28 protein-coding genes (1 of these 28 only partly in view) are annotated in these 57,671 nt (G+C 54.2%); 14 read left to right on the top strand and 14 right to left on the bottom strand.

What is annotated here, in order from left to right; all coding sequences use genetic code 11:
- The first annotated feature begins 115 nt into the window (after positions 1-115).
- From R3C20_17615 to xrtU, 3 genes are all read left to right on the top strand, one after another.
- Positions 116-1,144, top strand: coding sequence for a 3'(2'),5'-bisphosphate nucleotidase (locus R3C20_17615; GenBank protein ID MEZ6042325.1), 1,029 nt, complete (start codon positions 116-118; stop codon positions 1,142-1,144).
- A gap of 9 nt (positions 1,145-1,153) precedes the next feature.
- Complete coding sequence (locus tag R3C20_17610) at positions 1,154-2,041, top strand: MBL fold metallo-hydrolase (protein MEZ6042324.1); 888 nt, start codon at positions 1,154-1,156, stop codon at positions 2,039-2,041.
- 86 nt (positions 2,042-2,127) lie between these two features.
- A complete protein-coding gene (gene xrtU, locus R3C20_17605; protein MEZ6042323.1) occupies positions 2,128-3,798 on the top strand; it encodes an exosortase U in 1,671 nt (556 codons plus the stop codon).
- Here the strand turns inward: xrtU and R3C20_17600 are convergent.
- Positions 3,792-4,232 carry a hypothetical protein gene (locus tag R3C20_17600; GenBank protein ID MEZ6042322.1) on the bottom strand — a complete coding sequence of 147 codons (441 nt, stop codon included), beginning with the start codon at positions 4,230-4,232 and terminating at the stop codon, positions 3,792-3,794. The genes xrtU and R3C20_17600 overlap by 7 nt on opposite strands.
- 131 nt (positions 4,233-4,363) lie before the next feature.
- Positions 4,364-4,954: a carboxypeptidase-like regulatory domain-containing protein gene (locus R3C20_17595; protein ID MEZ6042321.1), complete on the bottom strand. Its 591-nt coding sequence runs from the start codon at positions 4,952-4,954 to the stop codon at positions 4,364-4,366.
- Between the two features lie 263 nt (positions 4,955-5,217).
- Here R3C20_17595 and R3C20_17590 point away from each other — a divergent pair, with 263 nt between their 5' ends.
- Positions 5,218-5,931, top strand: a complete 714-nt coding sequence (locus R3C20_17590) for a DNA alkylation repair protein (protein MEZ6042320.1) — start codon at positions 5,218-5,220, stop codon at positions 5,929-5,931.
- A 10-nt stretch (positions 5,932-5,941) separates the two neighbouring features.
- Here R3C20_17590 and rnhA read toward each other — a convergent pair whose 3' ends face one another.
- The 3 genes from rnhA to R3C20_17575 all read right to left on the bottom strand — a co-directional run bounded on the left by rnhA (position 5,942) and on the right by R3C20_17575 (position 8,843).
- A complete protein-coding gene (gene rnhA, locus R3C20_17585; GenBank protein MEZ6042319.1) occupies positions 5,942-6,418 on the bottom strand; it encodes a ribonuclease HI in 477 nt (158 codons plus the stop codon).
- A 128-nt stretch (positions 6,419-6,546) separates the two neighbouring features.
- Positions 6,547-6,765 (bottom strand): translation initiation factor IF-1, encoded by a 219-nt coding sequence (gene infA, locus R3C20_17580; protein MEZ6042318.1) that lies wholly within the window; start codon positions 6,763-6,765, stop codon positions 6,547-6,549.
- A gap of 152 nt (positions 6,766-6,917) precedes the next feature.
- On the bottom strand, positions 6,918-8,843 hold the full coding sequence (locus R3C20_17575; GenBank protein MEZ6042317.1) for a DNA topoisomerase IV subunit B: 1,926 nt from the start codon (positions 8,841-8,843) through the stop codon (positions 6,918-6,920).
- Positions 8,844-9,301: 458 nt separating this feature from the next.
- Between R3C20_17575 and R3C20_17570 the strand changes: the two genes are divergently transcribed.
- The 3 genes from R3C20_17570 to R3C20_17560 all read left to right on the top strand — a co-directional run bounded on the left by R3C20_17570 (position 9,302) and on the right by R3C20_17560 (position 15,234).
- Complete coding sequence (locus R3C20_17570) at positions 9,302-9,835, top strand: adenine phosphoribosyltransferase (protein ID MEZ6042316.1); 534 nt, start codon at positions 9,302-9,304, stop codon at positions 9,833-9,835.
- A gap of 205 nt (positions 9,836-10,040) precedes the next feature.
- Positions 10,041-14,069, top strand: coding sequence for a hypothetical protein (locus tag R3C20_17565; protein MEZ6042315.1), 4,029 nt, complete (start codon positions 10,041-10,043; stop codon positions 14,067-14,069).
- The gene (locus R3C20_17560; GenBank protein ID MEZ6042314.1) at positions 14,059-15,234 is read left to right on the top strand and encodes a mandelate racemase/muconate lactonizing enzyme family protein; all 1,176 of its coding nucleotides are present in this window, start codon (positions 14,059-14,061) and stop codon (positions 15,232-15,234) included. The genes R3C20_17565 and R3C20_17560 overlap by 11 nt, the downstream gene beginning before the upstream one ends.
- Here R3C20_17560 and R3C20_17555 read toward each other — a convergent pair whose 3' ends face one another.
- Positions 15,235-16,584, bottom strand: coding sequence for a hypothetical protein (locus tag R3C20_17555; protein MEZ6042313.1), 1,350 nt, complete (start codon positions 16,582-16,584; stop codon positions 15,235-15,237). It abuts the gene before it with no gap.
- A gap of 622 nt (positions 16,585-17,206) precedes the next feature.
- On the opposite strand from R3C20_17555, the gene R3C20_17550 reads away from it, so the two are divergent.
- From R3C20_17550 to R3C20_17520, 7 genes are all read left to right on the top strand, one after another.
- A complete protein-coding gene (locus tag R3C20_17550; GenBank protein ID MEZ6042312.1) occupies positions 17,207-19,726 on the top strand; it encodes a hypothetical protein in 2,520 nt (839 codons plus the stop codon).
- An 89-nt stretch (positions 19,727-19,815) separates the two neighbouring features.
- Positions 19,816-20,835: a hypothetical protein gene (locus tag R3C20_17545; GenBank protein MEZ6042311.1), complete on the top strand. Its 1,020-nt coding sequence runs from the start codon at positions 19,816-19,818 to the stop codon at positions 20,833-20,835.
- 168 nt (positions 20,836-21,003) lie between these two features.
- Positions 21,004-21,939, top strand: coding sequence for a cysteine synthase A (cysK, locus tag R3C20_17540; GenBank protein MEZ6042310.1), 936 nt, complete (start codon positions 21,004-21,006; stop codon positions 21,937-21,939).
- A gap of 12 nt (positions 21,940-21,951) precedes the next feature.
- Positions 21,952-23,394 carry an ATP-grasp domain-containing protein gene (locus R3C20_17535; GenBank protein ID MEZ6042309.1) on the top strand — a complete coding sequence of 481 codons (1,443 nt, stop codon included), beginning with the start codon at positions 21,952-21,954 and terminating at the stop codon, positions 23,392-23,394.
- A gap of 273 nt (positions 23,395-23,667) precedes the next feature.
- Positions 23,668-27,450 (top strand): hypothetical protein, encoded by a 3,783-nt coding sequence (locus R3C20_17530; protein MEZ6042308.1) that lies wholly within the window; start codon positions 23,668-23,670, stop codon positions 27,448-27,450.
- A gap of 149 nt (positions 27,451-27,599) precedes the next feature.
- Positions 27,600-28,274 carry a PspA/IM30 family protein gene (locus R3C20_17525; GenBank protein MEZ6042307.1) on the top strand — a complete coding sequence of 225 codons (675 nt, stop codon included), beginning with the start codon at positions 27,600-27,602 and terminating at the stop codon, positions 28,272-28,274.
- Between the two features lie 140 nt (positions 28,275-28,414).
- Positions 28,415-28,822 carry a hypothetical protein gene (locus R3C20_17520; protein ID MEZ6042306.1) on the top strand — a complete coding sequence of 136 codons (408 nt, stop codon included), beginning with the start codon at positions 28,415-28,417 and terminating at the stop codon, positions 28,820-28,822.
- Between the two features lie 68 nt (positions 28,823-28,890).
- Here R3C20_17520 and R3C20_17515 read toward each other — a convergent pair whose 3' ends face one another.
- The 8 genes from R3C20_17515 to ftsH form a co-directional block, all read right to left on the bottom strand.
- Entirely contained in the window at positions 28,891-29,499 is a 609-nt protein-coding gene (locus R3C20_17515) for an SDR family oxidoreductase (protein ID MEZ6042305.1), read from the bottom strand.
- A 366-nt stretch (positions 29,500-29,865) separates the two neighbouring features.
- Positions 29,866-30,459: a redoxin domain-containing protein gene (locus R3C20_17510; GenBank protein ID MEZ6042304.1), complete on the bottom strand. Its 594-nt coding sequence runs from the start codon at positions 30,457-30,459 to the stop codon at positions 29,866-29,868.
- A gap of 355 nt (positions 30,460-30,814) precedes the next feature.
- Positions 30,815-31,948, bottom strand: coding sequence for a DUF1559 domain-containing protein (locus tag R3C20_17505; protein MEZ6042303.1), 1,134 nt, complete (start codon positions 31,946-31,948; stop codon positions 30,815-30,817).
- Positions 31,949-32,330: 382 nt separating this feature from the next.
- On the bottom strand, positions 32,331-48,788 hold the full coding sequence (locus tag R3C20_17500; protein MEZ6042302.1) for a GEVED domain-containing protein: 16,458 nt from the start codon (positions 48,786-48,788) through the stop codon (positions 32,331-32,333).
- Between the two features lie 568 nt (positions 48,789-49,356).
- Positions 49,357-51,723 carry a UvrD-helicase domain-containing protein gene (locus tag R3C20_17495; GenBank protein MEZ6042301.1) on the bottom strand — a complete coding sequence of 789 codons (2,367 nt, stop codon included), beginning with the start codon at positions 51,721-51,723 and terminating at the stop codon, positions 49,357-49,359.
- A 10-nt stretch (positions 51,724-51,733) separates the two neighbouring features.
- Entirely contained in the window at positions 51,734-56,071 is a 4,338-nt protein-coding gene (gene ccsA / locus R3C20_17490; protein MEZ6042300.1) for a cytochrome c biogenesis protein CcsA, read from the bottom strand.
- Positions 56,072-56,336: 265 nt separating this feature from the next.
- Complete coding sequence (locus R3C20_17485) at positions 56,337-56,915, bottom strand: hypothetical protein (GenBank protein ID MEZ6042299.1); 579 nt, start codon at positions 56,913-56,915, stop codon at positions 56,337-56,339.
- Positions 56,916-57,242: 327 nt separating this feature from the next.
- Positions 57,243-57,671, bottom strand: partial view of an ATP-dependent zinc metalloprotease FtsH gene (ftsH, locus tag R3C20_17480; protein ID MEZ6042298.1) — the 3' portion only. The gene runs 1,602 nt beyond the window's last position; only the last 429 of its 2,031 coding nucleotides appear in the window; its start codon lies beyond the right edge, outside the window — the gene reads right to left on this strand; it ends in the stop codon at positions 57,243-57,245.

Here is a 57,671-nt window from a genome sequence, read left to right as displayed (position 1 = left end):
GAAGGGAATCACTTCAAACTGAGACACATTGCCCTCACAGTGTAGACTCCCGCAATCGTGTGAGCTAAACCACGCCGCTCAAACACCTTAGAATAGATACAGGGACACGAAGACCATGTCTGCCGAACCTTCACCTTATCCAGCCACCGTCTTTCACGCAGAATTACAAACAGCACTGGCAGCCGTTCGTCAGGCTGCCGTTGTCTGCCGAGCGGTGCAGTCAGCCATTTCGACGGATTCTCTGGCTAAGAAAGACAAGAGCCCGGTCACGGTCGCTGACTTCGCGAGTCAGGCCCTGATTTGCCACACACTTGAAGGGACATTTCCTTCGGATCCCGTCATCGGGGAGGAGGGGGCCGCGGAGCTTCGAACCCCGGAAGGCGCCGAGTTTCTCACGCGGGTTGTTGCCGAATGCAACGCCGTCGGGGTCACGTGCACTGCAGATCAGGTCTGTGACTGGATCGACCGCGGCGGCCTGCAGGACTATCGGCCGCGTTTCTGGACTCTGGATCCGATTGATGGAACAAAGGGGTTTCTGCGTAACGAACAGTACGCCATTTCTCTGGCTCTGATTGTTGACGGGAAAATCGAAGTCGGCGTCCTGGGTTGCCCCAATATGAGATTCCGTGATGCCGATGCGGATGCCCCGGTTGGGGTTCTGGCCTGGGCGGTTCGAGGGCATGGTAGCTGGATGCAGGCTCTTGATGCACCTGGTTCCGCCCCCGTACGCCTCGCCGTAACGACGACTTCCGCGAGCAGTGAATCACGTTTCTGCGAATCCGTCGAGAGCGGGCACAGTTCGCATGACTGGTCCGGGATGATTGCGTCTGAACTGGGAATCACTCGAGAACCCTACCGAATTGACAGTCAATGCAAATACCTGGCTGTCGCGAGGGGAGATGCAGACTTGTATCTTCGTTTGCCGACCAGAAAGGGTTATCAGGAAAAAATCTGGGACCATGCAGGCGGAGTGCTTGTCGTAGAAGAGGCGGGAGGGCGCGTTACAGATATTCATGGCAATGATGCAGATTTCAGCCGTGGTTCCACTCTCGCACGGAATGAAGGAATGGTTGTTACCAACGGCCGATTTCACATCGAAGTTGTGAATGCCGTTCAGAAGCACGCACCGACTCAAGAGAATTGAAACGTATTCATGTTAGAGAATCTCCCGCTGCACTCCGTCCGCCACAAAGCGCTGACAATTGAGGGCTATTCACGCGCAGCGGTACAGACGTACTGGCGAATCCCTGAACTGAAACTGGGCTTTGATCTTGGCGCCAGCCCGTGGTCGTTTATGGGTACGCCAAAGTTCTTTGTTTCCCATGGTCACCTCGATCACATGGCCGCTCTGCCCGTCTACGTCGCCCGTCGCCGGATGATGAAGATGGAACCCCCAGTCATCTATCTTCCCATCGAGATTGTCGACCCGGTCTGGCAAATGATGCGAGCCTGGCAACGGCTGGATCGTGGGCGGATGGTGTGTGAATTGGTCGGTGTGAAAGAGGGCGACGAAATCACGCTTTCGCGTGAACACCGAGTGACTGTGTTTGCGACCAAACATACCGTCGAATCAGTTGGCTACATCGTTTACGACTGCCGTAAGAAGCTGAAGGCTGAGTTTCAGGGGCTAAGCGGGGATCAGATTCGCGACATTCGACTCAGCGGCGCCGAAGTGACGAATGAAACGCTCACCCCGTTGGTTTGCTTCACGGGCGACACATCCCCGAAGGGCCTGGATGGGCACCCTGATGTCTTCAATGCTCAGGTGCTGATCACGGAAATGACCTTCTTTCGCCCCGATCATCGAAAAGAGAAGATACACAAATTCGGCCATATGCATCTGGATGACATCCTGGAACGCGCGGATCTTTTCAACAACGAACTGATCATCCTCTCCCACCTGAGCACGCGAACGACGGAAACAGAGGCTCGGCGCAGACTAAAACGGGCATTGCCACCATCCCTGCGTGAGAGAACGATCCTGTGGGAGAGTGGCATCAGCGAACTCAGCGAAGATACGGGTTCTGCCGCCCTGATCTGAAAAGTGAACATTCCGACGGCCATGGAAGTTCGTGCAGGGATTTTTTTGAATTGCAATCTCCCGAGTGAATGGCAGAATGTCGGGTTATGGACCAGACACCCCCAAGCTTCAAAGATAAGATCACGTCCCTGCCGGTTCAACTGGTGGGTTACGCTCGTAACAATCCGGTTGCGTTCGCCTGGGTTGTCGCCCATTTGCCGTTCCTTGTGCTGTATTACGTCGGACTCTGGCGACACCAAACTCACTATCAGTTCTTTCCCTTTGCCCTGTTGGCATTCCTGCTGCTCGCTCGGCAACGATCTTCCGGGGTGTTTCATAAAGACTGGCGAACGACTTCCCTGATTGGTCTGGATGTCCTGTTCGTGCTCGCTTCGCTGGCTATCTTTTCACCGTGGCTCATGGCGATCGGTGCCTTCTGTTTGACTCTGGCCTGGTGCATCGGGAATCAGGATGTCATGGTTTCCCGACGTCGCTTAACGTCTCTGGCGCTGCTGCCCGCACTCACACTGCGGCTTCCGTCAAATGGCGATGTGCAGGTGATTCAGTCGTTACAGTCATTGACGACTCGGTTCGCAAGCAAGTCACTTCATCAATTCGGCTTCATCCACATTCGGTCGGGAAATGTTCTGGATTTCCCGGGTAAACGATTCCTCGTCGAAGAAGCCTGCAGCGGGGTTCAGTCGCTGTTCACTGTATTATTTCTCGCAGCCCTGGTGATCGCCATGAAACGCCGGGGTCGAATCCACTCTCTCATCATGCTGCTGAGTGGCGTTTGTTTCGCAGGGCTGATGAATGTCCTGCGGATCATCACGATCGCAGTTGCATGGCAGCGTTACCAGATTGACTGGTCCACGGGATTGTCGCACGACATTCTGGGATACATTTGCCTTGGTGTTGCAGCAGCCCTGATGTTGAGTGCCGATGCATTCCTGTCGTTCTTCACGGAGTCTGTTCCGGAAATCAGAAGGCCGGGAGCTCCGGCTGGATTGAAGAATCCCATCGTCAGAGCATGGAACTGGTTTGTTGCTCCCCACCCGATCCGACGAACCCAAACTTCTGCCATGGCAATGCCGGTGCCAAAAGATCAACCCGCCGCAAATCTGAAACTGAGGGCCGGTGTGTTGTTCGCGGCAGCGTGCCTGCTGGTCACCCAGTGCTATTCACTGATCGCCGATCCTCTGGTTTCTAAGACCACTGGGAAGTCATCACTCAAACAATTTGAGGCCGACTCACTGGCGTCCGCAGTCTCCGGATTTAAGCAACAGGCGTACCGCGAGGAGACCCGCGAAACGGACAATCCTCAGGGCGAGTTTTCAAACATCTGGATGTACCAGCAGCCGGGGCTTCAGGTGCACGTTGCCTGTGATCATCCGTTCTACGGCTGGCATGCGTTGCAGAACTGCTACATCGCACAAGGGTGGCAGGTTCACAATATTGAAACAAAGTTCGAAGACGACTGGGCATGCGTAATTGTCAGAATGAGCCATCCACAGGAGAGCCAATACGGAACGCTGTTCTACAGCTTGTTCGACCGGACCGGCAGGCCACTGGAACCACCGGGAGCGAATCCAGGAAACATGCTGGTCGAGCGACTCTTCCGTAACCAGAATTTTGCCATGCTGGATACTGTGACCTATCAATCTCAGGTGTTTGTGCCAAGCCGTGCGGAGCTGTCGCCCGAAGAACTCAATCAGGTCACTGAACTCCATTTCGAAATGCGACAACGAATGAGGTCACTGGTGACGAAGGGTCAGTAAGCTTCCGAGCGAGCCCTATCTTCTGCAACACGCGCCGGAATATCACTCTGGCGCTGCTTGTTAGAGTGACGCCCCGATTCCTGCATGCGGTCAGTTGAGGCTGTCATTCGTTTGAGCAGGTCCTGGCTGTCTTTGGACCATTCGTCCGGGACGCTGACAACACTGCGAAGTTCCGCCAGAACTCTCTGTGAATTCCCCTTTGCCAATTCGGATTCCAGCGCACCAGCAAATTCCCTGACTTCAGCCCTGTGACTCTGCTTCACAATCACCAGGGTGAGTCCTGCCCCCGTTCCAACGCAAATGAGCATCACAGTGCACACAAATGCGATCGCGCACCATTTTTTCATCCACCAGATATTGCGATGCTCAGAAACCATCCAACCCCAAAGCATCCAACCTGCGAAGAGAAAGACCATGACGACCATCAGTGCCATCGAATTGTCCTTTCAGTTCCAGAAGACTCGGAGGCAGAAATGCAAAGTTGGCGATCAAAAAAGAAAACGGCCACCTTCGTTTACAACGCTGGTGACCGCATTCCAACTTCTTTGTAGGTACCGTTTATCTATCAAGGACTGGCCAGCAGTGCACTGATTTGCGACTGCAGAGCCTTGTTGTCGTCCTTTGTGTTTTGCGTTTCAATGGCAGAGAAGCCGGCCAAACCGAGTGTTGTGACCGACAGTACCGAAGTCACTGGCAGGGCAGTCGTTCCACCAGCCACAAACGGAATTGCCTGACCACGGACAACGTCCCCTCGCAGCACCACAGCAACGGAATCCAGCGCCTGAGGCGGAGCAACACGTGCGTTCCAGACACGAATGGTTTCTAATCCGGTGCCTGTAGGGATGGCATATGTGCCGGGCTTCAGGCTCACAAACGTAGCGATCCCACCGGCATCGCTCGTTGCTTTTGCTTCTTCACCTTCTGGATTCCGAGCAACCACACCGATTCCACTGAGTGGCTTCCCCTGTTCACTCAACAACCGAACAGCCAGATTGCCGGCTGCGTCAAGTTTCACATCTCGGATCCTTGCGGGTGCATTTGCCGACGGAAGCGGTTTTGGCGAGGATTCGTCAGCCTGGATTGGCAGGGCTACAGCGGTGAGTGTCAACCCCGCAACGAAAGCCCGGATACTTTTTCCGGTCCATGAATTCAACATTAGAAAGCTCCTTGATCATTTGCTGTGCCCACACGCCCTATGCATCGGCGACTTCCGCCCGTTACCCGACCCTGCACTCGGCAATTATTGCGATTCGACAACATGAATCGCTGCGGGAATCAGGTGTGTGGATTGCGTAGCAACGGCCGAATTGTGAAAATTGGCCGCTTGAATCGATCAAGCCAGTGAAAGTCTGTGCGTGTGCCAGTCGCCATGCTGGTCAGTAAGCCCATACCTCGAGCCGCCCGGGACACAATTCAGAAATGAAAACCGTCGAAGAAGTCATGCAGGCCCTGGAATCGCTCGGCTCCGAACAGACTCGCAAGGTGCTGGCACGCCATGGCGCTCCCACCGACAGGATGTTTGGTGTGAAGATTGGGGATCTGAAGCCAATCCAGAAGAAGTTCCGCGGCAATCAGGACCTGGCGATGGGGCTTTACGCCACCGGAAATTCTGACGCGATGTATCTTGCGGGACTCATCGCCGATGGTGCCAGGATGACCAAAAAGCAGCTCGAATCATGGGCCAGGGAAGCGTTCTGGTACATGATCAGTGAACACACTGTTCCAGGCGTTGCTGCTGAAAGTCCATTCGGTCGGGAACTTGCCAACAAGTGGATCAATGCAAGAAAACAAACTCTGCATCCCACAGGCTGGTCAACATGGTCTTTGATCGTCGCGACTTATCCGGACGAGGACCTCGACATGGAAGAACTTAGAAATCTGATTCAGCGAGTCGAAAAGGATATCCACGATTCTCCGGATCGATGCCGTTACTCAATGAATAGCTTCCTGATTTCGGTCGGTGGATATGTGAAGCCGCTTCTGAAGGAGTCTAAAGCGGCAGCACGCCGCATCGGAACAGTGGAGGTGAACATGGGAGAGACCGCGTGCAAGGTCCCCGTCGCCACGGATTACATCGAGAAGATGGAAAAACGCGGTATTATCGGCAAGAAACGCACGTCCACGAAATGTTAGCGTAAGCGCGTCAGCGTCCCTGAAGCGCTTCCGCAGCGGCGACAGCCAGTTCGTCGCAACGTTCGTTTTCCGGATGGCCGGCGTGGCCCTTCACGACTTTAAAACTGACCACGTGCATCGAAAGCAAACGATCGAGTTTCTTCCAGTGCTCAACGTTTTTAACTTCTGCCCACCGCGAGCCATCCTTTCGGCGCCAGCCATTTCGCTTCCAACCCGGCATCCATTCCTGAGATCCCTGGGCCACATACTTGCTGTCTGTGACCACCTGAACCCGTGAGCGGCGAGTCAGTCGGCTCAGCCCTTCAATCACGGCCTGCAGTTCCATCTTATTGTTCGTCGTGTCGGCAGCAGCTCCACTGAATTCCTTTTCCAACCCTGAGGCGGGATGGCGCAGGATACAACCCCACCCCCCCGGTCCGGGATTGCCTCGACAAGCACCGTCGGTGAAAAGCTGCACAAAAGGCAGAGCTTCTTCAGCATCAGTCATGGGGCAGCCATAGCTGAGAGAGTATTTGCGAATATCCCCGGCGGAGGCGGGCCCGCAGCGGAATCGAGCAACCTATGGCAACGTTTCTGCCTTGCTCGCGTTGGGGCTTCAGCGGTTCCGTTCGGGTACTAACGCTCTCGATAAACGATTCGGCCTCGTTTGAGGTCGTATGGGGAGACTTCTACCACGACACGATCACCGGGCACGATTCGAATGAAGTGCTTGCGCATTTTGCCGGCGACGTGCGCCATCACCTGATGCCCATTTTCAAGTTCTACGCGAAACTGCGTGTTCGCCAACGCCTCTACTACGTTACCTTCGACCTGGATTGCTTCTTCTTTCGCCATTCGGACTACTTATTTCACCTTTCGAAAACTAAGGAGTGCGAGCCTGTCCCCGTTGATTCCCGGTCAAAATGAACTGCCGCGACGAGGACCTCGCACATAAGAGGGATGAATACTGACGTTGTTCTGCCGGAAACTCAAGCGGGAAAACAGGCTTACAGATCGACATCGTCCGCAAAGCTTGCATCCTGCATGATGATTCGGTACCGCTCAGAGGCATCTTTCCCCAAAAGCTGGTGAAAGGTACTGTCAGCTTCCAGCTGGCTTTCAATATCGACCCTCAGGAGCACGCGTGCCGCGGGATTCAGCGTTGTATCGCGTAGTTGTGCAGCATTCATTTCGCCCAGACCTTTGAAGCGAAGAACCGTCGCCGAGCGATTGGCGGGTAATGCTGCAAGAATCTCCTCTTTTTCGGCATCGCTTTGGGCGTACCGAATTTCTTTGCCAATTTCGAGACGATACAGAGGCGGCTGGGCAATAAAGAGCTTTCCCTGCCGGATGAGTTCGGGCATGTGGCGAAAGAAGAACGTCAGCAACAGGGTCGAAATGTGGTACCCATCACTGTCCGCGTCCATGAGCAGGATGATTCGAGCATACCGCATCTGGTGAATGTCGAAATTGTTTCCGATCCCTGCGCCCAGGGTATCAACGATATCTTTGATCTCGTTACTTTGAAGGATCTTTGACAACGACAGAGCTTCGGTGTTCAGAATCTTTCCACGCAGTGGCAGCACCGCCTGCGTGGCAGCATGCCTGCCCATCACAGCTGTACCACCGGCCGAGTCACCTTCAACAATGAACAATTCGCACATGTTGGGGTCGCGAGACTGGCAGTCGACCAGTTTTCCGGGAAGGTTCGTCCTTCTGGATGTCGTTGACTTTCGCTTGACTTCGGTCACAGCATCACGACTTGCCTGCCTTGCCCGAGCTGCGAGTACGATGCGGCCAAGAATTGCATCTGCAAGAGAGGGATTGTTGTTAAGCCAGTTTTCCAGAGCTGGCCGGACGATTCCATCAACGTGCGATGTCATCTCCGGATTATTCAGGCGTTCTTTTGTCTGCCCCTGAAACATCGGCTCGCCCAGGAATACTGACAGCACGCAAACCAGACCTTCGCGAATATCATCCGTGGTGATATTCACACCGCGAGGCTTGAATGAATGAACTTCCATGTAGTTGCGCACTGCTTTGGCGACGCCGGCTTTCACGCCGTTCTCGTGAGTTCCGCCAGCGTGAGTTCTGATTCCGTTGACATAACTTCGAATGTGTTCATCCGTGGATTCCGTCCATTTCAGAACCACTTCGACTCGGGCTGTGGCATCGTCCTTTTCTGTTGAGAACAACTGTTCGTGGACAACCTTCTTACCGGTGTCAGAAATTACTTTGGCGATGTAGGAAACGATTCCATCGGGATGAGACAATTCGAATGTCTCACCTTTCTGCTCGTCTCGGAAGACAATCGTCAACCCTCCGTGGATGTACGAAATATCTTCGAGATGCTGACGGATTGTGTCTGCGTTGTACTGCGTCCGTCTGAAGATCTCGACATCTGGTCGAAAAAAGATGGCCGTACCGCGGCCGCGAAATGGCTTGACTTTCCTGACGGGGCTCAGCGGTTTCCCCTGTGCGTAGGATTGAACCCATTCGTGCCCATCCCGATGCACGGTGGCAATGAGTTCCGATGAAAGAGCGTTCACGACTGAGGAACCAACGCCGTGCAGTCCGCCGCTTCGGGCGTAGTTTTTGTCGCTGAATTTGCCACCCGCATGGAGCGTCGTCAGAATCACTTCAAGCGTTGATTTCTTCATCCGGGGATGCTTGTCGACCGGGATTCCTCGACCATTGTCCTGGACCGTGCAGGAACATCCGTCCTTATGCAGCGTGACGATAATTCGATCGCATTCGCCCGCCAGAAACTCATCAACGGAATTATCCACCACTTCCCAAAGCAGATGGTGAAGACCGCGGCTGTCGACGCCGCCAATGTACATCGATGGCCGCTTACGAACGGGCTCCAGGCCTTCGAGCACTTCGATATCGCTGCCAGTGTACGATGAAGACGACTTAACAACTGAGCTCATAGAATCCTCGATCCGGCGTCCTGCTGAATCGGACAATACATTTGACGAGAAGTGGGAGATTGACATCGTGACAATCGAGCCCGATGACTCCGGATCGATTGGTAACGGGACGTTGCGGATCTTAGGAACTGGGTCGACCGAATGCACGCACAGTTCGAAACGGGAAACCCTCTAATCCGCCGCGAAACTATGACCGGGAATCTGTTCTTGCCAGATTATCGGGCGTCCCGGGAGACTGATGAGCACACTCGAATTCCCTTAAGGACTGGAAATCTTTGTCGTTTTGGCGCCATGCAATGGTCAAATGGCGATTCAGACACAGGAAATTCGAATATGCTTTCGTGAGCTGCCGGAACCCTACTCGCCGGTTCTGAAATCTGCTCAAACCCTCAGATTTGCTCGCCAGACGTTATTCACTCGACGCGAACAACTTCTCTCCCACAACAGAATTTACATCAATGAACCTGAAAGACTACATCCGTGCTGTCGCAGACTTCCCCAAACCCGGCATCATGTTCCGTGACATTACGCCTATTTTGAAGTCGCCCGCCGCCATGCAGGTCACTATCGAACGGCTGGCAGAACCCTTTCGACACCGCGGTATTACGACAGTTATGGGACCCGAAGCCCGTGGCTTCGTGTTTGGTGTTCCTCTGGCAATGGAGCTGGGAGCAGCGTTTGTCCCTGTGCGAAAACCCGGCAAACTGCCGTGGGCGACGCACCGATTTGAATATGATCTGGAATACGGCACGGATGCGCTGGAAATGCATCAGGACGCCATCGCGGATACCGACCGGGTGCTGCTGGTCGATGATTTGCTGGCAACGGGAGGGACCATTGAGGCATGCAAAAAACTTGCTCAATTGCAGGGAGCTGACGTTGCCGGGGCGTGTTTTGTGGTGGAACTGGCGTTTCTGAATGGTCGGCGCAAACTGGACCAGATGACCGTAAACAGTCTTGTTTCATACCAAACTGAGGATCCGGACGAATAAATAAAAGTCGGTGACGACATGCCTTCAGACTTCCAATTCGTCGGAATTGCTGCACAAAATCGCGTTTGACAGTCATCCAGCTCCTGCGAGCTTCATTTCACGAGGAATAGCTCGCAGACTTCGGACGACGGAACAGTGGACGCTGGTCAGAGCGTGGTCGATAATTGTGCAGGAGAAATCGGCTTCTTTTCAAGGCGGACGAAACGTGGCGACAGTCATTCGTGAACCAGGTCAGAGCTACGCGGAGTCAGATGAATTCATCGACTTCCAGCTGCGGGTCGCCCGAGAACGCATCAAGTCCACGGAGCTGATGACCGCCATCGTCCTGACAGGGCTGCTGCTCACAGGATACGTTCTGATCTTCACGGTGCTGGATCACTGGGTCATTGCGGGCGGGTTCAGCGCTGGGACCCGAGCTGCGATGCTGGCGACAATGGTTGTCATTTGCACAGGTATTTTCATCCGTTACGTGGTCCGGCCCTGGTTTCGCCACATTCATCCGCTGTTCGCCGCTCGAATGCTGGATCGAGCAGATGATCAGATTCGCGGTTCACTTCTGACCCTTGTCGACCTTCGGGCAGCGGGAAGAGATACCGACCCTGCGATTGTACAAACGCTGGAGCGTCGCACGGCCGAACGACTGGCCGAAGTGCATGTGGATGAGGTGATTGATCGAACCCATTTGGTCAGAATGGCGGGAGCACTTTTTCTCCTGGTACTGATCACGTGCATCTACGCGGTCGTGAGCCCGAAATCTATCAGTCTGCTTCGCCCCCTCACCTTCCTCAAAGCCAATGTAGCAACCCGAACTGAGATCCTCAGCGTTAAACCAGGCAATGCCTCTCTGCCATCCGGCTCCCACGTCGAATTTATCGCTGGTATAGAGGGAGTTGTGCCTGACGATGTTGTTCTTCAATTCACAACGGAAGACAAGAGGTTCGTCAACGAACGTCTCCAAATGCGGACAACCGAAGATCCGGGACGGTATCGCGTGTTGATGTCTGGTGAGGCGGATCGCGGCATACGTCAGAGCTTTTCGTACCAGATTCTGGCAGGCGACGCGGCATCCGAGACATATACCATTCAGGTTCAGCAGCCTCCGACCGCCGCCGTGACTCAGGTGGACTACAAGTACCCGGATTACATGGTTCTTCCGGAACGTTCCGATGCGTCGGGACACATCGATGCCTGGGAAGGAACGGAACTGCGGATCACGGCCGAGGCGACTCAGGCAGTCACATCTGCCATGCTGGAGTTTTCGGATGATGCCGGCTTCTCCGTACGAGCTGAAGAATTGCCGATGGTGATTGAAGATCAACGGCTGTCGGCGGAATTTGCTCTGACCGCCCGGGAAGACGGGACCTTTCCAACGCACTATCGCATCGTGGTGACCAGTAAAGAAGGTACCATCGATCCGGATCCCGCCGTCTACACCATCAAAGCACGCCGCGATGAATCGCCAATCGTTCGTTTGATCGATCCCTCGCGCGATTTGGAGGTTCCGGAGAATGCCACGGTTCCTCTGCTGATCGTCGCCGAAGACCCGGATTTTCTACTCAGGCTTGTCGCTCTGCATGTTGAACTCAACGGGGTACCGATCCAGCCCGACGAAGTCTTGTTCTATGCGGGCAATTCATCTCTGCAGAAACGCTGGTCCGGGACGTGGGATTTCAAAATCCAGCGTACCGGAGCGACTGCCGGAGATACCATCAAATATTACGTCGTTGCTCGGGATGATAAGCCGCCTTTGGGCAATCAGGGACGCAGTAGTGAACTTACCCTGCACATTCAGGGGCCAGCCGATGAAAAAACTCTGGCCGATCAATTGGAAGCAGATCGCGAATTACAAGAGCGACTGCGCAACGAGCAGATTGAAGAACAACAACGCACCGGTGCTCAGGAGTCGCTGGAGCCAGCCAGTACGGATACGCAGGAACAGAACCCAGACAGCACTGAAGAGCATGCCGCATCTCATCAAGAAGCTGCCGACCAGGAAAGGACGAACGCAGGGGACAGACCGCAGGAAGGTACATCCAACCCGGAATTGGGCGAACCTTCAAATCCTGGCAAACAAACCCCTTCTGATCAGAGCCTGAACCAAACGTCGGGCGAAGATTCGAACGCCACAGACAGTCAAAGCGAACAACAGGACGCCAACTCCGAGCGACCAGATCCCGGCAACACGAAGTCCGAAGGGGATGAAAACGGCGCCACGCCGATGCGTTCGAAGACATCACCCGGCGAACAAAAAGCGGACGACGCTGAAGCGTTACACGAACTCCTGCAAAAATATGCACAGGATGAAGCAGGAGAAGACACACCAGAAACTGCCCGCCATCCGTCTGCGGCTGAGCAACACGACGGCGACAACGCAGCACAAAGCGATGGCACATCACAAAGCCAATCGCCAGACGAGGCCAATGCCTCAAAAGAGCCACAGGACAGTGTTGAGGGGCAGAATGGGACCGAGCCGTCAGTTGATTCGCCAGCCGAGAGCTCAAAACAACCGACAACGAATGGATCCACTGCGCCCAGCTCTGAACAGGATCAAGGTAACCCACCACCGGACACGGAACCAGAGGGTAATGATCCGGAAAACTCCTCAACCAATGCAGATGCCCCCCAAAGCGGAGACGTCAAAGGCGAACCCAATGCCCCGATGAAAAATCCGGCGGAAGATGCCAGCGATCACACAAAGCCCCCGGGCACCGGAGATGACGCGGGGCGAGACAACGACGCGAGACCTGAGACTTCCATAGAACAACCTAAGGAACCCGCCGGCCCCTCTGAACCACAGAACGACAACCAACAACAGGGTGACCAAAAGCAGGGTGACCAAGAGCAGGGCGACCAAAAGCAGGGCGACCAAAAACAGGGTGACCAAGAGCAGGGCGACCAGAAGCAGGGTGACCAAAAGCAAGGTGACCAAAACAGGGCGACCAGAACAGGGGACCAGAAGCAGGGTGCCAGCAACAGAGCGGTCAGCAGCAGAGCGGTCAGCAGCAGAGCGGTCAGCAGCAGAGCGGACAGCAACAGAGCGGACAGCAACAGAGCGGACAGCAGCAGAGCGGTCAACAACAGAGCGGTCAGCAACAGAGCGGTCAGCAACAGAGCGGTCAGCAACAGAGCGGACAGCAGCAGAGCGGACAGCAGCAGAGCGGACAGCAGCAGCAGAGCGGACAGCAGCAGAGCGGACAGCAACAGAGCGGTCAGCAGCAGAGCGGACAGCAACAGAGCGGTCAGCAACAGAGCGGTCAGCAACAGAGCGGTCAGCAGAGCGGACAGCAGCAGCGGACAGCAGCGACGGACACAAGGTCAGCAGCAGAGCGGTCAGCAGCAGAGCGGTCAGCAACAGAGTGGTCAGCAGCAGAGCGGTCAGCAGCAGAGCGGTCAGCAGCAGAGCGGACAGCAACAGAGCGGTCAGCAGCAGAGCGGTCAGCAACAGAGCGGTCAGCAACAGAGCGGACAGCAGCAGAGCGGACAGCAGCAGAGCGGACAGCAGCAGAGCGGTCAGCAGCAGAGCGGTCAGCAACAGAGCGGACAGCAACAGGGTGGTCAGCAAAAGAGCGGTCAGCAACAGGGTGGCGGATCCGGAGGCGCACCGGGCAGTAGTTCTGGTGGGAACCAGTCGTCCGGCGATCAAGCGGGTGGCGGAGGTGCTGCAGGTACCGCAAGCGGTCCACTAAATCCTTCACCCAATGATCAACCTCGGGAAGGTGAGATGCGTGGTGGCAGGACAGGTGAAGGGGTTGCCGGGAAGAACAGAGGTAATGGAGCCGATGGCGACGGGACTTCAGGCAGCAGCAACAGCCAGACGGAACGTATCGAAGAAGTCGCAAAGGCCGCTGACCTGGTTCTAAAACGTCTCCAGCAGGACCTGGATCGAGGAGAGGTCGATCAGGAGTTGCTTGAGAAGCTCGGATGGACCGAAGAGGACCTCAAAGCATTCACCGACCGAATGGGGCAGCAACTGGCAGAGCGAAATGAATCTCAAACCGGGCAGGAGAAGTCGTTGACGCAAAAAGGGTTCGAGGAAATGCTGAGAAGCATGAATCCGGGAAAACCTGCACAGCAGCGCGATGGCCAGACCGATCGCCAGATCGACAGTCAGGACACAACACTTCGGCAGACCACCCCCCCTGCCCGGTATCGGGAGATGTATCGCATTTACCAGAGATCTATCTCGGGGTATGAGACTTCAAAAGCTGGAAGCAATCAAAAGAATGGCAATTGAGGACTCTCCCAAAGCAGCCGCCGAAGCCATGAAGATTCGAGAAGTTCGATGCGCCGGACTAAGAGGTCGGACCCCGGAAGGTGGCTGGAGCCACGAACTGCGACCGGACGACTGCGTCCATACGCTTGTCGCAGTGATTACGGAATGCGGTCAGGTTGGTGTTGGAAGTTCGTTCACCTCTGACTCTCTTGTCAGGGCGTCGCTCGAACAGTTGCGTCCCTTGCTGCTGGGAGAAACGGCACTCGAGCCTGAACGTGTTTCGGAGAAGCTTCACCAGAATACATTCTGGCTTGGTCGCGGGGGTGCAATCACACATGCCATCAGTGGTATTGACATCGCTCTTTGGGACCTGCTTGGGAAAGCCGTTGGCCAACCCGTCGGTCGACTGCTTGGAGGCAGATACCGCAATCGCGTTCAGCCGTACGCGTCCGTTCTGATGGACGAACCCTGCCGACTGCGAGACAAACTGCAGGCAGTAAAGGCCTCAGGATTCACGGCATTTAAGATTGGCTGGGGACCATTCGGCCGAAAGAACCATTCACTTGACAGGGCCATTGTCGACGCCGCTCGGGATGCTGTCGGAACAGAATGCAGGTTGTTGGTGGACGCAGGAGGCAGTGATGCGTTCTGGCCCAACGGGCTCAGTTGGGCTATCCGGACAGCGAACATGCTTGCAGATTTCGATGTCGAATGGTTCGAAGAACCACTTTCGCCGGATGCACTGGAAGATCATGTCGCACTCCGAAAAGTGTCTCCGGTTCCAATCGCAGGCGGCGAAGTGCTGACGCGCCGGCAGTCATTTCAACCCTGGTTCGTCAATCGTGCCATCGACATCGTTCAGCCGGACGTCACCAAAGTTGGTGGTATTTCAGAAGAACGCCGAGTTGCCTCCATGGCACAGGAGTTTGGCGTGAAGTTTATTCCTCACGGATGGAATACTGCTGTCGGTCTTGCCGCGGATCTTCAGCTCGTTTCGGCGTTCAGCTGCAGTGATATGGTAGAGTACCTGACGGGCTCTCCATTCATCGACGAGCTTGTTGAACCTGCATGGCAGCTCGACGAGACAGGCTTGATCGCAATCCCGGAAGGTCCCGGTATGGGTATATGCCTGAGAGAAGACGCGATTGAAGAATTCAGCGGTGTTCGACGATTCCTTTCGCCGTAGTCAATCGTCGACCTTCAGTACACGCACGATCAGGTCGGATCGATCGTCGCTTGTAATTCGGAGCCAACGAAGCGGACTCGTGACTCGAAAGCAATGAAAGGCTGTTCCTCGCAGCTGAAAATCGAATGATGTGGCGGGCAGGCTGGCAGCCACACCGCGGTACGAAAGATCTGCAGCCTCCGATTCAATCCATGCTGTAAACGCTTCCGGAAAATCTCGACCAACAGCGGCATGTAACCGACCTGACAAATCTCCGCCGGAGTAGAGAAGACTTTGCAATTCGCTTTGGTCAAGCTGCAGGCTTTGCAGGAATCGGGTCCCCGCAGCGCGCGCACCTCCACGTCTCGTCGCCAGTGATTCGCCATGCTCAGGAAGAACGACCGGGCTCAAGTTTGGTTTTGATTCAAACCAACTCCTGCGAATTCGGTAATTCTCTGAACCTTCTTCGACTGCCAATTCCATCAAATGTGCCACAGCTTCATTCAGCCACGCTGGCATAGACAGCCCGGTTTTGGTGCGACCGCTCGCAGCCGGATTCACAACACTTGCCCGGTATAAATGGGCGAGGTGAGAATAGATGACTGCGTGAGTGAGTTCGTGCATCAGCACTGCCTGAAGTGAAGGCGTCTGCAGAATTCCATGATCCAGGTAGACGATGTCTCCGCCAAAATCATTCAGGTGCCCACTGGCTGTCCATTCATAGTCGCTTCGTTTAACACAACCCTGAACGGGCATATCGGTGGCTGAAAAAACCGACAAGTCCCGTCGATCCAACCGGCCGATGACGAGAGAAATGCGCCCATCTGAATCCAGATCCTCGACATCACCCAGCAACCCCTTCAAACGCGGCAGCAGGACTTTCTCACAGATCTGACAGATTCTGGAGCCGACCTTCATCAAATCCGACAGCTCATTGGGTGACGTCGAATCGGTTGCATAGACCAGAACGTTCTCCGAATGAGCGACTGGAACAGCCACAACCATTTCTAATTCGAAGCCATTCTCATGAAATCGGGGAAACATGAATCGGCGGGAAGTGAATTCCCCGGGAGAAGCTGTCAACAAATGAGGTACGGTTTCGTCCTCCACAGCCTTCAACCGCTCCGGTAAAAGCCGGGGAGACGGTGATTCTGCGGCATCCACTTGAGAACCAGAAACAGCTTCGTCCGGCAATTCAATCCGTACAGAATGGATTCCTGAACGGAGATCGGAGCTTGCGATGACCAGCGTTGATCCTTCCGCAAGATTCCAGAGTTCAATTTCACACTGTGACCGATCGTCGTCGCGTACAACGATTGAACGCTCAGGACTCGCAACCTCTGGCGTCCCGGAATCTCCGCTGGCCGACATCCGAAAGAAACAGGCTGCAGAGACTAGCGGAACCCAAATCGACCAACAGCGACACGCTAAGCGTAAACAAACGGATACACGCGAGGCGAATTCCCGGTGTGGGCTGTTTGTGCTTTGCACGATCCATCCGCCGGAATACATGGACTGGGAGCTGGCAATTTGACAATGACAGCCCAAAAGAGCGGGATCCGGCTTTCCCGTAGGGGAAAACACGCCCACTAAAAGTCTATTTGACCATCAAAATCGCTATCGTCACCACAACCTGTACCAGTCCAGCAAATCGCGACGACCGAACTGTCAAAGTTTGTCGGGTTCAGCGGGTAAGACGCCCACCTGAATGAACTTCAACCCGTGATGCTCGTTCTGCCGCTTTTTGCACGAAATTCGTTTCCAGGTTGTCCGAGAACGACTGTAGACTAGTGCGCTCCGCACATTCGTGAGTTTGTGGGGGCATGGATGGTTGTCGAAGCTGATACTTCGTCAATTCTAAAAAAACGTCCAGGAAGGCGACTTCTGCGTCGGATTTGTGCACACAAACGCCGTTTCCGTGGGAGTTCAGTGAGTAGGGTTTGAAGGTCGGTCGAGGTTCCGGTGACACCGGATCCACCACAGGGGATTACTCATGCGGCAATTGCTAGGTTCTGCATTTGGTTTTGGAGTTTGTCTCGCGGCTGCGTTTAACGCATCGGGAGCGGACCAGGCAGCAAACCCTCCATCATCACTGATACACACGTATAATTCGGCCTCAGACGAATTTTTTGCACTCGCACTGAAGGCTGAGAAGTCGGCAGCAAACGTTGTCCGGCACATTCTGATCGTCGACACTTCGGCAAGTCAGACTGGCAAGTACCGCGAACAGTCCATGAAGACAGTCCAGGAGCTGCTCCAGAATCTGCCTGAAAGTAATTCGGTCCAAATCTTCGCAGCGGATACGACAACGGTTGCTTTGACCGACGGATTCGTTTCCCCCTCATCGCTACAGGCAAGTCAGGCGATGGATCTGCTCGCTGCCCGCACTCCACTGGGAGCGACGGATCTCGGACAGACTCTCGTGAAAGCAACCGCTGCAGTCACGGGCAATCAGCCAGTCTCTTTGGTCTACGTTGGCGACGGAATGAGCGCGGCGGGACTGATTCCAAACGACAAAGTTCACGCACTGGTCGACGATTTTCAGGAACGTCAGATTGCGTACCACGCTGTGCTCCTGGGACCGACGTTGAATACTCAGCTGTCAGGAGTCCTTGTCAACCACACTGGTGGAACGATTACGATCTCGCAGGAATCCGGGCTGGAACTGGCTTCGCAGATTCAATCGGCTCCCCTTTACGTTCAGAACCTGAAAGTCAGCGGTGGACAGCTCTCTGCCGACGACGTCGTTGCACTCCGTTCTGATCGACACACTCTTGTCTACGGCAAGGGTCATCTGGCGGAAGGAGCGACGGTACAGGGTGATTTCTCCGGCAACCAGCCAGTTCAATGGGTGCTTTCGTCCGGCCAGTTCATGCCAGCTGGGCCTGAGGTGAAGGCGGTCTATGGCCAGTGCGAAAGCACCAACGGCATCAACAATCAGTTTGTAGGTTTGTCTGGGCTGACCGCTGCAGCGAACGAACTCCACAACGTCGTATCCAGTTCTGCCGCTACTGCAGAGCGTCTTCACAGGATTGGACGAGATCGAGACGCGTTGCAGTTAGCAAAACAAGCATCCATTCTGGACGAGAACAATGTTCAATTGACCTCTCTGGTCAACACAATTGCTGCGAATTCTCCTTTCGCTCAGGAATCTGCCGACGACCAGCTTCGGGCTCCTTCCGCAGCGGATCAGGCGCCTCTTCTGGATGCCGCGACCAAAATTCAGATTATGACTCAGAAGTTGTCTCAGGAAGTGAATGCCGCGATCGACGAGGCCCGGCGATCCAGTGCAGAAGTACCTGATTATTCTGAGGGGATCCTGAAAGATATTCTCGCAACAGTGCGAGACGCGGCGGATATCAACCCCGAAGTTCGCGACGAACTCGAACGAAGGGTGATTTCTGCGATCGGTGCCGTTCAGTCCGATGTGGAAAAGAATCGGCTGATCAGCCGACAGCGTGCAGAGGCCCAGGCAATCAGCGAATCCCAGCGGAAGCTTCTCGCAGAAGCCGAACTTGACGAGCAAAGATTGCAAAGTCTGATCGATCAGGTTCGTGGCAACCTCAATCAGGCCCGCAAGGGCGATGCAGAGGCCTACGAAGAGGCGGAAACTGTCGCTCGAACGGCTTTGTTGCTGCGTCCCGGGGATGGAACAGCAACAGCAGCCCTTGTTGTCTCTGAGGCCGCCGGGCAACTCGACAAGGCCTACAAGCTCGTCAACATGCGGCACGACCGTTTCCTGGAAACGCTCTATCAGGTTGAACTTTCGCACGTTCCATTCCCGGATGAGCCACCTGTGCTTTATCCCCCAGCAGATGTCTGGCGTGCGTTGTCTCTCACACGCAAGCCAAAGTACGAGTCGGTGGACCTGAGAAGTGAACAACCAACAGAGGCTTGGCTCAACCGAATGCTGAAGGAGCCAATCCCGAATCTCTCGTACCCGGGCGAAGTCAGCCTGAAAGAAGTCCTTGATCAACTCTCACAGCACTACACAGATACTTACGGAAGCGTCGGTGGTGGAGTCGGTTCTGACTTCCGGATGACCATCGTGCCTGACAGGGTCGAACTGGATCTGGAAGGCATCTCATCGCTGGAAGATGTGACCATCAGCGACGTCGAGCTTCAGGGAATCCTGTTGAAGAACGCACTGAAGTTGATCTTCGCTCAAACAGACCCGGAACTGACGTACATGATTCGTGACGAAGTAATGGTGATCACGACTCGCGAAGCCGCGGAGTCTGATGAGAATCTGATTACTCGTGTTTACCCGATGGGCGACCTCGTCATGCCAACAAATCTCCATATGATGATGGGGGGCATGGGTGGCGGTGGCATGGGCGGCGGCATGGGCGGCATGGGCGGCGGCATGGGTGGCATGGGCGGCGGCATGGGTGGCATGGGCGGCGGCATGGGCGGCATGGGCGGCGGCGGAATGGGCTTCGGCAGTATTCCACCAGAATTGCCAGCCGACGGCATCGGCAACGGCACCATCAATGGCGCCAAAAAAAAGTAGCTGAGAACTTCCAGACTCAAGCACGAGCAATCGCTCAGTCCGAAGTAATTCTGACGAGCTACATCGCTCAGGAAAATGAACCGCAGACCGTGACTCCAGTCCGCTCTGCGGTTTCTTTACGCGCGAAGAAACTGTTGGCGGACGTCTTCAAGGACGGATCGCCTGCCGCGTCAGACTGGGATCAAGTCTTCCAGGCAGAAGAATTCTCCTCCGAAGTGATGGCGGACGTTCTGCTTCAGTTGCATCAAAAGGAACTGTACGACAATGCTGTTGACTGCCTTCTGGCTGCACTTCGGAACGACCACGCACAGCCGTGGATCTACGACGTCCTGGCGATAGAAATGAAGCTGGCAAAAAGACCAGCACTTGAAATTGAACGAGCGCTTCAGTCTCGTACAGATTTCGCCGGAGGTGATCCTCGACAGCAGATGATCACGGCCGCGATGCTCGCAAGATTTGACGCTGGCGATCAGGCGATGGCTGTTCTGCGACGAGTCGTCGCCGTTGCCCCTGAGACATCAGATGCGTGGCTACAGGCACGCAGCATTGCCGATAAGTTTCAGTCACCTGTCGATCAGGTTTGGGCCAGATGCGGGATCATCAGGCACGTATGGACAGACGATTTTGAGAAAGAACATGCCGAAGCGAATCAAACGATCGCGAAGATTGCCGAAAAGATGCAACGCGCTGGTGCCGTGAAAGAAGCGTCGCAGGCACGCGAAGATCTCATGGAGGCGTCGAAGATTGATCTTCGCATTGTTGTGGAATGGATTGGACAGGCCGACCTGGATTTGATTGTTGATGAACCCAATGGACAGCAGTGCAACTTCAAGCGACGACTGACACCCAATGGTGGTCGACTGATACGCGTCTCTAACGGGGTCGAAGCGAATTCAGGTCGGCATCGCGAAGAATATATCTGTCGCGTTGCACCTGCAGGAAATTACAAAGCCAGACTCCGATTCGTCTATGGCAAGGTCGTCAACGGCAGCGCGCTTGTGCAGATCACGCACCACGAAGGGCGTCCGACTGCCAAATCCACTCGCACCGTGGTTCCCCTGACACGTGAAGATGCTGAAGTTCCGGTTCTGGTCGAACCCGTTCGATAAAGCATCGAATGTGGTCGCTGCCGACAGCATTCAGCGTCGATGGGGAAACCGCAGTCGCCACAGATTTCGCAATCTGTTATCACTCGGACGGCGCAATGCCATTCATGTTCTGCGTACTGCGGGTTAGTACGCGACTGCCCACTGGATTCATCGAAAGGCTGTTCTTAGATGCCCATTTTTCAGGACAACTCCGAAACTATCGGCCGCACGCCCCTTGTTCGCGTGAACCGCATCACTGCAGGAATCAACGCTCAGGTGCTGGCCAAGATCGAGGGACGAAATCCTGCCTACAGTGTCAAATGCCGAATTGGGGCGGCAATGATCTGGGATGCAGAGAAGTCAGGCAAGTTGAAACCAGGCATGTCCGTGGTGGAGCCAACCAGCGGCAATACCGGCATTGCGCTGGCCTATGTCTGTGCAGCGCGTGGCTACAGTCTGACACTGACAATGCCCGACACGATGTCAGTCGAGCGTCGGATGATGTTAAAGGCATTTGGAGCAAATCTTGTTCTGACCCCGGGGGCGGACGGGATGAAAGGAGCCATTGCCAGGGCCGAAGAACTATCCGCCGATCCAAATTTCTTTATGCCACAGCAGTTCAAGAATCCGGCAAACCCGGAGATTCACTTCAGAACCACGGGGCCGGAAATCTATGAAGATACTGGCGGAAAGGTCGATATCCTGGTGGCCGGAGTCGGTACTGGAGGAACGATTACGGGCGTTTCCCGGTATCTGAAGAACGAAAAAAAGATGCCCGTGCACACTGTCGCTGTTGAGCCTGCAGGAAGCCCGGTACTGTCAGGTGGCAGCCCCGGAAAACACAAGATCCAGGGGATCGGCGCTGGGTTTAAACCTGACATTCTTGATATGTCGCTGGTAGATGAAGTGGTTCAGGTAACGGACGAAGAGGCCATGGATATGGCCCCTCGCGTCGCACGTGAAGAAGGAATCATCTGCGGCATCAGCTGCGGTGCTGCAATGACCGCCGCTATCAAGGTTGCTTCTCGCCCCGAAAATGCCGGCAGGAATATCGTCGTCATCCTTCCGGATTCCGGAGAACGATATTTATCGACACCGATGTTTGACTACGCACGAGAAGCCTGAATCTCACTCTGAATGACAACTCGTGTCGAGCACGCGATTTGCCATGGATTGAACATCTCAACCTTAATACGGGGTGGTGGTCTGCAGCATGCCGACCGCCACTTTTTTATGTCGCGTCCTCCCGTCATCATCTGTGGCGCCAGTGTTCGCAGCCTTGCCGCATCAGCCATCCAGTGTGGATGGGCCCCGATCTGCTTCGACTTCTTTGCCGACACCGACCTGATCCAGCTTTTGCAGAGATCTGGTGGGAAGTTTGCCGGTCAGTTGCGTTCCTTTCGAGACCTGCCTTCGATCCTGGATGCTATTTCTGGCGAGGTCCCGCTTGTCTGGTGCGGTGGGATGGAGAATTACCCATCGACGCTCGCCGAATTGGCACTGATGCGTCCAGTGATCGGCCCGTCGGTTGATTCCGTCATGGCCGTAAGAAACACGGAGTCCCTGCGAGGCACATTGAACGATTGTGGAGTTTACCTCCCTGAGAATGCTCCTGACACTGGTGGCGATCAGGAACAACGATGGTTGATCAAACCGATTCATAGTTCCGGCGGTCAGCATATTCGATTGCTTGATTCCGCCGGCGACCTGGCAGCAGTCTCCCCCGACTTCCAATACCAGAGATTTATCGATGGTTGTCCGATCTCCGCAACATTTGTTGCGACTGCGGCATCGACCAGATTGATTGGTTGCTCCTTAATACTCAGTGGAGTTCAATCGCTGAATGCCATCGGCTTTCAGTTCTGCGGAAACATTGGTCCGGTGGTACTGCCCCAGCTCCTGCAGGACAGGCTTATTCGCGCGGCACAAGCTGTGACCAGCAGAACTCAATTGCGAGGTGCGTTTGGCGTGGACATGATCTTGAAGGAAGGGGAGCTTTGGCTACTGGAAATTAACCCAAGAATCACAGCGTCCCACGAGATCTATGAACTCAGCAGCAATCGAAACCTCTTTGCTGAACACGTAGCTGCAGTCTCGAATACGGATCCAAACGCGCATCTTCGCTCTCCGGCGGTCACGCATATGCCAGACCAATGGAGTACGGTGTTAAGACTCATTGTCTACAGTCGATCCGAAGAAGCTCTGGATGCTGGATCCCATTTCAGTTCATTGAACAGCACAGGAGAGACTTTTCACGAGACGGGGCGGTATTGGCTGGCTGATCTTCCCGGTGAACAGGTCAACCTCCCAATCAGTTCACGGTCTTCCCCGGCAATCCCCGTACCGTGCTGTTCTGTCTATGTTGCGATCAGAAGAGGACTCAAAAAAGCAGATTCAACGCCGTCCGTCTTTCTCGACAATGATGTCAGGACCGCATGCAGGCTTCTGCAATCGGGGCGTCCGCTGAACAAAATCACCAAACTGGGCGGACAGGTATCACCTTTGGTGGACTGGAGGCGGTTCGAGCAGGAGCTGAAATCTGCCATGCAGCAATTCCGGCTTCACGTCCACTCCAAATAATCAGCAGTGGGTGCGACGGCTTGATCTGACTCGTTTCGCACCTGGCTCACCTCATTCCCCATAGAATGACTGCAGTTTACCGACTGCAGAACGTCTGCAGTCACCAGACTGCATCACGGTGAGACGTGCCGTCGTCCACCCGATTGCGAGTCTACGCAACTCTATTGCACAAAAAAGCTTACAACCAATGTGCAATTCCGCATGCTGATTGGAATGCCGTTTGTTTATGGCCCCTGTCGACTCAGTTCACACGAAGCACAGGAGCCAACGAAGATGTCGACGCACTTAGTCAAAGGTGACACAGAAGATTCGCCAAACACACAGCCGGCTGGTTGCCCTGAGAATTCAGGGGCGACGGTTGGCATTAATCGAGCCGACAGCGGAAGTTTCATTGAAAACTTCTTTCAGGAGAAAAACATCCGCTGGATGCTCGGCATCGGAGCAGCAATTGTTTTTAGCTGCTCGCTCATGCTGGTGACGCGTCAGTGGCAGGAATGGTCTGTTGCCGAAAAGTTTCTCACAGTTCTTGGTTATACCGGAGTACTCTTCGTCTCTGCGGAAGTTGGCCGAAAACGGCTGGGGCTCAAACTTACGACCAGTGTACTTCATTCACTCTGCATTCTGCTCATGCCTGTCTGCTTTCTTGCATTGAGCTGGTTGTCGGCTGGCGAAGCAGCACAGTCACTTTCGATGCTACAGGCTGTTGGCCTGATGATCCCGGCGAGCATCATGGCGTGGCTGATTGGTACGCGAGTTTTCGACCAGTTGCTGAATGGTCGGCAGATGACATTCGTCGTGAGTTACTTTCTTCTGTGTCTGTTTGGTGCACTGCCCCATGCCAGAATTGTAGCCGAACACCTGAGCCTTTCAGATGCGGGTGCTGGAGTCTTGGCGACCGTGGCGACGCTGGTTTTCTGGGTCACGATGTCAGCTGGCGTATTGAAGGTCAATCGACACATCTTCTGGCTGACAGAGGAACACCGTAAGCCCAGGATCTTTGGTTTTGCCCCCATCGCCCTTCTCGGCATCCAGTTCGTGCTGCTGGTCTGTACCAAGACTCTTGGTACTCAACCCATCCAATGGTTCGGGTTGGCACTTGTCCTGTTGGCAGCAACAGTTTTTCAGACAGCCCGCACAATCGCAGCGGTCTTCAGGCAAAGAACGGGTGGACTGATGAGTCCGATGCCAGCTTCGATCATCGTACCGATCTATCTTGGACTCGCCCTGACTGCAGCCGGTGTTTGTCTTTCATTCCACAGTTTTCATTTCTCCGGCCCCACGACATTTGCCGTTGTTCCCACTTGTATCATTGCGGCGGGCGTGATGGCACTGGCAGCCAGAGACACCGGTCACGCTGCATTTGTATGGTGCTCACTGATTTGCACCACCATTGCCTACCAGTGCGCACCCACACTCATGGGCACCCTTGTACAGCAACTAAAAGATTCAGCAGCTTCTGCAGTTCAGGAACAGCGACTTCCCGTAGCGTTCTATGGCATTACGTACTTACCACTGGTAGCTGTCTTGGCCACTGTTGCGAGGAAACTGCGACTCGGGCGCTACTCACAATTCTGTCCGGCTGTGCAGCAGTTCGCGACAGCCCTCGTCCTGATCTGCTTCGCAGTTTCGCTGTCGCACGTCAAGGCTGCGTTCCTGATCCCCTGCCTGAGTATTCTTACATTCGGTGTGCTGGCTGTTGTATTCACAGACCGTCGTTATGTACTGGGATCGATCGCCGCGCTCATCATTGCAACGGCAACCGCAAATCCGTTTGCAGCAGCCATGCGATGGAGTCACACGTGGGACGCCTCGGTCACGGCGACATACCTGATCGGATTGAGTCTGCTTCTTGTCCTGTCGAGCAAACCCGATCGACTGATCCAGCAAATTCCATTGCCAGCTGGAAGAGGGCGATTCCTGTTTGAAGATTCCTCAGGGAATGGACGCAGAATCCTTCAGAACGCTGGCCTGTCGATGGGCTGCGTCTTCGCAGTGCTGTTATCCGGAATCATGGTTTCTCACATGGGCGAACCGTGGACGGGCAACAACCAGCTCCAATTCATCATGGTCATGTGTCTGCTTGGCCTTCAGACAATGCGAGACCGTACGTACCAGTGGGGTATGATCTTCTGGTTGCTGGCGACTGTGGCTGCCACAAGTTGCATTCATCCACTGGATCTGACATTCGTTGAACTTGTCCGTGGCATCTCTGTCATTGGGGCAGGGATCTCTTCCCTTTGTCTGCTGGCTATCCGAAAGTTCCGCTGCAACGCTGCTCAAGCTGATTCACTTCGAGTTCTGCGTCAGCGGCTCATCGCATCGCAGGAATGCAGCCCGTTGACTGACAGCCGGACACGAATTGCAGAGGCATTCGTTGTGCCACTGTGTGATCTGAGTCTTTTCGTCACTTCGTGTCTGGCTGTCATCTATCATTTGCCATCGTTGCTGGCCACCTCGGCTACGCTGGGAGCGATTCCCGCATCCGTATCGACAATGGCTGTCGTCGTATGGCTGTTTGTCATCGGCCAATTGATTCAAACCAAATTCCCGACAGTTGTCGGCGCGACTCTCCTTCCGCTGCTTTGCACCGGTCTGCTGTGTACTTTCGCTCCCTCCATAGCATCCTACGAATGGTATCCCGCAGTCTGGAGCACCTCAGCCGGATTGATGCTTGCGACGAATGCTTTCAGAGGACGAAACCAGAATGATACGTTAAGAACTGTCGCGATGTGCTGGCTGACCAGCATTGCCTTGCTGTCGTTCGCATTGTTGTCACTTCCCGTCAGAACCGCCGGACTTGTGGCAATGGCCACACTCTATGCGATAGAGCGAAAGAACGTTTCACCCGCACAGCGGGCATGGTTTTGTATTGGCGTAAACATTCATCTGCTGCTCTTGCTGGCAAAAATCGCTGGATGCACCGGCCATTTAAGCCTCTTGATATTCGGTAAGGCCAACACAGAGATACTTCCTGTTCTGCTTCCGGCGCTGGCAGCGAGCATCCTTGTTTTTGATCGATCATGGAGGCAACTGGACGAAACTGTCACTTCCGCATGGGCAATCATACTGCGAGTTGCGGCTGCCCTTGGGTTGCTGTTGATTTACCTTCCTGCAAACAATCAAAGCCTCTTTCCACTCCCAGTCATTACAGGTAGCGTCCTCATCGCGATAGCTGAATTTCGCCTTGCGATCAGGAACCAGAGTTGTGCGCGAGTATGGAACGGACTTGTATTGATTGCCATGATGACGGCCTATCTCGTTTTCAATGGAATCATCTCCATTGGGGCGGGCGTCGCACCACTTCTTTTGCTGTTCATGTCTGCAGCGGCTCTCCGTATTGCATTTCGTTCAGCAGGAGATCCAGGAACGGGCGTGTTTTCATTGCCGCTTCAAACCACGGGACTTGCACTCACTGCACTGGCCAGCATTCTTTCGGCGGTTCGCGGCTTGACGGGGGCCTATAGTCCATTTGCCGGATTCAACTCGCTGATACTTTTCTTCGCAGCGGGTATCTGCTTCCACCAATGGATGCTGACACACCGTCGAACCTACGCCGTGGCTGCAGGTTTCATAGTGAACCTCTCACTGATGGTGACGTGGAATACGCTGAATCTGAAGGACGCCCAACTGTACCTGGTGCCGCTGGGGCTATCGCTACTTGGGCTGGTAGAGCTACTCAGGAAGGAATTGCCGGACCGACTGCACGATCCCCTTCGCTATGTCGGATCATTGACGATTCTGGTGTCCCCGGTGTTTCAAATCCTGCACGGCAGCTGGCTTCATCTGCTTTCGCTGCTCGTACTCTGTGTTGTTGTGATCCTGCTTTCAATTGGACTGAGGCTTCGCGTACTGGTTTATACAGGTAGTGCATTTCTGATTGCTGACCTGATTGCCATCGTTGTTCGTGGCTCCGTCGATCACCCGGCATTGTTGTGGGTCAGCGGAGTTGGTGTCGGGATCTCAGTCATTGCCCTGGCAGCATTTTGCGAAAGCCACCGTGAAAAAGTGCTGCAAAAAATTCGTTTCCTGACGGCTCAACTTGCCACATGGGAATGAACAGAACCTCCTGATGTTCATCGTTGCTTGTCGTGCCGATGTGATGACAGCGATTTCCCTCTCCATCGGCAGTTCGTTCGGGCAGGATACCGGCCCTCGATTTGAATCCTCCTGTTTCAGAAACCTTATCGTTACGGAAAGACCTTCACATGAAATGGTTAAGCCAGTTTAGTCTTGTTATGCGATCAAGCCTCACGACCCTCCGAGAGAAAATTGAAGACCCGGAAAGGATGCTGCATCAGTTAATTATTGATATGGAAGAAGAATTAGAACGAGTTCGTGCAAGCGTTGCGGAAGCTGTCGCTGATGAAATCCTCATGCGAAAGCGAGCGGATCGTGAAGCCAGTGAAGCGGAACGCTGGATGGAACGCGCGATGGCTGCAATGAAACGGAGTGACGAGATCACAGCTCAATCGGCCCTCTCGCAAAAACTTTTGGCAGAGGATCGCGCGGCTCGATACTCCGCGGATCATGCCAAACAACAAGCAGAAGTGTCGCGTCTCCGGAACGGTGTTCATGATCTGGAGGATAAGATTCGACAAGCTCGGCAAAAGAAGACCCTGCTGACGGCCAGAATCGCACGGGCAGAGTCGACACGAAAGATCAGCTCAGCCCTGGATCGAGCCGGGAACCAGTCGGCCTTTGCCCAGTTCAGTCGCCTCGAAGCCAAGGTTGAACGAGAAGAAGCGATGGTCGAAGCATGGGATCGCATGGAAGGACACGACCCGGATGTTGCAGAACTTGAACGACAGTTCGAAGAACAGGAACGAAAGACTCGTCTATCCGATGAACTGGAAGCACTGAGGAAGCAGATCAACTCCTGACGGATTTTCCATTCATGCTGAGAAACAGGATTCAGGCTTTGCAGCCAATGCTGCAAAGCCTGGCAAGTTTCGATCCATCGGAAATCCGGATTGAACGAAGTGCGAACTTCCGAACGCAGATCATTAGAAAGTCTTTCCCGATGTCGTTCATTGCAACGCTCAGACAGCTCTGCCAAAGCTGGTGGATGGTTGATCGAATTCGAGCTTCGCCATCAGATGGTAGACTGTTGAGCTTGCAACCGGGTATGCAATTCATGATCGAAGACACCTTCTTTATGGTTCAGAAAACAATAAGATCCAGCCCAAACAACAGTACGATTGAGATCTGTCATGAGCTTTCAGAGTTGCAAACAGGCTCGAGTCCGGGTGACGCAGAAGAAACTGGCGAGTCGCCTATTGTCGCGCGACTACGAATCCGACTGAGCCACTCATGCGACGAACCTGGCGACATTTCAGGTCGCCGTGCGTCGCTCGAGTGGACCTCAGATTCAGACGACGCTCATGGCCAAATCGCAGATATCACCGATACCGGAATTGTTATCTGCTGAACTCCCGCTCTGGGTTCGACCATCAAGCGGATATTAACCAGCGGTCGAACGTTCAACGGTGAGTGTGGTCATGCTGCATCTGAGTCAGCAGTGCGCTGGATTGCACGCGTCAATTTTTGCCGAAGCCGCTGCATACCTCGAATCCATCGGTCTCGGTCCTCTGCTTTCAGTTGAAAGAACTCAGCAACCTCAGGCTGAGGCAGGATCAGAAATTCTTCCTTCCGGATGCCCTCCACGACAGAATCTGCGACTTGATCCGCAGTGAGGGCATGCAGGTGCAGATACCGATGGATGGGATCCGAATCGTCAAGCATATCAGTGTAAACGCCTAAAGGGCAGATGCACGAAACTCGGATCCCCTGACGTCCGTAACACACCGACAGCCATTCTGCCATCGCCAGGTCGGCGTGCTTGGTGACTGAGTATCCGGCAGATCCAATTTCAGTCAACAGTGCCGCAGCAGACGCCGTATGCAGCAGGTATCCCCCGCCACTCTCCAGCATATGCGGCACAACTGCTCTGGCTGCGTACATTCGCGACATCACATTGACATCCCAAAGCCGCTGCCAGTCTTTATTCGAGCACTCGAGGCCGTCCCGAGCGGTGATCCCAGCGTTCGAACAAAAAATATCGATGCGACCAAACTTCTCGATCGCCTGCCGCACAAGAGATTGAATTTCGGCTTCGCTGGAAACATCGCAGCAAAGAGGAATGACTCGATCCTTATCAGAATCCAGGAAGCTGCAACAGCTTCAGCCGCATCGAAATTAATATCAGAAACAACCACTCCGGAAGCGTTGAGGTCAGCAACCTTCCTGCAAATAGCAGCGCCAATTCCTGATCCAGCTCCTGTGACGACAACGACTCTTCCAGCAATATCCAACGCCCTGCTCCTTTTGGGCAACGATTCTCCTGCCGATCAGTTCAATCTGTAAACTCCGGCGAAAGGCAGAATAGCGATCTGATTTGATTCTCCCAACCGAATGCAAGCAGTTCTCCGGACGTCACTAACGAAAAAACACGAAGTCGATGGACGTCAGCCGCTATTGTATTTCCCCGGTAATCAATGCGTTAATCATGTGCTGAGGGTTGTCGACGGGACGTGGAGCATTGCCATTCCAGTCTACCAACCCGAGACGGTCGATGTAGAAAACGCCTCCAGCAATTCCGGCGGACTGATCGGAAACCACGGGCTCTTCAGCTGCGCGTCCCCAGGCAACAGTCGGAGAATCCATCTGTCCACTGGCTACGTCGCTGAGAACCGGAAAGGGCAGTTGACTGGCATCTCCGGCACGTACCTGCTGAGGCAACAAATTCGTGATGGCACACACGATGATGCGATTGCTCTTCAGCACAGGGTAGACGTCTTTCAAACGTTTCAATATCGCATTTGATTTCACATCTTCGGTGCGATCGAAGAAGACAATCAGAATCGAATGCCGGTGCAGGTAAGCATTCAGTGAGAATCGTTTCAATTCTTTGTCGAGCAGTTCAAACGATGGCGCTGGCCGACGATCTTCGACCATGATCTGAGACATTGCTTTGGAACGCGGCGGCGTAACAGCTCGCCACCAGCAAAGCCCTGTGATGACAACGGCTGCAACAATTAATCCCCATTCTCGAGGTTTCAGTTTCATTGATTTCAATTCAAATCTTCAAACGCGGCGGCACACTTCTCTAACTGTGCTTTTGCCGATGACGGTCGTTCATGAAGGAGCCCTGCCTGCGGGCATATTTGCCGTCAATACCCCTGAGGCAGACAAGCTCAGGCTCGCTTCCGGATGCAGAAGTTAATGAACGTAAAGGTTGTCTGGAAGCCACGGCAACGGCCAGTTGAAAAAGAAACGGCCGCGTCACTCAGCATCCGATCCCATCAAATCCTGTTTGCCTCTGAGATGATCAGTCGCCAACGGACATCGAAGGGGAACGAAAAAAGGGAGATATGCCTTAGGCATATCTCCCTACTGTTTCGAAACTTCGCATCAGCAATTCTTAGAAGTCACCGTCACTCAGTGGCGGCTGAGCATCAATCCCGACAGCAGTGCGAATCTTCGTGCCGGCAGGACTCATCAGACGTGTGTAGACATTGATATCGATGTCCTGTGAGATGAAGCCAACTGAACCGTCGCACCAGGCGAGATTTACACCACCGGGATGGTTTGAATTGGCAGCAGCCGAAATCTGCAGGTCTGGATTCTTAGTTGTACCGGGATTCGGCAGAGTTTCGGGACCAGCTTTCCGACGGTTGACCATAGTGTCGATAGTTGAGGCCGTTGGCAGCAATACAGAGGCAGGATCTGCGGTGAAGACAAAGCCTACATTCTCCCATGTTGGGCTGCCCCAGGTCTCGCCGCCAGCATTCATGTTTTCGCTCAACATGATGGTTTGGCTGGACCCGTCGTAGATTGAGTCAAGAGTGTGGCTGTGTTTCTGCCTGGCTCGAGCATATGAGTTGCCAGCAGTGTCAGTGTGAGGATAGTCGCTGAGATCAAACCAGAAGACTCCGGTGTCGCGGTGGGCATCAGAATCCGCCGGGTCTTTGTCAGCGGCGCTACCCAGAACATTCGTCCCTGCGTCAGCCACTGTTGCTGCACCATTGTAGAAGTTCAGGCCACCTTCAACCCAGTTTGTCAAAGGCTGGTACGCAGGAGTTGCGGCACGGTACCCGTGGTTTGCCACATAGCTGAGCCCACCATCCACATCGGCAGATGCATCATCAGGGCAGACCAGAACTGCAAGCTTGTTTCCAGTGGAGAGTGAAGAATTTGAAGTGAATGAAGCTGCCTTGTTCCAACGATCTGCCAGGTCACGTCGGTCAAGGTGAGGAAGCAGCTCAACAACCCAGCTGTACATTCCCACAATCGGACCACTACCGCTCACTTGACCAATCTTTCCAAGAGCTGGCAGCTGGCCCTTTCGGCCACTGGCGAAGTTGTGAGTCGCCAGAGCGATGTTCTTGAGATTGTTCTTGCATGACAGGGTTCGGGCTGCTGCACGGGCATTTTGGATCGCAGGAAGGATCAATGCCATCAATGTTGCGATGATCGAAATCACCACGAGCAATTCAATCAGGGTGAAGCCGCGTCGAGTTGAGTTCGACACGGCACTGTTTCGACGCGTCTGCATGAGCATTCTCCAGAAACAAATGACAGGAAATTTCAATCAAAATCAAGCACGCCAACGAGTGTGCTGCTCGTGATCCTTCAAAATTTGACCAGCAAAACGATGTAACGCAAATTCTGTGACAATTCGTTCAAAAATTATGAAATTGAATGGTCGCAAGAGGATCAACGGCAAAATTGGCGTGTAATCAGCGTTTGAACCTTATCGTCCCCTTCCGGTGTTTGCAACTAGTCTCCAGGGAAGTGCTACAACAGATTCACCAAGTGTTGCATCCTGCAACAGTCGTAACAACCGTGGTCAGAATCGAACAATTTCACTTGCTGCTTCGCGCATGAGAAAGGCTGACGCTTGCGTCAGCCTTTCTGTTTACCCGGAACAAGCGAGGTTACTTTTCTTCATTCTTCCTGCGACGAGAACGAAGTGGTGAAAACGCAAGCAAAGCGCCCAGGAGGCTCAGATTTGCCTGCTCATCGCTCGCGGGCTGGACTTCGACGGTTTTTTCGGCAGATTCCCACCAGGAATGGTCGCCCCAGCCCGCCAAAACCTCATCCGTTTCCTCGATCAGCACTTCCGCAGTGATCGGGGACTCAGTGGTGACAGCAATTGCTGAGACGGTGTCCAATACATCCGAAGCCTCCTGCGGCATTTGGGTTCCGGGAGTGCGAGCGGGAAGCATGCTGACGGACGCGTCGTAGGCACTTTCACGGGCAATTGCATCGCCGGAATCGGCCGACAGTTGATAAACAGCAGTCAACAATGTCGCATCTGTGGCAATCTCCAGCCCCTGAGCATCAGCGGCATCAACGATGTTCATGGTGATTGGGCTGCTCCAACCACTGTACTTACCGTTGATTGAACTAATCGCCCGCACCCAAACACGATAGGTACCAGTCGCCAGCGGGTTCTGAACGGTGAAAGAGTTCAGACCGATATTATCGACTCGAACAATTGGAGTGCCTGGAGTCGAAGGAAGCGAAATATAGATCTCGTATCCTGAGGCGGCTCCAACAGTCTGCCAGGTAATCGTCGGTGTGGTATCCGTGGTATTTGGCACAGAGTTCAGAACAGGTACACCGCCGACGGCAAAGTCAAACGGCGAACTCCAATTCGTATACGTCGCTGCCACACCTGACCCGGGACGACCGGGGTTCACGCTGCGAACCCACGCCCGATACTTGCCGTCGGGCAAGTCGGTGGTCGGCGTGTAGTTCGGTGTTGACAGACCTGTCGCACTCGAAAATGGTTCAAGGCGAGCAGTTGCCGGATTCACCCGGTACAGGATAAATTCGTAGCTCTGCGCACCGGTTACAACCCCACCCAACGTTTCTTTCTGGCTGTTCCAGCTGAAGTCAGGGGTCCGATCGAAGGTCGATGCGGGCGGACCAGACAATGTTGGTGCCGTCGCGATTTCAAATCGAACAGGTGTACTCCAGTTGCTGTATGTGCCAAAAGCATTTCGGGCTCGAGTCCAGAAGATGTAACGTCCGATCGGCAGGTCGCTTGACGGTGTGTAGCTCAGCGAATTCAGGTTCGTTGCCAGAACCGCCCGTACTGGGGCAGTCTCGTTATTCACCCAAACTTCATAACTAACCGCTCCCGGCACACCTTCCCAGGTGAGCGTTGGAGTGCTGGTTGCAACACGCCCGGTTGGCAGAAGATTTGTAGGAGGTGTTGCTACTCGGAATGTCTTGCCCGGACTCCAGAAAGAAGCCCTTTGGGACAACGGAAGCGAGCTGCTGGCACCTTCTACAAAAGTACGCACCCAAACCGTGTAAGTGCCAATGCCAAACACACGTTCCGTTGGAATGTAGCTCGTGCCCGGCACGTCTGTGATGATCAGGAACTGTTCTTCACCGCCAGTTTGACGGATATAGATCTCACTGTTTCCTGCTCCAAGAGGTTTCTCCCAGGTAATCTCCGGATGTTCCCCAAAGACTGTGGATTCCGGTGTCAGAACTGTCGGAGCTGTTGCCACCATGAACGAATAGTTCTGGCTGAATGCAGAAAGGACTGCTGGCCCGGTGGAACTGGTTTTCGGCAGATTGACGGCCTGAATCTGGTATGTGTACTGACCCAGCGGTAGTTCATCTACAGAAGTGTACGACGTCGATGGCAATCCATTGACGTTGATGACAACAGTACCGCTACTGTTTCGGACAATCAGGTTATAAGCATCCGCCCCTACGACCGGTTCCCAACCAAACGTTGGAGTCGGGTCATTCAGGCGTCCGGTCGGAACAATCGCTGTTACCTGTGAGGAAACAGTAAACGAATGTGTGCTGCTCCAGATGCTGCTTTCACCATCTGCATTGTAACCAATCACCCAGACATTGTAGGTCGCCAGAGCCAGGTCAAATGTTGGAGTGAATGAGGTACTGGTGAGGCCCGTTTCGAAGAACAGTTTTCCTTTCGCGTCGGTAAAGTTGTTTACCTGAATCGTATAGGTCACTGCACCGGGGATCGGATCCCAGGTGATCGTTGGCCGTACAAGATTCGTAGTCCCAATTGGGGCCGTAATCGTGGTCGGAGTTCGCACTTTGAATGTTGAGTACGGACTCCAGTCTCCCGCAAGGTCGGCTCCATCGGTCGCGCGAATTCTCACTTTGTATGTACCAATCGGCAGATCGATCGGGACGTCGTAGGAAGCTGCCGCATTCGGCGGAAAGCCGGAGTCGGACACGAAACCAGTGTGCACCACGGTGTTTGATGGACCGGTCACAATTTGTACGGTGTACGACTTCGATCCGGCAACTGGCGTCCAGGTGATCGTCGGACGGTAGGTGTCGTTTACAACGCCATTGTCCGAAGGCGACTGGACGGAAATTGCAACCACGTCAAACGTGTAGCTGACCGGGACAGCGGGGGTCCCGGCACGATTTTTAGCCGTGACCGTCACCGTGTATGTGCCCGGGAGCAACGGTGTCGTTACTTCAGTGCTTGTGGTGATCAAATCGGTCTGGCTGAATACCGGACCAGACGCGCCTTCAACCAGTACATCGTAAAAGTAATTCGCGTCGTGGAATGACCATTCAATGATCGGCGTTGAGTCGCTGGTTTCAGGTGCAATCGCGTCGCCCGGGATAACGTCAACAGGTTTGACGACGGACGGTGCCACTGGTGCCTGAAGATCCTGAATGGTTACAACATAGTCTTCCACTTCTCCGTCATCTGCTCGTCCTGTAGGAGCGAGGCCACCTGTGCTGCTGACTCGGAATCGCATCGCGGTATCACCAGTCGGCGTACCAGCGGGTATTTCGAAGTCAATTCGGTTTACCCCGGCTACAACATCGTAACTGACACCCGCATTAATATGTTCCGCGTTACTGAATGCACCATCCTGGTCCAGATCAAGCCAGATATCCAATTTCCCTGATTCTGAAGACGTCACCAGGAAGTATGTCGGAAGATCGACACCCGCAGTGGACTCGAACGACGTTGGGAAGACCACTCCATCCTCATCGTCAGTTCCCGCGGCATCATCGCCGGTTGCTCCTGGTGTTGGGACCCCAGTCACTTCGTTATCGACCGTCGCACCAAGATGAAGGTTCCCCTGTATCGTGTGAGCAGCCCCACCGACGCCCTGTGTGGTGCCGTAGGAATCAGGGGCATCACCATAGTCAACAATCAGCGTCGTAAATGTAGCTGTTGCCTCGTCTGCTAACGGACCGAATGAATCTGTCACCTGTAGTTTGATGTCGTACACGGCAGGTGCGGTGATGCCATAAACCGATTGCAGGGTCGCCCAGCTGATGACTGTGGTTTCTGCCGTTGTGTTCAGATCATAGGTGCCGTCGCCATCAATATCCCACGAATAACTCAGCGTGTCACCGAAGAATTCATCAACGTCAAATGACCCGGTTGCGTCGAGCGTCAGGCTGTAGCCTTCGTCCACGACGTAGTCAGGAGTGACGGCCACAGGAGCATCATTCACCTGTGTCACGACAATGGTCAGGGTGACAGAACTGGAAAGATTATCGTTTGGAAAGACATTGGAACCGTCGTCCATCAACGTCAACGTGACGGTGACCTCACCGGCCGTATCAGCGGACGGTTGGTAGAGGAGAGTTCCGTCTGCCTGAATCTGCAGAAGATCGAAAGTCAGATTCCCGCTGACAGGCACTGGCGTACCAAGAACCCACGTGAGATTCTGGACACCAATTTCATCGATTGCAGTTGATCGTCCCGCAGCAAAGGTATCGATCAAATCGACAGACTGAATATCCGTCACATTGTTCAAATCAGCATCTTCATCCTCAAGGCTGTTGATATTGACAGCCTCAGGAGTGAGTGTGAATACCGGTTCGTCGTTGACCGGATTCACCGTGATTGTGAACGTCTGAGGTACGCTTTGGGCAAGTTCGCTGTCAACAAGGACAACTCTTACCAGAGCGCTTCCGTTGACATCCTGAGCCAGCTGGAATGTGAGTGTCCCGGTTACAGGGTCAATCTGTGGTGAACCTGCTGCAGTGAAGAATGTCGTCGGTGTCCACGCTCCCGTGGTGGAGATCACTGTCACCTGAGCGGTCAGAGTCTGGTCCTCGTTCGCTGGCCCTGCATTCTGACCGGTTACGAATGAAGGAACGGTGACGGTCGAACTGGACTCGTCTTCAAACTCTGTCAATGCTCCCAGCACAGGCAGATTGTCGAAGGTCGGAGCATCGTTGACGGAATTTACCGTGATGTCGATCGTATCAGAATCCGTCATGACAGGTGAGCCGGGAGCTGCAAACTGACCGTTGTCGCTCGTCAGAACCGTCAGTGAAGCTGGCCCGAAATAGTCCTGATCAGGTGTAAAGACCAACCCATCGAGAGCAGCATTCAGGTCGTCGACGTCCCCTTCGAATTCCACGACGAGGTCACCGGTACCCGTACCGTTTGTCAACGTCAGCCCGGCCAGAGTGGGAAGGGTCAGTGTGCCGTTGACCGCAGTCAGCGTCACGGTAAGGCGATTGTCTCCCAGCCGAACATCCGAATCGCTGACCGTGATTGCATTGCCATTCGCTGTGCTGAAGACAAGGGGCACATCCTCGTCAGTTGTCTGTGCTGCTGGTACACCGTTAATTGGAGCATCGTTCTCACCATCGGTGACCACGATCCGGAACTTCGTTGAGCCATCTGCTTCGGTGGCAGCGAGGTAGTTTCCAGCCAGGTCTCGCACACCATCGATTCCGTCAGCGGCCCCGCTCGTAGCATCATTGTTGTCAACAATGATTGTGTAGCGACTTTCAAACGGGAAGAAGGTTACAGCGGAGAATATCGCTTCTTTTTTAATGCTGTTGTTGGTGAAGATGTAGTCTGTACCCTCAACAAGAACGACTCCATCACGCTCCAGGACGAACTGCGAGGACGAGATGGTGGCATCATCAATACCGATTCCTTCGTCGATCAATCGGATTCGGAACTGCCGAAGATTGGTCGCTTCATCGGTCCAAACGGCATTCAATTCCGAATCGAGGTCAAGGGTTGACTGATCTTCCGGAAGTGCCAGGACAGCCGTTGGCTGGAAGAAGTCGACTCTGTCGATTGCCCCTCGGTCGATAAATACGTTTGCCCCCTGACCAGCAGGAGTTGCAACAGCCTCATCATCGCCGCGAAGCTGGCCGTAAACGTCAAGTCCCGGTGCCAGAATTGGCGACAGGCCAAGTCCAAGCGGAGCTTTGACACGCGTAATGTCTGAACGGTCGCCCAGTGAGTTTAACGAACTGTCGATAGCCTGCGAGAATGGAGCCAGGTAGTAATTGTCATTGGCCGCATCAACGAACAGCGGATCCATTGGGTCCAGAAGGATGATCGGGAACGTGCCGACTCCGATTGCCCCAGTCGCCGCGTTGGTGCCGTTGCCTTTGTAGAGCGTTCCGCCAATCACTGTTCCTGCCGACTGAGAACTGGCGTCGACCTGAATGCCGGTGCCAAAGTCAGCAACGATATTGTTCAGAAGAGTTGGGCTGGAATTTTCGTTCACGAGTATCCCGACGCCGCTGCCAACACCCACAATTGTGTTGTTTACGATGCGACCATATGGGACTGACGCCAGCGGATTGTTTGCCGTATCCCCGCTGAATCTGACCCCACCGCTGCTGTTGGCAGCGATCACGTTGTTCATGACAACGACCCCGGTCACGAGTCGCGCGGTGTTGATTTCCTGCGTATTCTTTACAGAACCTGGATGCGGCGTTGGGTTCAATCCTCCCCGGGCACCAGCATCGATGTCGATTCCGAACCCAAGAGAATGGTTGATTGTACTCGACTGAACAACGATCTGACCCTGATCACGGAAGTGATTCTGATCTCCGAACGCATTGTAAACAGTGATGGGCATGACGGGTGCGAGTGATGCATCCGGAATGAGAGAACCATTCTCAGTCAGATGGATCATGCTGCTCACCCCAGCCGACGTATTCCGGAACATGGCCTGGGTCTGCAATACTGCCTGCGATGCCTGAGAATTGATTGCGTTCAGAATCAGGGACGCCATCAATTCCTGATTGTCCTGTCCGGTACCAGTCAGCGTCGAAAGCGGAGTAAACACAACGGGAACATTGCCGGGGACAAGGTCTGCCAGCCCGATTCCACTATCGATGAACTGGAACGTCACTTCACGCCAACCATCGCTGATAACAAACGTTGAGTTATGCGGAATCAGGTCTGACGTAGGAACAGAGAAAGCAAACCCCTGTATTTCACGATCATTTGTGTCGATCGCGCGATAGAGAACGTTGGTTGGGTCCGGAGTCTGTGAAAGCCCGAAGTCTGTGGCGCGGCGAATTTCGACATCATACGCACCGTCAGATATTCCGAGGTATTCGTTTCCAACTGGTCGTTGAGGATCATAGAGATCGTTATTGATGATGAATGTCGCCGTGGACGGTGCATTGGTCACCATTTCACCGCGTTCTGCAAAGCCGATGATGATGTCATCAATATAGACACCCTCGACCGCATTATTCATGCCTCGAAGCGAACCTGGGCGAGTCGCCTGCCCGTTCACAAACCCAGCTCCAGGCCCTGAATTTTCACCGAATGAGTCACCTGGGAGGAAGTCTGAGAATCCGAACGGTCCCTGATCAAAGACGGTGTGACCAATAACCTGAATGAGTTCCTCATGCCCCTTGATGTTGGTCAGATCGCTGTTCGACCAGATGTCTGCCATCGCCTGTCGCATCGCGACCGCGACTTCATTCGCCGTCATATCGGCGTAAATCGAAACCAGCTTGTTCAATCCAGCGACCCCGGTGCCACCGGATGTCACCAGCAACGAATTGAAAGGAACGGTAATTCCGGGAGCACTGCGGATGGTGATGCGATTGTTTGTAACAATCGACGTCACGAATGGCGCAGTATCCAGGACGAGAGTTGTTCCCGGAAGGTCGTGCGTCAGTGGTGTACCGCGACCATCTACCAGAAGTGGCGATCCGTTGTGATCGACTGACATCGCTGATCCCAGCGGATCCGAAACCAGGGTGTAGGTCATCGGTGAAGAAAACGTGTCGATCACACCCGTCCCGGCAGGAGCGGCAGTACCGTTATCGGTGTAGATAACCTGGAATGCATCCAGAATGGAAACGACGCCAGCCAGATTGGCGGCCGTACCAGCCCCGAAGACATTGTTCAGAGCCGTGACAATCCGCCCCGCAACAACGGTGGCACTGTTGTCCGTCTGAATTTGAAACGCATTTGTGGGTGCTGCGGCGACAAAACTAAACACATTGCCATTGATGTTCAGCGTATCGCCGTTCAGCTGTGCCACATCGGTCGTCGTTAAACGGAATGTTGATCCGAAGGACGTATTGACCGCCCCGGCGATATCTACTGTGTCCCCGTTAGCAGTCGCAACGGTCTTGCCCAACGCCGCATTGATGGCGTTGGCCGTTCGAGTGGCCATGAGAGCAGCAGAATCTCCATTCACTGCCGTGATGTGATTGGCAAAAGTGTTCCACGGGCTTCCCGGATCGCGATAAGTGAACGTTTCGCCATAGACAGTGAACGATTCACCCTCAAAATTGGTGGCCGTCACATCCACCATCTGAAGCTGGCCGCCAAGGAAGACACCCTGACCAGTAGCTGACAGATCGGGTATTGACACTCGATCCAGATTTGCAGTTGCGGTATTCGCCCCGAAGATATTGTTAATCGCTGCCGCGGTTCGGGTCGCGATCAGTGTTGAGGAATCTCCCGGGCGGGCCAGAATTTCACCGGTGCCCAGCGGGTTGTTTGTATACCGGAACGTGACACCCCGCAGCTGGAATTCGTAGCCTTCAAGTGGGTCGCCAATGGACGTTATCAGGGAAGATCCGCGAATAAAGCTGCTGTTAAAGTTTGGAATATTCGGAACACTGACGCGGTCAGTCACCGCAGGATCAATGAACGCAGTTGTCGGACCAAATTGAGCATTAATGGCAGCCAGAACACGGTTCGCAATGTCGCTCGCCGTGTCGGTGCCCAATGCAAGGATGTCTCGCGGACGACTTGGCGTTGCGGTGAATGTGAATGTTGTGCCAAAGAGAGTGAACGATTCACCTTCCAGCGTATCCACACCGGTTGGTGTTGGAATCACAAGGCTTCCGCCTGTCACAACGGCATCGAGAGCGGTTGGTATGTCCGGTAAGCTGATTCTTGCCGGAGCACTGGCGTCCACAAAGGCGGTGCCCGGCCCCAGTTCTGCGTTGATAACAGCGACAGCAGCTGCAGCAACGGTCGCCCCTGAATCACCTGGCTGTGCCAGAATATCGGTGGCTGCCACCGGCGTCGCTGTGTACGTGAATGTCTTGCCCAGGAAGGTGAACGATTCCAGTTGAAGCACATTGCCTGCGGGAACATTCACCGAGCTGCCAAACGTAATCACCCCGATCTGTGGGAAGTCGACCTTTGGCCCCTTGGAGAATGCCGTACCAACGCCCAGCACCGAATCTACAACAACAACTGTTCTGGCTGCCAGAGTGTCAGCTGAGTCGACTGCATTTGCCAGAATATCCGATGGCAGAACCGGATTCGCTGTATAAGTGAAGGTCTGCCCGAGGATGGTGAACGATTCACCTTCCAGCTGACTTCCATCAGGCAGTATGACACTCGTACCACCGAAGTACTGATTCAGGAAGGCGTTTGTGCGGTTTGCGATGTCCTGTGCCGTATCGGTTGGATTCGCGAGGATATCCTCGGGACCGACTGGATTTGGCGTGTAGGTGAACTGAGTGCCGAAGACCGTGAAAGTCTCCCCGGCGATTGCTCCACCCGATGGCACTGTCAGATGAGCGCCCAGGTCAAATTCAAAGGTTGTTCCGTCAATGGTCAGCGTGTCGCCATCGGTCAATTGCGTTGCGTCAACGGCACGCAGTTCCGAACCTGTGGTCAGCACGTCACCAAGGTTCATCGAACCTGCAGTAGAGAAATCGAACCGAAGTTTCAAACCGCTTCGACCAGCGTAGTTGCTCAGGTCAATCCGTGCCTGACGCCACCCATTTGTGTTGTCAAACGCTTCAACGACGTCGACGAATGTCTGCACCACAGGAGCAAGCGTTGGAGAACCATCCGGGCCATAGTCATACTCATCGAACTGCGTGGCACTATGTAACGAGTTGTTCGTTGTGACAAGATTCCAGTTTCCGTCCTCGTCCCCAACGAATACGCGGAATGAATCCCGCATCAGCGTGTCCGGATTCGTGCCGTAGACGTAAGCCGCATCTTCTGTTTCAAGGAAGTAACTGAAGTAAAGAACAGGCTTATCTGCAGATGAGTAACCTTCCAGACTGAAATCATTACTCACGACAGTCCCGTAAGCACCGCCGGGGAAATCGACGTTACGAGTTCGTGCCGTCGCAGGTGCGTTATTGGCGTCTGTGTTCTTGTTCCCGGCTGTTGTGCCCTGGCGTTCATTACCGAAGTAGAGACTGGTCCCACCCGCCTCCGGTAGTGCGATGCTGTTATCGTACGGAGGCACGTCGATCCCGTGTCCATCGTCCGCCGCATTCAGTGAACCACGGTTCCCGGTTGTGTGCCACAAATTGTAGTCCAGTGTACTGAAGGCTAGTCCCGTGACGTTGAAGACCCCCTGGACCTGGACTGAAGTTTGGGCATCCACGAAGATTGGCAGCAACTCGCCCGTCTGATCAAACGCGAACAGCTCGCCCGTCGAACTGATACCAAACAACACATCAGCATAACGACCGTTTTCAACTTCATCCGGTCCGAGTGACAGCCCCTGGAAGTTAATGTTCAGGCCACCGACGTTCGCAATAAATGTCGTTGCACCACCATTCTGGTTGATTCGATACAGACCACCTGCGTCATCCACCATCAAGAACTGGCCGCCGATGGGAACCATACCCGTGATGGTCCCGTTCAACCCGCCATTTGTGAACGAGGTGTCGACCTGGCCAATTTCGGTCTGTGTTGTGCCAGCCCCCTGAGTTGCCTGTGCCGCATTCTGGCGGTTGTTACCGTTATTCCTGTTGACCTGATCGCCGGTGGCCAGGTTGAAGTTGTAAAGGATGTTGTTGGTGAATTGAGCTGCGACTCCACCTGTCTGACCTGGCTTAGGGAAAAGCTGAGATCGGTTACCGACGGCCCACAGGTTATTGCCGGTCGTTCCTGTGTACGTCATTGCGTTAAACTGGATACCGACGTCATGAGCGGCAGCAGCGGTACCGTTCAGCAGGTTCGTCGCAATCCCATCATCACCAATGACAGTGGCTGCAGCAGTGCCGGTATCAATGCGAAGATAGTTACCGACATTCCCATCGGTGAAAGCACCGGTCGCCGGACCCGTTGAAAACGAGTGCAACTGTCCGTCAGCACGCATCGCGATGTCTCCCGTGGACGGGGAGAATTGACCGAGCAGAGTTTCAATGGCTCCCGTAAACGGATCCACCGACGAAATCACAGACCGATTCGTTCCAGTGATCCCACGAGCCTGGCTGACAAACAGCGTAACGTCGCCCAGGTTGAATGGCACGATGTGCTGAGGGTCAAGCTGCCCGCCGGTGATTGTGAACAAGTCAACGACCGGTGCCAGCGCGGTCGACGCCGTATCGGCCGCACCGAATCGTTCTTCTGCAATTCGCTGGACAGAGTTCACTGGCTCGAAGCGAACCAACGACGAAGTCGGATTCGACTGCCAGTATTGATTCATTGCCTGAGGCACTATGTCATTCGGGAACACAGCCAGACGATACGTCCCACCGATCAGTTCCACTGGCCCGATGAACGGGTCCAGCTTCCCATTCGATCCGCGAGTCAAATCGCTGACGTCGGCCCCGTTAAGGCCCTTCGGCTGGTCATCCGAAATGTTCGAATCGCGACCAATCAGGATGAGACGGTTATTCGAATCGTAAACGGCAACGGTCACATCAGCGCGTGAGAAGCCATCGGCAAAGTCCAGGTCGATTGTGACAGGAACGTGTGGGGCATCCAAAGCCACCCCACCAATTTGCTGAGTCGCGTCATAATTGACTTCAAACTCCCAGAAATCGACGTCGTACGAATTAGGATTCGTATCGGCTCCAGTTGGCGATCCCAGTCGACCCGCCAGCGACAGAGCTGCACGATCACTGTTCATCAGGTTGCCAACAGTGACCGAAGTAACGCCGGTACCCGGCGAGATTTCGGTGCTTTCGCCAGCTAACGGACTGTGTGCGGGCTGGCCCAGAATCTGAATACCAGTGTTCGCATACCGAATATCAGCATAAGTAATCTGCGTTCCGGGGATTTCGTCCAGCTCATTCAGACGAATCTGCAGTTGGTACGCGCCGGAAGTCAAACCGGTCAGCTGAGTGGCGGGAGTGGGATTACTGCTCCTCACGCGAACAAAGTATGGCTGCTGCGTCCCGGTTGTCCCGGGCAGCACTACCCGAAATCCGGCGTCCAGCGTGCTGAACGTGTAATGGTCCCCCAGACTAAATGGATCGTAGGACATGAGCCGGGCATTCGTACCTGGCTGCAGGACCGTCACATCTCCAATGTTGTCTGAAATCGCGATGATCTGACCATTTGCATCAAGCAACTCAACAACAGAATCCAGCGAATTGGCCGTCCGGTCGATATCCAGAACAACCCCGGTTCCCGCAGTGGCACTGAAGCTGTAAATGTCGGAATCGCCCGGGTTATCAATGAAGCCCTGAATCTCAAACCCCAATCGAAGGTTTTCGTCTCCGGACTTTTCATTTGCCGCGAGCAGACCAATTGATTCGGCGGTGGTAATGGTGCCGTTGGTGTCTTGTGACAAGCGATCCGCAACTTCGCTCTCCACATAAACGGCTACGTTTCGATCGTGAGCATACTCGTCAATAATGATACCGCGCCAGTCGCCGACAACACCGGTGCCCAAACCATTTCCGTTCGTGTCACGCAGTGGCAGACCATCGAGGTCAAATCCGGCACCCACGGTGTCGTCGGATAAGGATGTCATCACGACAGGATTGCCTGGCTGACCGATCACCTGAAGACTTCCACCGACTCGGTCAATGATGTCCAGAGGATAACCGTTGGCCGTAAATCCAGCGTTACTGCCTGACAACTTAATGACCAGGCTGCTGGTGGAACTGCTCTCCAGTCTCAAGCCCCCGTAGTGCTGGAAATCAGGAATGTAGACTTCGTTCATCAGAACGTGAACGATATCGGTGTCGTCCCAGACTCCCTGCGTGGTCAGTGTTTCTCCACGCACTTGCAATCCGTTGATGGTGTTCCCACCGAATCTGTTATCCCGAATCAGCGGACCCTGGTTATCGCCATAAGCTTCCTGACGGTCGGCCGTTCCGGTTGATCGCCCGTAGTCCGAAACAAGGCTGCTGTTCAACGCATTGGCGTTAATATTGATACCAGCACCGATGTTATTTCGGAAATCGTTATTCAGGATCACCGGTTGGGACGCGCGAACAAAGATTGTTCCACTGGCATTCGGGAAGAGGCCGTCGCGATCAGAAGACGCGGTTCCACCGACGCCTGAAGCATTCGATTCAAAGACTGTATTGCGAATTCGAGCTGTTGCCTGATGGACTTCAACCGCATTGAAACCGGCAAAGTTGCTTCCAACGGGAACAATACCGCCGGCAAACGTGATCAACGACTGGTCAATGCTGGCAGTTGCAAGATGGCCGACATAAATGCCGCCCCAGTTGCCGGGTGAAGGCACTGCTTCGGAAGGTGCATTATCATCGTTATTCGTGTCGAAAGTACCACCAGCCCCGAATCGGTCATCCAGTCGGCTGGTAAAGATAATCGGACGTCCGATGGTGCCTTCAGCGATGAACTGTGCACCGACTTCGGTTTCAATTCTTGCCCCTTCAAGCTTAATGACCATGCCAGGATCGATCAGCAGACGAGCATCCGGGCGGGCACGATCACGGCTCGCGACAGGAATCAGCGTTCTGCCAAGATCTGCACCTGTATCAAGGTACGTGGTCGCAGAACGGTCAAGGTTGGCCACCAGTGTATAACTTCCACCGCCAAGATTGTTGCTGCGGTAGAGTCGGCGACCGGTATAGGCCGCGGTCGCTGCAGGGAGTCCGCGGACATCAATTGACCCCTGCGTATTCAGAGTAGCCGTGACTGTGATGGCCGATGCCGGACTTTCCACGCCATTTTCGTCGGTGAAAACAAGACGATAGTTGTAGCTTCCGGCAGCAAGATTTCCCGAACCGGTGATGGTGGTCAGCGTAACGATGTTGACGGCAGGTGGAGTTTGATCTCGAACGGCACCACCGGGCATCCCCTGAATTTCCAGATTCTGGGCGATGACGTGCACGATGTCTGTGTCATCGAACCGCCCCGGAACTGTCAGCTTCTGGGTTGCATTTCCGGCTGGCGTCGTCACTCGGATGAACAAACCGTTTGTGGAGTTCTCAAGGAGCGTATTTCCGTAAATGTCCGGCCCAACACGGTTGTAGTCGCTCGTAAAGGGCTGAGCTCCACCCTGAAAACGGGGCGAGTGGAAAGTCAATTCTTCAAAGCTGTCAGGATTGGCCGAGATGGCGGAATCGCTCGACCGCGTGATCGTGTTATGAACAATTGTCGGCTGCGCACCATCAATGAAAATCGGGTTGATCGTCTGAAGTACCGAATCAACGACGACGTTACCTCCCCCGAAGCGGATGTCGGCATTCGATACATAATTCAGAAACTCACCTTCGCTCTGGAAATTGAATCGAGCCTGATTGCGGTCAATCGTATTTCGGAACGCAATACCACCCCAATCGCCGGCCTGCGGCGTTGTTGGAGTCGCGGAAGTATCAGTACCGATGGATTCATCGTTCCATGATGTGAAAATCACCTGATTCAATGGTGTCCCGAGCACCTGCAGCGCACCACCGCTTCGATCGACACTGGTCGACGAACTACCAACGCCAATCAAGGCTCGCCGCAGCTTCAGTACCGCTCCAGCGTCAACCATCACGGTCACGCCTTTGGGAACTTCGAGCGTTGTGCCGTCCTGAAGCGGTTGATTCAGTGTATTGAACCCAATCTGATACGGAACATTATCTTCGACAGTGGCAATATCGCCATCGGCTCCGCCGTTACCGACAATTCGAATGATTTGACCCGGAGTCGCCACTGCCGTCGCATCGCTGATCCGAGCAAATGGCAATGTTGTTGAACCGTCAGCCGCATTATTTCGGACGACAGACCCGGAATTGTGAGCCACCACTGTTGTCGAATTGAAGCCACGAGTGACAGTCAGGGTTCTGGTAGTCGGGTTGATGCCGGTGATCAGCATTTGCTCGTTGTCAACCCGTATGACATCATTCACCTGAAACGGCGCAACACTTTGTACGACAAACGACGTGACGCCGGCACTGACGGACGTCGAGGTCGTAGACATCGCTCCCTTGCTGACAAACAACGTGTCAGCCTCAGAGGCCGTCCGGAACCAGAAGTTGTAAACACCTCCTTCAATACCGTCTGCATCTCCGTCAAACTTCTGACCCGTCGTATCAACGATTGTCGTTGTCTCATCGGGTCGGAAATCGACGCGCATCTGGTACGCACCCTGAGATGTCCCTCCGAATCCCGTTCCCGCTATCGTTGGGTCGTAGCTTTCATTCCCAACGGATGAAATGCCGAGGAAGTAGGTAACCGGGGTTGCCCCGGCCGACAAATGCAGTTGCAGGAATGAATCTTCGCTGAAATAGTCATCGTTCTGCGCAATCAACTCTCGGCTGCCATCGGCATTCTGACGGTAGAGCCTGATCACAGAATCAAGTCTGCTGCTGTTTGCAAGGCGTTCCGCGATGACCTCCGTCGTGAATGTACCGCTCGTATTTGCGGCGACATTGAACTGATAGAGGTCAATATCGATACTGTCGGGGCGGTGCAGGTACTGGCCGTGAACAACATCAATGTCGCCCGGAAAGTCGGGCTCCGTCGCACCAACGGTGGCACCTCCGTTTGACCCCTGCACAGTCAATGCGGGCACGTCATACGTATGGCCAAGCCCGAGCAAGTGGCCAATTTCGTGCATCGCCACCTCAAACCATGAACCGCCAGCTGTATCGTTCCAGATCTCTGCCTGGTCCATGATCGCCATGCCGCCACCAGCGAGGCCCGCGACTCCGCCAGGCCCGGTAGGAATAGTCGGATCAAGCGCACGGAGGTCCCCTGTGACGATCGTCAGGCCACTCGCGTCCGTCTCGCGGAAGTCGATCCCCAGATAGTTGCTGTAGAATTCAAAGACTTCCCTGGCACGCTGCTTCTGGGCAGCCGTGATCACGTTCTGCAGCGGATTCCCCAGAGGATCAAACCCGTAGAAGCTCTGAAAATTGTAGTCAATCTGGGAAGTTCCGGGCGTACCATCAGCACCGGCATTAACGTGAGTTTCGATCTCAACCTGTCGATTCCCGATGTCAGTCAACGCCCCAGGGAAGACGAACTGGTATGGCTGCGGATCGATCGAGGACGAAATGATATGGCTCTGATTTCCACCTGCGCTGATCGTGCCCAGAACTGTGTTCGCCGTTGCAAAACTGTCGCCGGGATCTGCGAAGACCGGCTGAGCCAGCGGCGCCTGAGGAGCGGTCTCGGCATTACCAACCCGAAGCCGATATGACCCCGCACCAGCACCTGGCAGTGTGGCCAGATCGCCGGCAAAAGTAAGCACTGCGGTATCGGTGACGTCATCGTACACTACGGATGTCGGAACGAAGGTCACGTCATCCAGATTCGACACCGTGTCCTGTGTGTAAATCAATTGGTAGAAGCCCGGAGTTTCAGCTGCAACCGGATCCAGATCATCCTGATTGAGATACAGGACGATCTGATCACGAGCCTGAGTCACCGTGCCATCCGCATTGACGGTGACGGGCTGCGGATCCACCGCTGCGATCTGAGCACCAAGATCAAGCTCAAATTCAAACTGGTCGTCGGCACCATTGTTGAACGCAGTGCCTCCATCCGTCGTCAGAATATCTGACCCCGTGCCCTTCACCGTAATTCGGTAGACATCATCAGGAAGGTTCTCTCCAAATCGAAGCACCACTTCATTCGGTGCATTACCGACCCCGACAAATCCAATCGATACCGGCACGTCATCCGTGCTGGGAACAGCCAGCGAGTCGAGAATGCCGTCGACCCCTCCCCGGGTCACCTGAATCGAGTCGGGCGTCACACTTGACGCATCGATGTTCTCGCCCAGACTGAACTGCAGAGTTAGCTCCTGCGGAGCGATGTTCCTGACTTCGCCGTCCGTAAGAAACGCCCCAACGTTCGGCCGAACAGCAACCAGCGATGTCAGGAGTGAACGAATTTCCAGTTCCTCAGAGGCTCTTGCGGACCGTTTCTGAACCGGGCGACGCTTCGTAGTTCGGGACTGAGTTTGCAAACGGTAACGAACTGCGTTGAGCCACGAGGAAATCAGCATTTCTGCGTCCCTGGAGTCAAAAAAACTCGGAAAATGTTGAAGAAACCTACTGCGAGACGCGTCAGGCGACTGGCAGCTTGCATCTTGAATTAAGCGGCGACTTCGTAAGTCCCGACATGTTAATCTGTTAGGCCGATTCCGGGCTACCGGAAACTTAAACAAAGCGCGCGCATGGGTCCTGGTGGATCCAAGACGTAGATTTTCACGTTATCAAACACCTCAAAGTCCAGTAGAAAACCGGAAGTTTCCACCGTATCGAAATTGTCGGCGCAGTTTGAATCGATACATCAGGAGATCTTCGACCGGGTTTTCCCTAACAAGCCCGAGATGTTACCTGGGAGGCTGGGTTCAGTCAAAACATGCCGGGGCGATTTGATATGCACTGTGAAATGCCAAATGCCACCCGATTCCTGGTCGGAATCCCAACGTTTGAGCATGATCGGCAGCCCGGGAGCAAACAGCATTCCTATCGTGCAAAGTTTGTCCCAGCGATCGTTCCTGCCTGAGAGGGATGATACTCCCATTCGCAACGCCACTTCGGACGCGAAGACCGCATTCAAAATTCTGACTAAAGTTCCAGCGGTTGCAGGGGAGCCTTCCCCAGGACAAACGTTTCCTCACGTGAATCGAGGTCGAAGACGACACTCACTGTGCCTTTTCCAGTGAACGCAGACACGGACTTCACATAACCCGTGCCGTACCTCGGGTGACGCACTCGCATTCCTTCGTGATAGAGCAGCCCGGAAACCATCGCGTTTGCGGCCAATTGCGAACCGGAAGGTGGGGCCGAAGATTGCGATCCCTCGCGTTTACTACCGCTGTGGCCCTCGACGTCACTGTCGTGCCCGCCAGAACGCGCCTGAAGCTGTGTCCCGGTCATCAACAACAGTCGATTCGGTTGATTCTTCGCGAATTCGAATCGCTTTCGGGCCTCCGCGAGCTTCCGATCCATGACGGATTCTGTGATCTTTTCAGCATGCGCCTCTGAATCAAAATGTCTCTGAATCGCCGACTCAATTTCCGGTACAAACATACTGCTGATGGTCGTTCGTCGCATCCCCCGAAACGTTCGCTCGATGGTCTGCGTCAGCGTCAGTTCCTGCATCGCTCGCGTTATTCCGACAAAGAATAGGCGTCGTTCTTCCTGAAAACTGGCAGGGTCGCCGTTTCTGACGGCCCGTTCATGTGGAATCAGCGAATTCTCGAGCCCAATGATGTAGACCGCGGGGAATTCGAGCCCCTTGGCTGCATGCATTGTCATGAATGTGACGCTGCCATTTGTCGAGTCCACGTTATCGACTTCACTGCTCAGACACGCCTGCTCCAGGAAACCCTGCAGCGAATTTGGTTCCTCCGGATTCAAAGGCTCCATGGCGTCATATTGCCGAGCGGATGTAATCAGTTCGTGGACGTTTGCCACTCGGTCCACGTCGACTTCGTCATCGGCTTCGGACCAGATCTTCAGGTAATCAATCTCTGCGATCAATCTCTCCAGAACCGCAGCCGCTTTACCTTCGGCGCTGACTTCCTGGAGACGCTGAATCAAGTCGACAAATGCCTTCAGCGGACCCAGCGCCCGGGCACTGAGTTCAGCGATTTCCTCTGCCTGAACGGCTGCCTCAAATAGTGAGATCTGATTCTTCACAGCAAAGCTCGAAAGACGCTGCAGAGACTTTGCCCCGATACCTCGCATGGGACGATTGACGATGCGTTCAAATGCCAGATCGTCCGCATCGTTTTCAATAAGACGAAGATAGGCAATCAGATCTCGAATTTCCGCGCGTTCAAAAAACGAAAAACCCGCAGCCACCTGAAACGGAATTCGATGGCGTGAGAATGCTGTTTCGAGTGGCCTCGACAACGCGTTGACCCTGTAAAAAACAGCAAAATCGCTGTATTTCCGTTCTCCTTTTCGCACTCTCTCCGCAATCTCAGCCGCGATGCCATCGGCTTCAGCATCGCCATGGTCGAATACAAGCAGGCGAACTGTGTCCCCCTGAGGGTTAGCGGTCGTCAGTGCGCCACGATGTTTTCTGGGATTACACGAAATCAATTGTTCTGCACAGTGAACGATACTTCCGGTGCTTCGGAAGTTCTGATCCAGCGAAACAATCTGAACGTCGGGATAGTCGCGTTCGAAGTTGGGGATATTTTCAGGCCGGGCCCCTCGCCATCCGTAAATCGACTGGTCAGGATCCCCGGTTGCGCACAGGTTTGGGTGCCGCTGGGAAATGGCTCGTACAATCTCGTACTGGGCCAGGTTGGTGTCCTGATATTCGTCGACCAGAATGAACCGATATTGATCATCCAGGCGTTCTCGCACGTGATCGTCTTCACGCATGATCTTCACAACATGCAGCAGGAGATCATCGAAGTCCACCGCATTCTGCTGCAGCACCCGCTGTTCGTATTCACCGAAAACCTCATACACAACGCAATCCAGCGGCGTACCGGGGCGTTCATCGAAGTGCCGTCGGAAGGTTTCAGCAGAGATCAGGTCGTTCCGGGACTGGCTGATCCGGGCAAGAACCCGCGCCGGGTCGTGAAAGGACGTGTCGAGCCGTTCGTCTTTCATGATCGACCTGACCAGTTGAACCTGGTCGGTGTGGTCGAGAATCGTAAAGTTCTGGCGGAGTCCGACGGCTTCCGGATTCAAACGAAGCAATCGCGCGCAAAAGCGATGAAAAGTGCTGACCTGCACGTTCGTCCCGCCGAGCAGATGAGTCACACGATGAGACATCTCACGGGCCGCTTTGTTTGTGAATGTCAGCGCCAGAATCTGATCTGAGCGTACTCCCTGCTGTAGCAATCGAGCAATGCGGTGGGTAATGACGCGAGTCTTGCCCGAACCGGGACCGGCGAGCACCAGCAATGGCCCTTCAAAATGCTCCACCGCTCTGCGCTGGGCCGCAGTCAATCCGTTGGCTCGTTCCATTTCACTCGCTTTATGCGTTGCCGGTCACGGCTCGTTCTGACTTGTCGTTTCTGAATGCCAGACCAATAGACAATGCAAACACGATAACGACAACCTGAGAAATGAAAAACATCCCCAGAGCCAGCAGGCGTCCTTCGGTGAACCCATACGTGTGCAGGCCCGCCTTCAGTTCGTTAACGCCAAACCAACTCCATGCAGTGACAATATTCCCGACGATCGCGAGCACTGAGGTGCCATAGTTGCGGACAAGCTTGTCCCATCTGGCGTGCAGGATCAATGCATTCCAGAGAACAATCAGCATCGCGCCGTTCTCTTTTGGGTCCCATCCCCAGAATCGCCCCCAGGAGTCATCTGCCCACAAGCCGCCAAGGACCGTGCCGACCAGACTGAAGAACAGAGCAAAACACAGGACGCCGTAAACCAGTTGTCCAATCGATTTGAGTTTCTCGCCACGGGCAGCCGCGCCAGGCAGGCAGGACATGACCACGTAGGCGATGCCAATGGCACCGGCGAGGAATGTGGCAGAGTAGCCAAGGGTAATACAAACGACATGAGTCGCGAGCCAGAACGTCGTGTCCAGTACAGCCTGCATGACTCCAAAGGTATCGCCTTCATCCATTGCCAGATAGTGTGCGATTACCAGAGTCGCCGAACCAACACAGCATCCAAGAATATTTCCAATTCCGTTGCGAAGCAGCCGCTCGATAAAGAACGAACCAAGCACGGCAGCCCAGCCGATGAAAATAGCGGATGAATAGAGATTTGTGACAGGTGGGCGTCCCGAGATCCAGATCCGCAGGATCAATGCCCCCGTATGCACAGCAAAGCCCAGTGCCATGAGCCAGAAGGATGTCCTCCGCAGGGTCTTCCCCATCACGATCCAGCTGAAGAATGTCAGCACCAGAGCCGGCAGGTAGATACAGATTGCCTTGTAAAAGCCAGCGTAGAAGTTGAACCACGCTTCAACTCGAACAACCCTGGGATTGACGTGAGCAATGGCTTTCGTATTCAGAGTCGTGTGGTATTCGCTGACGGTTTCATTGAACTTTTCGACGTCACCGCTTCGCCAGGCAGCCAGGATACCGGTCATGTAGGTTGCATTTGAAGAGAACACCTCTTCATTTTCGCCACCTGGCAACAAATGACCGGCCCGCATCTGCACATCGCGGAACGCAAGTTTTGCAAGTTCCTCATTCATTGCCGCCGTCAGTTTATCTTCATCCTCAGCACCTACCTGCTGCAGTCGCTGTCGAATGGAAAGCAGCTGTGGATCATTGGGATTTGCTGAATTCAGGGTACTGAAGACCTCAAAGAGATCTGACGAAATGCGTTCCGAAGCGAGTCGTCGAATCTGCTCAGACGACAGAGAAGACATCATCTCTTCGGGTGTCTGCCCGTCTTTGGATTGCGAGATGGTATTGAGGATGGACTGAAGAAACGGATCCTGCATTGATGCCATTGCCTGAGCGGCCCTGGCCTGCAATGTCATCTTCGATTCCGACGACTGATTCTCGACAGAGGACTTCAGAATTGCGTAAGTTCCCGTGAGAGCATTGGTGACAATCTTGCCTGGCAAGCCGTCATTGATGTACGAAAGCAATTCTTCTTCCGTCTGAATTCCCGCAGCCTTCATTTGCGTGGACAGACCAAGCAGTGCATTCGCCCCCACCATGGTTTCCCAGGACCGCTGTTCATTGTCATTGCCCGTGGGCACGCTCATGACAGCCGGTTTATCGCCCAGGATACGCAGTATGCGCCAGGAATCCACAAGTGACGTCAACAGGTCCCCGGATTCGCGGGTCAGGAACATGTTGCTCATCGAATCGATCCGGGACACCGTTTCGAATAGGCCACTGACGCGACGATGAAGCTGCGTCATCTGGTGATCCTTCTTCTGACGCTGCAGCATGATGGCTTCCTGATTGATGGATTCGAGTGATTTCAGATTCGCTCCGATCTCTTCCATCGAATAGGTCAGCCCAGCGCGTTTTTCGAGGCCCAGCAGCGACAGGACCTGATCGTCATCAATCCGCACGACACGATGACGCCGAGCGACGTCGGGACGCGCGACAACATCCAGAAACCAATGCACCGGCTCCATGCGGCGAATCATCAGTGGCCGCATCCGCTCTTCAATTGCGTCTTTGCCGGAGGCGGTCAAATCGACCATTTTCTCAATCCACTCCTCATATCGACCATTGAAGTCCTGCAATGACGAGGTGTCGGCAGTAGGCCAGCCTTTCCGGAAAGCATCCAGGATGGCTTCACGCTTCTCTGCGATCTCGCCGGGTTCCATTTCGCCCTTGAATGTTGATTTGTGCGAAGTGAGCATTAGCTGGATACGTGCAAACGAATCGATGGGCTGTGCCCGACCATTCCACGCAATCGGCAGCTCCGCAAACCGGTAAAGATTCATCGCCCCCTGAACATCCCTGGGGGTTCGCATGTCTTTACTGAGCCAGATTGCGAAGAGCAAAACTGTGACGACCGGAACCCACGTTCGCCATGCGTCTGAACGATCCTGAGATTCTTGCTTCGAATCAATGCTGGTCGACGCCAGCGCAGAGCTCGCATCGGACTTCACCGAACCATCGGACTCATCGACTCCGGGCGCCCCCTTGACTGGTGTGCGTTCAATTCGGTCCAGATAGCGGGTCAGTGTGTGCCAGAACTGGGCAAACATCCCAAAAGAAACAATCATGCAGGCGATATATGGCAACATCCATCCACTGTTGCGAACCACAGACAGGGTTGTCGCTTCGGTCCCATCTTCCAGTTTGTTGTACCCTGACTGATAGAATGTCTCGCCCTGATAACGCAGCGGATTATTCATCCACAGGGTGAATTCTTCCTTTGCTCCGGTTTCAGGATTCAGAATGGCGATGGTTGAACGGTAATCCCGAGGCGTTGAGGAGCCGACATAATCCGTCCGGCTGACATCCAGTAGTTCCACCTCGTATGGACGATAGTTTCTCTGGAATCTCAGGTAGAAGCGATAGTCCTTCCCATCGAAGGACACCTGTTCGGCAATAGGTACAGAACGAAGTTCACTCACATTCTGGGCCACCAGAATGGTCGATTTGACTTCACTGGTTTTCTTGTCGATGACATCGACGTAAACAGCGCTCTCATCGTTGGTGTCGTCCATACCGGTCACCGCCGGAATCTCGACCGCAGCCGCGAAGGATCCAAGCCCCGTTTCAGTCTGAATTTCATCATTCGGAAGCAGAGGGCGAAGTTGGCTGTTTCGAACGAACTTACGGACAGCTACGTTGAACGGAAGAGATTCGAGTGGAATGATCTGATTCTCTGCGTCGGTTTGGCGGGCAGCGTCGACAATTGCCGCTTCCGGTATCACCACCATCTTGTCGTGACCATCTTCCTGCCGTACCGCAATTGCCAGTTCACGTTCTCTGATGTCGCGGACAAAGGTTGACGATTGTCCCTCGACCAGCGAAAGCATGTTCTCTTTGCCATGGAGTCCGACAACCACCTCGCTGATCATCAGCATGGCAACTCCGATATGCAGCAAAACGATCCCGCCGCGTTTTCCGAACAGCATGTTGCAACCAATCAGCAGGATGGCCGAACAAAAACTACCCTTCAGCAACTGCCACAGAATACGCATGGACGACGGTTTCAGCCTCGCATCGTCGCCACCAATGATAAAGTAGATCAGCACACCAAGGATAATCGCCCCCAAGGCCAGCATGATGATCTGTGCATTTCGGGTTTCAGCACCGCCCACAACTTGTGCGGCGGCCCCGATACAAAGCCCTCCGCTGACACCCATCACGGCCAGCACTGTGTACCAGAGCTGATTGTCGGTCAGAATAAAGTTGCCGGTTTCCACTCCGGTTTGCACATTTCCGGTGTAGATAACAACACTTGTCAAAGCGGCCCCGAGCGCCAGCACAACAATCGCAGCCGAGAGCCTGGTACCGGAGACACGAACCTTGAACCGCAGTAAATGAGCGGCGGTCAGGTTCATCAGCATGACAGTCCCAATCAACCATCCGCCAGGGAAAGGGATGTATCGAAACGCACCCAGCCGAGACCAGTCGTAGTCCCCAAGCTGAGGGAACATGGATGGCGGAAACAAATCTGCGAGGTCAATCCAGGCAAGAAAAGTGCGAAAATAGTCGCCCATCACCAACCAGACATCACGTCGGCTTTGGGCGAGGCTGCCGACAAACACGATGAACATTGAAAGAGCGAACAGCACGATCGTCAACTTCATCGAAGCCAGCGGACGCAGCACAGGCGTGACCACTTCGATAAACGATTGCCGACTGGTTTGATCATCGTCTGCAGTGTGAAACGAACTCGGAATCGTTGTCGTTGACATGCTTCGCGATCCTCACAAGGACAAGGCCCTGCCCAAAATCGAGCTGACGCCTGGACCCTATCGATGATCGATCCTGTCGATGACCGATTCGATCCAATGTCGCTCAGAAACAATGCCTGCACAGTACAGGCATCATATCGATTCATCCGTTCCTCAGGGACGTTCGCCCCAGAACCAAATTCAACGCCAATTCACCGTGGTCAAGAAACAAAACGAAGTCGAATACAGATTTCAAAAGTCACCCCGGGCTGGTAATTCATGCCCGCTAATTCACCACTCGCACTGACTCACAAAAACGTCGAAACTCAGCGCCACTGTCTCTGACGGCCATCTCATTTCCTCGATAACGCAACACCCACATCTTATCTTCCACAGAAAGAATCAACGCGAGAATCGATTCCTTCTTCCCTTTCAACTGCACGTAGGAACCGGTCTGCCCATCGCCGAGATCAATGGTCTCCACATCCTTCATCATCTCGTCCGGTGCCGCATCATCAAGTTCGATTTGACCGCGCCAGCGGGCAATTTGCGGCACGATGCCGGCAGAGCCGGGGAGATCCGTCAAAGTGACTCTTGCTTCCACGTCCTTCTGATCACTGGTCACCCATGCGAGCACGCTGAACTGATCATTTGCCGCAGTCCGCCAGCCTTCGGGCTGGGTCCACTTGAGTGGAATCGAGCCAAACGAACGACGCAACACTTCTGATGTGATGACCTTGTCTTCTTCAGGCTCTACGACGTACTCGCGGATCTCAGCCTTGTTACCGCATCCCGTCAGACAGGCGAACAAAAGCAATCTGAGGAAGAGAGGAGTGCGTAATTTGATGGACGCCGCTGTGTTCATGGATGAATTCTGTGATCACGGATGGGTTCTGTGTACTTGGATGGTCTCGGCAGGATTTTCTCCGGGACCAGGTAAGGTTCCGGGGCAGGCAAATTGAAGGGAACTGCCGAAGCAGTGGGATCGTGGAGGTGGGATTTCGTCTGGTCTTCGACGAGTTCGAATGCCTGGCAGGTAAACTCATGCCACCAGGATGGTGACATGCTTCGCCAGCGCACGCATCATTGTACGCATTCAATTCGCAATTTTCATCAAACACGGTAAACGGTTACCAGGATTGACGTTCCGACTTGACGGACGATGCCTGCGACAAATCAGTACAAATTGTTGTCATGCGTCAGCGGCATCGCGCAAAGGAGGCTCTGCATCTTCGGTCGTGGATGTGCTTCCGGGCGTTGGCGGTTCCGGCAGCGCCAGGTTCGTGCCATGCATGATCTTGGGCCCGGTGCGATTCTGCTCAATTACAAGGTGCATGTGTTCAGCAGACATCGTTTCCATCTCAATCAGATCAGCCGTCAACTTATCAAGCGTCCTGCGCTGAGATGTCAGCGTTTCAAATGCCGTCCGGTAGGCTTCATCGACCAGCCGTTTTACCTCCTGGTCGATCTCTCGAAGCGTGGCTTCCGCGTGGATGGATTCTGATACAACCGCACCTGCGCCAGCAAGAAACGGCGAGCGTTGCGCCTCACTGTAGTACATTCGCCCCATCCTTGGGCTCATTCCAAACTCCGTCACCATTCTGCGAGACAAATCGGTGGC

This window comes from Planctomycetaceae bacterium (assembly GCA_041398825.1).
GTDB lineage: Bacteria > Planctomycetota > Planctomycetia > Planctomycetales > Planctomycetaceae > F1-80-MAGs062.
The sequence above is the reverse complement of the archived record's forward strand: the minus strand, read 5'-3'. Positions and strand labels throughout refer to the sequence as shown.

Bases quoted from the DNA above. Each gene is read 5' to 3' on its own strand.
- R3C20_17615 (MEZ6042325.1), top strand. From the start codon at position 116: ATGTCTGCCGAACCTTCACCTTATCCAGCCACCGTCTTTCACGCAGAA.
- R3C20_17610 (MEZ6042324.1), top strand. From the start codon at position 1,154: ATGTTAGAGAATCTCCCGCTGCACTCCGTCCGCCACAAAGCGCTGACA.
- xrtU (MEZ6042323.1), top strand. From the start codon at position 2,128: ATGGACCAGACACCCCCAAGCTTCAAAGATAAGATCACGTCCCTGCCG.
- R3C20_17600 (MEZ6042322.1), bottom strand. From the start codon at position 4,232: ATGGCACTGATGGTCGTCATGGTCTTTCTCTTCGCAGGTTGGATGCTT.
- R3C20_17595 (MEZ6042321.1), bottom strand. From the start codon at position 4,954: ATGTTGAATTCATGGACCGGAAAAAGTATCCGGGCTTTCGTTGCGGGG.
- R3C20_17590 (MEZ6042320.1), top strand. From the start codon at position 5,218: ATGAAAACCGTCGAAGAAGTCATGCAGGCCCTGGAATCGCTCGGCTCC.
- rnhA (MEZ6042319.1), bottom strand. From the start codon at position 6,418: ATGACTGATGCTGAAGAAGCTCTGCCTTTTGTGCAGCTTTTCACCGAC.
- infA (MEZ6042318.1), bottom strand. From the start codon at position 6,765: ATGGCGAAAGAAGAAGCAATCCAGGTCGAAGGTAACGTAGTAGAGGCG.
- R3C20_17575 (MEZ6042317.1), bottom strand. From the start codon at position 8,843: ATGAGCTCAGTTGTTAAGTCGTCTTCATCGTACACTGGCAGCGATATC.
- R3C20_17570 (MEZ6042316.1), top strand. From the start codon at position 9,302: ATGAACCTGAAAGACTACATCCGTGCTGTCGCAGACTTCCCCAAACCC.
- R3C20_17560 (MEZ6042314.1), top strand. From the start codon at position 14,059: ATGGCAATTGAGGACTCTCCCAAAGCAGCCGCCGAAGCCATGAAGATT.
- R3C20_17555 (MEZ6042313.1), bottom strand. From the start codon at position 16,584: ATGTCGGCCAGCGGAGATTCCGGGACGCCAGAGGTTGCGAGTCCTGAG.
- R3C20_17550 (MEZ6042312.1), top strand. From the start codon at position 17,207: ATGCGGCAATTGCTAGGTTCTGCATTTGGTTTTGGAGTTTGTCTCGCG.
- cysK (MEZ6042310.1), top strand. From the start codon at position 21,004: ATGCCCATTTTTCAGGACAACTCCGAAACTATCGGCCGCACGCCCCTT.
- R3C20_17535 (MEZ6042309.1), top strand. From the start codon at position 21,952: ATGACAACTCGTGTCGAGCACGCGATTTGCCATGGATTGAACATCTCA.
- R3C20_17530 (MEZ6042308.1), top strand. From the start codon at position 23,668: ATGTCGACGCACTTAGTCAAAGGTGACACAGAAGATTCGCCAAACACA.
- R3C20_17525 (MEZ6042307.1), top strand. From the start codon at position 27,600: ATGAAATGGTTAAGCCAGTTTAGTCTTGTTATGCGATCAAGCCTCACG.
- R3C20_17520 (MEZ6042306.1), top strand. From the start codon at position 28,415: ATGTCGTTCATTGCAACGCTCAGACAGCTCTGCCAAAGCTGGTGGATG.
- R3C20_17510 (MEZ6042304.1), bottom strand. From the start codon at position 30,459: ATGAAACTGAAACCTCGAGAATGGGGATTAATTGTTGCAGCCGTTGTC.
- R3C20_17505 (MEZ6042303.1), bottom strand. From the start codon at position 31,948: ATGCAGACGCGTCGAAACAGTGCCGTGTCGAACTCAACTCGACGCGGC.
- R3C20_17500 (MEZ6042302.1), bottom strand. From the start codon at position 48,788: ATGCTGATTTCCTCGTGGCTCAACGCAGTTCGTTACCGTTTGCAAACT.
- R3C20_17495 (MEZ6042301.1), bottom strand. From the start codon at position 51,723: ATGGAACGAGCCAACGGATTGACTGCGGCCCAGCGCAGAGCGGTGGAG.
- ccsA (MEZ6042300.1), bottom strand. From the start codon at position 56,071: ATGTCAACGACAACGATTCCGAGTTCGTTTCACACTGCAGACGATGAT.
- R3C20_17485 (MEZ6042299.1), bottom strand. From the start codon at position 56,915: ATGAACACAGCGGCGTCCATCAAATTACGCACTCCTCTCTTCCTCAGA.